Source organism: Variovorax sp. DXTD-1, assembly GCF_003984625.1.
Taxonomy (GTDB): Bacteria; Pseudomonadota; Gammaproteobacteria; order Burkholderiales; family Burkholderiaceae_C; genus Variovorax.
Genome location: NZ_RWKH01000006.1, coordinates 166,332 through 223,415, shown reverse-complemented (window position 1 = coordinate 223,415; position 57,084 = coordinate 166,332). Strand labels below are relative to the sequence as shown.

Sequence of the window (57,084 nt, the reverse complement as noted above, 5' to 3'; positions counted from 1 at the left end):
CCATCGTCAAGGAATACCGCGCCGCCGTCGACAACTCCGACCAGACGCCTTCGTACGAAGGCCTGGAGGGGTTCATTGCCGCCAAGGTGGTGGGCGAAGCGGTGCGGCGCGCGGGACGCAGCTTCACCACTGCCAGCCTGCAGCGCGTGATGACGGCCATGACCGACTACGACGTGGGCGGCTTCCGCATCAACTTGCGGCCCGGCCTGCGCGATCCCTCGCGAAACATCGACCTGATCAGCATCTCGGCGGACGGCCGCGTCTTGCGCTGAATACGCCTGAACACGCGCTGAATGCGCCGGGCTACCCGCTACGCACCAGCGCCTGCAGCGCATCGACCGACAGAAGCTCGATGCGCCCATAGCTCAGCGAAATTACCTCGTCGCGCGCCAGCGCGTTGAGCTCCTTCGAGAGCGTCTGACGCGTAACGCCGAGCATCATGGCCAGCGCTTCCTGCGGCAGCATCAGCGTGCGGCGCAACTGCACCGATTGCGTGGCGTCGCCGCGCGCCAGCACCAGCAGGCGGTGCGCCACGCGCGCGCGCAGGCTGCGCAGCGTGGCATCTTCGGTCAGCCCGTAGAGCATGCGCACCCTTGCGGCCAGCATCATGGCAATGGCGTGGGCAAAGACAACGTCGCGCATCTGCTGCGCAAAAGCCTCGGGCGGCACCACCAGCAGATCGAGCGGCTCCAGCGCGGTGGCGTCGTGCGTGCGCGGCGAGCCGTCGAGCAGCGTGATCTCGCCGAACCAGTTGCCGGGCTCGAGCACTGCAAGGATGGCCTCGCGCCCGTCCTGCCGCAGCGAAGAAATCTTGATGGTGCCGGCCACAAGGCCATAAAAGCCCCCGCCCGCCGCATGCACCGGGTCGCCCTGGCGAAACACCATGGCACCGCGCCGCAGGTGGATGAGTTCGGCCGCGCCAAGCAGGGCCTCGCGCTGTGCCCGCGGAATGCTCGTGAACCACGGGTTGCGCTCCATCGCAGCCAGGTGCGAAGCGGAAAGGCGCGGCTTGGAAGCGGGCATCGGGGGTTTTCCAGACCCCTGCATTGTCAAATTCTTGACAGTTCCACGTCAAGCACGGGTCTACAGTGGCCGGCACCCCACAAGAACGGAGACCACACGATGAGCGAACGGGCGAGTTTCAGGAGCATGCAGGAGAGCACGCGCGAAGACTGGCAACTGATCGGCGGCGAGTTCATGCAGTTCGCGGGCGGCCTGCCCGAGCGCGTGATCAAGCACCTGCAGATCCTCGAAGGCGACTACGGCGGCTTTCCCGTCGACCGCTACACCCATTCGCTGCAGACCGCGACCCGCGCGCTGCGCGACGGCCGCAACGAGGAATACGTGGTGTGCGCGCTGCTGCACGATATCGGCGACACGCTCGGCAGCTTCAACCATCCCGACATTGCCGCCGCGATCCTGAAGCCCTTCGTGAGCGAAGCCAACCACTGGATGGTGCAGCACCACGGCATCTTCCAGGGCCACTACTTCTTTCACCACATCGGCCTGGACCGCGACATGCGCGACAACTTCAAGAGCCATCCGCATTACGAGCGCACAGCCGAGTTCTGCGCGCTGTACGACAACCCGGCCTTCGACCCCAAGGCCGAGACCTTGCCGATCAGCGAGTTCGAGCCCATGCTGCGCCGGTTGATGGCGCAGCCCAAGCAGAGCATCTACAAGACGGTGCTGAAAGAACCGGCCACCGCCTGACCCCAGAAAGGAACACTCACCATGAACGCAAACTCCCAATCCGAAATCCAGAAACTCGTCTCCGCCGAAGAGTGGCAACTGCGCGTCGACCTTGCCGCCTGCTACCGCCTGGTGGCGCTCTACGGCTGGAGCGACCTGGTGTTCACGCACATCAGCGCGCGCATTCCCGGGCCCGAGCACCACTTCCTCATCAACCCCTACGGCCTGATGTTCGACGAGATCACCGCGTCCAGCTTGGTCAAGGTCGACCAGCAGTGCAACAAGATCATCGACTCGCCCTACCCGGTGAATCCGGCCGGCTTCGTGATTCACAGCGCCGTGCATGCCGCGCGCGAAGACATCCAGTGCGTGTTGCACACCCACACCAAGGCTGGCATCGCCGTGAGTGCGCAGAAGAACGGCGTGTTGCCCATCAGCCAGCAATCGACCTTCGTGCTGGCCTCGCTGGCCTACCACGACTACGAAGGCGTGGCCTTCCGCGACGACGAGAAGCCGCGCCTGCAGGCCGACATGGGCAACGCCAATTTCCTGATGCTGCGCAACCACGGCCTGTTGACGTGCGGCAAGACCATTGCAGACGCCTTCCTTTCGATGTACACCTTCGAGAACACCTGCCAGATCCAGATCGCGGCGCAGTCGGGCGGCGGCGAACTCACGCAGGTGAACCCGAAAATCGTCGAAGGCGTGGGCCAGGCGATGAAGGTCCAAACGGGCGGCCTGGGCGGCCAGTTCGTCTGGCCCTCGCTGATCCGCAAGCTCGACCGCATCGACGACAGCTACAAGCAGTAAGACGCGCCGATTCCGGTTTCCACGGCTGCCAGCGCCTGCGCGACAGGTGCCGGCAGCCATTTTTTTAGAAGAAGCAAGAAGAGGAGACAACAAGCATGGACGCTACGCTCATCGTGACCCGCTTTCTGTTCGGCGCGCTTGCGCTGGTGATGTTCGGGCTCGGTCTTTCGCTTTCACTGGACGACTTCCGGCGGCTTTTCAAGCACCCCAAGGCAGTGACCATCGCGCTCGTGCTGCAGGTCATCGGCCTGCCGCTGGCCTGCTACGCCATCATTGTCGGCTTCGGACTGTCGCCGGTGTTCGCCATCGGGCTCATGCTGCTCGCGGCCTCGCCGGGCGGCATTTCGGCCAACCTGTTCTCGCACCTGTTCGGCGGCAACGTGGCCATGAACATCTCGCTCACGGCCGTGAACACGCTGCTGTCCATCGTCACACTGCCGCTCATCGCCAACTGGGCCATCAATCATTTCGCGCAGAGCGGCCAAGTGGTGCCGTTGCAAACGCGCAAGCTGGTGGAGGTCATCGCCATCGTGCTGGTGCCGGTGGCCATCGGCATGTTCGTGGCCGCGCGCAAGCCCGGCTTTGCGGCGCGCATGGAAAAGCCGACCAAGATCTTCAGCGCCGTGGTGCTCGCGGTGGTGACGGTGCTCGCCATCGCGAACGAGTGGAAGACCATCACCGCGACCTTCGCCGAGATCGGGCTGCCCGTGCTGCTGTTCAATCTGCTGAGCCTGCTCGCGGGCTACTACCTGAGCCGCGCCGCGGGCCTGGACAAGCCGCTGGCCACCGCCATCAGCTACGAGATCGGCATCCACAACTCCACGCTGGCCATCTTCATCGCGGTGAGCGTGCTGGGCAGCTTTCCGCTCGCGCTGCCGGCCGCGATCTATTCGGTGGTGATGTACATCACGGCCCCGCTGTTCGGATGGCTGTTGCTGCGGCGCCGGCAACCCGTGGTGGCGCCTGCGCGATGATGCGCGCATGGAACTGAGGCAACTGCGCCTCAAGTGCGACCGCTCTTAAACCGGGTGTAACAGCTCCAAAGACCGGCCGTGCCGTGCGGTCAGGCTTTGGCGTGAGAATGGCGGGCCATGCACGTTCGAATCCCCGCCATGGCGGCCCTGCTGGGCCTGGCCTGTTTTCTCCCCCCCGCCTCCCACGCAGCCCCGGCCACCGCCGAGGGCCCCGAGGTCGCGGACGCTCGTATCGATTCGCTCGTCGCCCGCATGACGGTCGAGGAGAAAGTGGGCCAGCTCAGCCTCTACGGCCCCGCCGACACCAACATTCCCGGCAACCCCCAGGTCGGCCAGCGCAATGCGCAGCAAGAGATCGACGACGTGCGCGCCGGCCGGCTCACCGGCCTTTTCAACAACCAGGGGCTGGAACGCAAGCGCGTGCTGCAGGAAGTGGCCGTGCGCGAATCGCGCCTGGGCATTCCGCTGCTCTACGGCGCAGACGTGATCCATGGCTTTCGCACCATCTTTCCGATGCCGCTGGCAGAGGCCGCGAGCTGGGAGCCGGATCTCGCCGAGCGCACCGCGCGCGTGGCGGCGATTGAAGCCAGCGCCGACGGCTTTCGCTGGACCTTTGCGCCCATGGTGGACATTGCGCGCGATGCGCGCTGGGGCCGCGGTATCGAGGGAGCGGGCGAAGATGTGTACCTGGCCAACCTGTTCGCGGCGGCGCGCGTGCGCGGCTTCCAGGGCAGCGATCTCTCGCGCGCCGATGCGCTGCTGGCCACGCCCAAGCACTTCGCGGCCTATGGCGCCGCCGAGGGCGGGCTCGACTACGCCGCCACCGACATCTCCGAGCGCACGCTGCGCCAGGTGTACCTGCCGCCATTCCGCGCCGCGCTGGACGCGGGCGCGCTCTCGGTGATGAGCGCGTTCAACGAAATCTCCGGCATTCCCTCGATTGCAAACCCCGCGCTGCTGACGGGCGTGCTGCGCGACGAGTGGAAGTTCAAGGGCTTTGTCGTTTCCGACTACACCGCCGACGAGGAGCTGATTGCCCATGGCTACGCCGCCAACGGACGGGAAGCAGCCAGGCAGTCGTTCCTTGCCGGGACCGACGTCAGCATGCAGAGCGGCCTCTACATGCGCTACCTGCCCGAGCTCGTGGCCTCGGGCGAAGTGCCGATGGGCCGGCTGGACGATGCGGTGCGCCGCGTGCTGTGGGTCAAGCAGAAGCTCGGCCTGTTCGACCAGCCCTTTCGCGGGCTCGACGGCCCTCCGGCGCAGGCCCGCGCCGAAAACCCCGCGCACGTTGCGCTGGCGCGCGAGGATGCACGCCGTTCCATCGTGATGCTGAAGAACGAACGCGCAGTGCTGCCGCTGCCCAAGTCCGGCAAGAAGATCGCGCTGATCGGGCCCTTTGCCTCGGGCACGCAGGACCTGCTTGGCGCCTGGAGCCTCTTCCCGGGCCAATCGCCCCCGGTCGGCATCGAAGACGGCCTGCGTGCGGCGCTGCGCGACCCTTCGGCATTGACCGTGGTGCGCGGCTCGGGCATCGAGTCGCCGCTGGCCGGCGGCATCGAGGCCGCAGTGTCCGCCGCGCGCGACGCCGACGTGGTGGTGCTCGCCATCGGTGAAGGCCAGCTCATGTCGGGCGAGGCCCGTTCGCGCACCGACATCGGCCTTCCCCAGGCGCAGCAAGACTTGGCCGAAGCGGTGGCCGCGACCGGCAAGCCCGTGGTCGTGCTGCTGAGCAACGGACGCGCAATGGCGCTCAGGGGCGCGGTGCGCAATGCCGACGCGATTCTTGTCACCTGGTTTCTGGGCGTGCAGACCGGCACCGCCATTGCCGACGTGGTGTTCGGCGACTTCAATCCCTCGGGCCGGCTGCCGGTGAGCTTTCCGCAAACCTCCGGCCAGGTGCCCTTCTACTATGGCCAGAAGCGCACCGGCCGGCCGCTGCCCGACAACGATCAGGCCATGGCTTTCAAGACCCGCTACGTGGACACCACGAATCAAGCGCTCTATCCCTTTGGATACGGCATCGGCTATGCACCGGTGCGCTACGACGGCGTCGAGCTCAGCCGCGACAGGCTGCCGCTTGGCAGCGCCCTACGCGTGCGCGCCACAGTCACCAACACCGGCCAGCGCGAGGCAGAGGAAGTGGTGCAGCTGTACACCGCCGAACGCGCCGCAAGCGTGACGCGGCCTGTGCGCGAACTCAAGAACTTCCAAAAGGTGCGCATCGAGCCCGGCGCATCGAAGGTCGTCGAGTTCACGCTCGGCGCGGAAGACCTGAAATTCATCGGCCGCGACATGAAGCCAACCGTCGAACCCGGCGAGTTCGATTTGTGGGTAGCGCCTTCGGCTACCGGCGGCATACGAAAGAGCTTTGCGCTGACGCGGGAGTGATGGACGCCGCGCAGCGCATCTAGCCTCCCAGGCTTCTACAGCAACGGAAAACGGGCCCCATCGAGGGCCCGTTCTTCATCGCAGTGGTCAGCGAGAGATCGGCTTACAGGCCAGCTTGGCGCGTGAACGACACGCTGGGCTTCTTGTAGGCTTGCGGCACTTCGTCGCGGTAGAAAGCGCGGCGGTCGAGGCTTGCCAGCGGGTCATGCGCCTTGGCAACGGCTTCGGCCTGGATCACCGAGCGGTCGGCGGTCGAGGTGAAGGCTTGTGCGCCGGCGCTGGCGCCTTCGCTGTATTCGTTGCCGGCGCGAGCGGCGGCAACAGCTTGCGGTGCCACTTCGGAACGCGACACGCCCGAGTTAACGGTCAGCACGCCTTCATAGGTTTCTGCGTGCGCACCGGCGGCAGCCAGGAGCGAGAGAGCAGCGGCAGCGAGGATCTTCGAGGCATTCATTTCAATCTCCTAATGGGTTGGTTGGTGAGATGAAGTTTGATCCCGAACACCCATGAAAAAACGCCGCAAAACGAATCACGGCGTTCACGAGATTGAAACAATCGGGCGGCTCCGAGGGGCCGCGCGTCCCGCACTGTTAGCGCAGTATTAGTGCGAAATCATCCAGGGCCGCTTCGACGGCGCGGACTTCGCGCCGCTGGGCGCGGTCACCGTCGCACTGCGCCGCGATGAGCCCGAACAGCAGCCGCAGCCCGCTGGATGCTTGAAGCGCGCGTAGTCGCGCGAGCTGCCCGGCTCGTGCCTTGCGCGCTCGTTGGTCTCCATTGCACGGCGTGTGCCCGAGGCCATCAGTGCGAGCCGCGGCGCGGCCGAAAGTACACGCGGCGATGCGCACCCGCAGTCGGGGCAAGCGGCCGGCTCGTCGCGCTGGCCCGAAGGCCGCAGCGCCTCGAAGCCGCCGCATTGGCCGCAGGCGTAGTCGTAGGTAGGCATGGGCGCGTCAGACCAGGTCGTGCGAGAGCGGCATGTCGATGCTGCCGTCGATCATCTTCACAGGCCCCGATGCATTCGGGTTGATGTCGAAGTCGAAGATCTGCGTGGGCAGCCACAGTGTGGCGCAAGAGTTGGGCACGTCGACCACACCGCTGATGTGGCCCTGCACAGGTGCTGTGCCCAGGATCGAATAGGCCTGTGCGCCCGAGTAGCCGAACTTCTTCAGGTACTCGATGGCGTTGAGGCACGCTTGCCGGTAAGCCACGTTCACGTCGAGGTAGTACTGCTTGCCGGCCTCGTCGACCGAAATGCCCTCGAAGATGAGATAGTCGTTGTACTGCGGCGTGATCACGCTCGGCTTGAAGATCGGGTTCTTGATGCCGTACTTGGCCATGCCGCCCTTGATGAGCGAGACCTTCATGTGCACCCAGCCGGCCATTTCGATGGCCCCGCAAAAAGTGATCTCGCCGTCGCCCTGGCTGAAGTGCAGGTCGCCCACCGAAAGGCCCGCACCGTCGACGTATACCGGGAAGAACACCTTCGAGCCGCGCGACAAATCCTTGATGTCGCAGTTGCCGCCATGCTCGCGCGGCGGCACGGTGCGTGCGCCTTCGGCTGCAGCCTTGGTGCGGGCCTCGCCGGTCATCTTGCCCATGTGGGCGGTGCCGGCGAACGGCGGATTGGCGAGGCCGGGCACACGGGTCGGATCGGTGTCGATGAGCTTCTGCTCACGCTCGTTCCACATGTCGAGCATGGGCTTGTCGGGCAAGCAGCCGATGAGGCCGGGGTGGATCAGGCCCGCGAAGTTCACGCCGGGGATGTGGCGCGAACTGGTGAACATGCCCTTGAAGTCCCAGATGGATTTCTGCGCCTCGGGAAAATGGTCGGTCAGGAAGCCGCCGCCGTTCTTCTTCGAGAAGAAGCCGTTGAAGCCCCAGAGGCTGTCCTGCTTGGCGCCGATGTCGAGCAGGTCGACCACCAGCAGGTCGCCGGGTTCGGCCCCCTTCACACCCACAGGGCCCGAAAGGTAGTGCACGGTGCTCAGGTCGATGTCTCGAACGTCGTCGGCACTGTCGTTGTTCTTGATGAACCCGCCGGTCCAGTCGAAGGTCTCGAGAATGAAGTCGTCGCCCGGGTTCACCCAGCAGGCCATCGGAATGTCCGGGTGCCAACGGTTGTGGATCATTTCGTTCTCGGTGGGCGGCTTGGTCAGGTCGACCTTGATCAGCGTGTCCGTCATTTGCAGTGGCTCCTGGTTGGGTTGTGGTTAAACGAAGAAGGTCACACGGAGAGGTAGGCCTTGATGTGATCGACGTCGGTCTTGTCGCGCGCGGTCTCGTGCACGAGCCGGCCGCCCTCGATCACGAACAACCGGTCGGCCACGTCCATCGCAAAGCTCAGCACCTGCTCGGACACGACGATGGTGATGCCGCGCAGCTTGCGAATCTCGTTAAGGGCCTTGGCAATGTCCTTGATGATCGAAGGCTGGATACCCTCGGTAGGCTCGTCGAGCAGCAGCACCTTGGGGTCGGTAACGAGGGCGCGAGCAATGGCAAGCTGCTGTTGCTGGCCGCCGGAGAGGTTTCCGCCCTTGCGGCGCTTCATGTCCCAGAGCACCGGAAACAGGGCGTAGATTTCTTCGGGAATGCGTTTCGTCTTTGAGTTCTCGAGGCCGGTCTGGATGTTTTCTTCGACGGTCAACGTCGGAAAGATCATGCGGCCCTGCGGCACGTAGGCAATGCCTTTGGCCACGCGCTTGAAGCTTTCGTCGCGCGACACGTCCTGCCCCGCCACTTCGATGCGCCCACTCTTCAGAGGCAGCACGCCCATGAGGCTCTTGAACAGCGTGGTCTTGCCCATGCCGTTGCGGCCCATGATGGCGATGGTTTCGTTGACATGGCCTTCGAACGAAATGCCGTGCAGGGCTTCGCTCTGGCCGTAGGCTGTGTGCAGGTCATCGACCTTCAGCATGATGTTGCTCATTCAGTGACTCCTGGCGTGTTTTGTTCAGGGCTGTGCACGGGCTGTTGTTCAGGGCGTGTGCACAGGCCACCGGGTACTCCCCTCCGCGAATGTCCCCCGGGGCTGCGCCCCTCCTCCTTTATTTCGCTGCGCGGAGCACCCGATGCCCTGTGCACCAGGGCACGCTGCTATTGATCCTGCGATCAACGACCACTCTGAATCACGCACACGTCGATGGGGTGCCTTGCGCAGCGAAATAAAGGAGGAGGGGCGCAGCCCCGGGGGACATTCGCGGAGAAAGGTACCCCGTCGGCGGGAGCGCCGCCCTGAACAGCGCAAGCTGCGAATAGAACAAGACGCCATCTAGTGCCCCAGATAAACGTCGATGACCTTCGGATCCGCCTGCACCTTCTCCATAGGCCCCTCGGCCAGGATCTTTCCCTGGTGCATCACGGTGACCTTGTGCGCGATCTGCTTCACGAAGGCCATGTCGTGCTCGATGACGATCACTGCGCGGTTCTGGCAGATGCGCTTGAGCAGCTCGGCCGTGAGCTCGCGCTCGCGCGCGCTCATGCCTGCAATGGGCTCGTCGAGCATCAGCAATTCGGGCTCCTGCATCAGCAGCATGCCGATCTCCAGCCACTGCTTCTGACCGTGGCTCAGCAGGCCCGCCTCGGTGCGCAGCTTGTCAGCCAGGCCGATGTCTTCGGCCACCGCCTGTACCTTGGCCTTGACCTCGTCGTCGCACTTGAACGCCAGTGCGCCGAGCACCGAGCGCCCCTTGGGGAACGACACCTCGAGGTTCTGGAACACGCTGAGGTTCTCGTAGATCGACGGCGTCTGGAACTTGCGGCCGATGCCCAGCCGCACGCGCTTGTGCTCGGCCATTTTTGTGAGTTCGGTGTTCTTGAACTTGATGCTGCCGCTGCTCGCCCGCGTCTTGCCGCAGATCAGGTCGAGCAGCGTGGTCTTGCCGGCACCGTTGGGGCCGATGATCACGCGCAGTTCGTTCTTGTCGATGTAGAGCGTGAGATCGTCGATGGCCTTGAAGCCGTCGAAGGAGACGGTGAGGTCTTCCACCGCAAGCGCGAAGTCGGTATTGCTCATGAAGTGTTCCGATTGGTTCTCAGGCGCGCTGGCTGCCGACACCTTCGGGTAGCTGTGGTTCGGGTGAAGGCGATGAGGAAAGAGAAGCCGGTGCGGCTGCTGTCGCGGTGGATACCGGCGGTTTCACCGCGGCTTCGCGCAGAGCCTGGCGGCGACCCTTCCACCAGGGCCTGATCTTTTCGTCCCACAGCCCCGCAAGTCCCATCGGGAAGGCCATGGTCACGCCGATGAAGAGGCCGGCCATCAGGAACAGCCACAGGTCCGGAAAGCTTTCGGAGAACAGCGTCTTTCCCGCATTCACCAGCAGCGCGCCGTACGCCGCCCCCACCAGGCTCATGCGGCCGCCCACGGCGCAGAAGATCACCATCTCGATGGACGGCACGATGCCAACGAAGCTCGGCGACATGAAGCCCACCTGCAGCGCGAACATTGCGCCACCGATGCCCGAAAGCCCGGCCGCCAGACAGAAGATGAAGACCTTGAAGTTCGACACGTCGTAGCCCGAGAAACGCACGCGGTCTTCCTTGTCGCGCATGGCAAGCAGCAGCGTGCCGAGCTTGCTGGTCTGGATCCAGCGGCACAGCACGATGCTGCAGATCAGCAGGCCCACGCAAACGTAGTAGAGAACGTACTTGGCGCCGTCGGTGCGTGTGTCCCAGCCCAGCATCGTCTTGAGGTCGGTCATGCCGTTCACGCCACCCGTGTAGCCCTGCTGGCCGATGATGAGCACGGTGCAGATCAGCGCCACCGCCTGCGTGATGATGGCAAAGTACACACCGCCCACGCGCCGCTTGAACATCGCAAAGCTCACCAACCAGGCCAGTGCCATCGGCGCCAGCACCACCAGCGCCAAACTCAGGGGCAGGCTTTTGAATGGCAGCCACAGAACGGGCAGCTCGGTGATCTGGTTCCAGTCCATGAAGTCTGGAATGCCGGGTGTCGACTGGATCTTGGTCGTGATCGGGTCCGAGGCTTCGAGCTTGAGAAACATCGCCATCGCATAGCCGCCGATACCGAAGAACACGCCCTGCCCCAGGCTGAGCACGCCGCCGTAGCCCCACACCATCACAAGGCCAACGGCGACGAAGGCATAGGTGAGGTACTTGCCCACGAGGTTCAGGCGAAAGATGTCGAGCGACAGCGGCAGCACGACCGCCAGCAGCAGCACCAGCAGCAAGAGGCTGCCCAGCTGGTAGCGCAGGATCGAGGCCTTGATGAAATTCATCATCGGAACGTTCTCCAGGAAGGATTCGGGTTCATCAGCGGCGGACTTTCACGGCGAACAGCCCTTGCGGACGCATCATCAGGATCAGCACGATGAGCGAGAGCGTCAGCACCTTGGCCATCGAGCCGGTCATGAAGAACTCCGAGATCGACTGGGTCTGCGCAATGCCGAAGGCCGACACCACAGTGCCCAGCAAGCTCGCGGCGCCGCCGAAAGTGACGACCAGGAACGCGTCGACGATGTAGAGCGAGCCCGAGGTTGGCCCCGTTGAGCCGATGGTGGTAAAGGCCGCGCCGGCCATGCCGGCAATGCCGCAGCCGATGGCGAAGGTCAGGCGGTCGGTCTTCATCGTGTCGATGCCGGTCGCGTTGGCCATGGTGCGGTTGGCCACGGTGGCGCGCACGCGCAGGCCCCAGCGGCTCTTGTGCAGCGCGACGAGCACACCGCCCGTGACCAGCGCGGTGAGCGCGAGCACGAACAGGCCGTTGATCGGGATGTCGAGGCCTTCATGCGGCGTCCACGAACCCATGAGCCACTCGGGCAGCGTGGGGCTCACTTCCTTCGGGCCGATGAAGGTGCGAAAGAGCTGCTGCAGGCCCAGGCTCACGCCCCAGGTGGCGAGCAGCGTGTCGAGCGGGCGCTTGTAGAGGTGCCGAATCAGCACCCACTCCACGATCCAGCCGACGATGAAGGCGAACACGAAAGCCAGCCCGATGGCAATTGGAAAGTAGTACGGCATGAACGCCGGCGCCAGGCTTTCAGTGACGCGCGCGGCCAGGTAGATCGAGTAGGCGCCAATGGTCATGAACTCGCCATGCGCCATGTTGATGACGCCCATCTGGCCGAAGATGATCGCGAGCCCCAGGCCCATGAGCAGCAGCACCGCGAAGAGGCTCAGCCCCGCGAAGCCCTGCATGAGGCCGATGTTCATCATGTCCGACAGAGTCATGGAGATTCCTGTATTGACTCCCTCTCCCGCGCGCGGGAGAGGGTTGGGGTGAGGGTCGGCGGCCTGCTTACTGATAGCCCTTCGGGAACGGATCCGGCTTGATCAATTCAGCCGACTCCGCCACCACCTTGAACGTCCCGTCCAGTTGCCCCTGCCCGATGCGCGCCTTGCTCCACAGGTGGTGGTTCGCATCCAGCTTCACGTAGCCTTCGGGCGCGGTCTTCAGCTCGATGCCCGGCGAGCCGGCCACCACCTTGTCGACGTCGAAGCTGCCGGCCTTCTCGACCGCGGCCTTCCACAGCCACGGGCCCAAGTAGCCCGCCTGCGTGACGTCGCCGATCACCGCGTCCTTGCCGTACTTGGCCTTGAAGGCGGCCACGAACTTCTTGTTGTTCTCGTTGTCAAGCGACTGGAAGTACTTCATCGACGAATAGAAGCCCGCGAAGTTCTCACCGCCCACGCCGGTCATTTCGTCTTCGGTGACGGCCAGCGTCAGCAGGAACTGCTTGTCGCCCGTGATGCCCGCGGCCTTGAGCTGCTTGTAGAAGGCCACGTTCGAGCCGCCTACCACCGCCGCGAAGATGCAGTCGGGCTTGGCGACCTTGATCTTGTTGATCAGCGAGTTGAAGTTGGTGTGGCCCAGCGGGTAGTACTCCTCGCCCTTGACCGAGCCCTTCTGGAAGTTCTCGATGTGCTTGCGCGCGATCTTCATCGAGGTGCGCGGCCAGATGTAGTCGGAGCCGACGAGGAAGAAGGTCTTGGCCTTCTTCTCCTTCGCGCCCCAATCCAGGCCCCAGATGATCTGCTGCGTGGCCTCCTGGCCGGTGTAGATCACGTTCTTGCTTTGCTCCAGGCCTTCGTAGAAGGTCGGGTAGTACAACAGGCCGTTCTCCTTCTCGAACACAGGCAGCACGGCCTTGCGCGAGGCGCTGGTCCAGCAGCCGAACACCGCGGCGCAGTGGTCGTTGACCAACAGCTTCTTCGACTTCTCGGCAAAGGTCGGCCAGTCGGAAGCACCATCTTCCTTGATCACCTTGATCTTGCGGCCGAGGATGCCGCCCATCGCGTTGATCTGGTCGATGGCGAGCTGCTCGGCCTGGATGGAGCCGGTTTCCGAAATGGCCATGGTGCCGGACGACGAATGCAGCTGGCCCACCGTCACTTCAGTGTCGGTCACCGCGAGCTTGGTGGTGTTGACCTTGGCCGTGGGGAACTGCGACTGGCCGAAGCTCAGGCCGCTCAGGCCCATCACGGGCAGCGCGGCGGCGCCCTGCAGCAGTCGGCGGCGGCGCAATGCCAGGGTATCGAGGGAGGGATCGAAATCACGCGACATCAGGAAACTCCAGGCAGGTTGTTGGAAAGGAGAGCCGCGCACCATCGCAGTGCATCGGACGGTGCCCCGAGCACCATGGCTGGTACTTTAGAAATCACTTGAGCCGCCGCGAATACGTCATTCAACGTAGCGGCGGCAGGCGCGACTGCACCCAGACTCGCAGGCCGTGCACGGGTAGCGGAAGGCAGGGAAATGCAGGGAGCGCTTCTTGCTGTATCTGCAGCCATGCCACCGCCGCCCTCGCCACCAGAGCCCACCATGCAACCCGTCACCGGCCAGAAGATCTTTCGCATCCGCCGCGACTACAACGCGTGGGTGGCGAACGAAACGCTGGAGGACTACGCACTGCGCTACACGCCGCGCAGCTTTCGCAAGTGGTCGGAGTTCCGCGTCGCGAACGCGGCCTTCGGCGCCACCTCGTTCCTGGCGCTGGAGGCCATCGGCGGGGCCATCGCGCTGAACTACGGCTTCTCGAACGCGCTGTGGGCCATCCTGGTGGTGGGGCTCATCACCTTCCTCACCGGCCTGCCGATTTCCTACTACGCGGCCAAGCACGGCGTGGACATGGACCTGCTCACGCGCGGCGCGGGCTTCGGCTACCTGGGCTCCACCCTCACCTCGCTGATCTACGCGAGCTTTACCTTCATCTTCTTTGCGCTGGAGGCGGCCATCCTCGCGCTGGCGCTGCAGCTGTACCTCGACTGGCCGTTGCCGCTGCTCTACCTGCTCTCGTCGATCGTGATCGTGCCGCTGGTGATGCGCGGCATCACGCTCATCTCGGGCCTGCAGCTGTGGACGCAGCCGATCTGGATCGTGCTGTTCGTCTGCCCCTTCATCGCGGTGCTGGTGAAGAAGCCAGAGCTCTATGCCGACTTCACCGGCCTGGTGGGCCGCACCTCGGACAGCAGCGGCTTCGACCCGCTGATGTTCGGCGCCGCCGCCACGGTGGCCTTTTCGCTCGTGGTGCAGATCGGCGAGCAGGTCGACTACCTGCGCTTCCTTCCCGAGAAGACGGCCGCCAACCGGGGCCGCTGGTGGGCCGCGGTGCTGGTGGCGGGGCCGGGCTGGACCGTGCCGGGCATGCTCAAGATGATGGGCGGCGCCTTCCTGGCCTTTCTTGCGCTGCAGCACGAGATTCCGGGCAAGCACGCCATCGAGCCCACGCTGATGTACCTCACGGGCTTTTCGTACGTGTTGCGCGACCCGGCCTGGGTGCTGGCAATCACCACCCTCTTCGTGGTGGTGTCGCAGATGAAGATCAACCTCACCAACGCCTATGCGGGCTCGCTGGCGTGGTCCAACTTCTTTGCGCGGCTCACGCACAGCCACCCGGGGCGCGTGGTGTGGCTGGTGTTCAACGTGGTCATCGCCATTCTGCTGATGACGCTCGGCGTGTTCGCGGCGCTCGAGCACGTGCTGGGCTTCTACAGCAACATCGCCATTGCATGGGTTGGCGCGCTGGTGGCCGACCTGGTCATCAACAAGCCGCTCGGCTGGAGCCCGCGCACCATCGAGTTCAAGCGCGCGCACCTGTACGACATCAATCCGGTCGGCCTGGGAGCGATGCTGGTGGCGGCGGCGCTCGCCATGCTGGCCTACTCCGGTGTGCTGGGCCAATGGGCGCGGGCGTTCTCGCCCTTCATCGCGCTCATGACGGCGCTGGTCGTTTCGCCGCTGCTGGCCTGGCGCACACGCGGGCGCTACTACCTGGCGCGCACCGACATCCAGCGCTGGACGCCGGGGCAAATGGTCAAGTGCTCGGTGTGCGACAACAGCTTCGAGTCGGAAGACATGGCGCACTGCCCGGCCTACAGCGCCCCCATCTGCTCGCTGTGCTGCACGCTCGAATCGCGCTGCCACGACCGTTGCAAGACCGACTCGCGCGCCGCCGAGCAGATGAGCAGCTGGCTCAAGGCGCTGCTGCCGCCCGCGTTGTCGGGCCGGCTCAACTTTCGCGTGGCGCATTACCTGATGGTGGCCACCTCGCTCGTGGCCTTGCTGGCCACCGTGATGGGCGTGGTGTATGCGCAAGAGGCCATCGTGGGCTCGGATGCCGTGGACCCTGCTTTGCGAAGCGCCTTCCTCAAGGTGTTTGCGCTGCTGTCGTTGGTGGCAGCCGTTGCCGCATGGTGGATCGTTCTGGGCAGCGAGAGCCGACAGATGGCGCAGGAAGAATCGAACCGTCACAACCACCTGCTCACCGTCGAGATCGAGGCGCACCAGCGCACCGATGCGGCGCTGCAGACCGCGAAGGAAGCCGCCGAGGCCGCCAACCAGGCCAAGACCCGCTACGTGGCCGGCATGACGCACGAGTTGCGCACGCCGCTGAACAGCATCCTCGGCTACTCGCAGATCCTTCTCAAGGCCGAGGCCGTGGCACCGCCGCGCGAGGCGGTGCAGACCATCCAGCGCAGCGGCGAGCACATGCTCGGGCTGATCGACGGGCTGCTCGACCTGGCCCGCATCGAGGCCGGCCGCCTGCAGCTGGAGCCCGCCCCGCTCGCGCTGCCCGCCTTTCTCGACGAACTCGTGCACATGGTGCGGCCGCAGGCGGAGAACAAGGGCCTGGCGTTCGTGTACACCCACAGCGGGCGGCTGCCGCCCTGGGTGCATGCCGATGCCAAGCGGCTGCGCCAGATTCTCATCAACCTGCTGGCCAATGCGGTGCGCTTCACCGACAGCGGTACGGTCACCCTGCATGTCGATGCACGGCGCGAGGTGCTGCGCTTCGACGTGGTCGACACCGGCATCGGCGTGGCGCCGCAAGACCACCAGCGCATCTTTCTTCCCTTCGAGCGCGGGGCCGCCGGACGCAGGCGCGGCGAGCCCGGCACCGGGCTCGGGCTCACCATCACGGGCCTTCTCACATCGCTGATGGGCGGCGAACTGCGCCTGGCCGAGACCTCGCCCGCGGGCAGCACGTTCAGCGTGCGGGTATACCTGCGCGAAGTGGCCGACCCGGGGCCAGAGGCGCAGTCCGGCGCACTGCGGCGGCCGGTGTCGGGCTATATCGGCGCGCGCCGCACGCTGCTGGTGGTCGACGACCAGCCGGTGCAGCGCCAGATGCTGGCCGGCATGCTCGCGCCGCTGGGCTTCGAGGTGCGAGAGGCCGCGAGCGGCACCGAATGCCTCGACAGCCTGCGCGAAGACCTGCCTTCCGCGATTCTTCTGGACCTCACCATGGACGACATGGACGGCTGGCAGACCGCGGCGCTGGTGCGCGCCTCGGGCTTCGACCGCATCCCGATCATCATCGTCTCGGCCAACATGTTCGAAAACCAGGGCGAACTGCTGCGCGCCGCGGGCTGCCAGGCCTTCGTGGGCAAGCCGGTCATCGAGTCGCAGCTGATCGCCACGCTGGAACGGCACCTCGGGCTCGAATGGCTGGCGCTGAACGACGCGATGCCGCCCACCGTCGACACCGCGCCCCGGCCGCAGCAGCTGGCGCTTTCGGAAGACGACCGTGCCGAGCTGATGCGGCTGGTGCAGATGGGCCACGTGCGCGGCCTGCACCAGGTGCTCGACCGGCTCGCCGCCGCTTCTCCACCCGCCGCCATGACCTGCACATGGCTGCGCGGCATGGTCACGCGTTTCGATCTCGACAATCTCCGCAAGGCACTCGCAGAAGATGCAGACACTCTCGCCCCTTGAAACCGAACGCCCCGTGGTGCTGGTGGTGGACGACGCCCCCAGCAGCCTGGGCATGCTGTGCGACACGCTCGAGTCGAGCGGCTACACCGTGCTGGTTGCCGCCGACGGCGAGGCCGCGCTGCAGCGCCTCGAGCTGGTGGTGCCCGACGCCATCCTGCTCGACGGACTGATGCCCGGCCTTTCGGGCTTCGAGACCTGCCGGCGCATCAAGGCCAATGCGGCGCTTGCGCACATTCCCGTGCTGTTCATGACAGGCCTTTCGGAAACGGCACACGTGGTCGAAGGCTTCGAGTGCGGCGGCGTCGACTACGTGGTGAAGCCCATCCGCGCGCAGGAAGTGCTCGCGCGGCTGCACACGCACACGCGCAATGCGCGGATCACGCGCATGGCACGCGATGCTGTCGACGTGGCCGGCATGGGCGTGGTCTTTGTCGATGCGCACGGTCGCGTCGCGTGGCGTTCACCCCAGGCCGCGCTGTGGCTGCACGCGATGGATGCGCCGCCGGCACCGGGCCTCTTGCCCGCTTCGCTGGAGCCCGTGCTCGTGCAGGGTGCCGCAATAGCACTCATGACCGCGGCGGGAACACGGCTTTCGGTGCGCAACCTGGGCGCCGCGGCGCTCGGCGAAACCATGCTTCTCTTTGCCGTGCAGCGCGAAGGTGCCGGCGGCGCGCCTTCTGCACGCCTTGCCGAAGCGGCCCTGACGCCGCGCGAGACCGAGGTGCTGTCGTGGCTTGCCAAGGGCAAGACCAACCGCGACATCGGCGAAATCCTCGGCACCAGCCCGCGCACGGTCAACAAGCACCTCGAGCACATCTTCGAGAAGCTCGGCGTTGAAACACGTGCCGCTGCGGCGGCCTTGGCGAGCGGGCAACTGGGCTGATCGACGCGGGGTTATGGCGAGACCCGCGCGCCATGCGTCCGGGCAGGATCGATCGTCTATGTTCTGCTGCGGGGCAGATGAACGGTGAATGCCGTGCCTTCCGCTGCCGATGACGTCACCGTGATCGTGCCGCCGTGCCCCGTCACGATCTCGCGGGCAATATAGAGGCCGAGACCCAGGCTCGTGGCGGGCCGCTCGTGCGGCGCCGACTCCCGGGTCGGCACCTGAACCAGCGGGTTGAAGATGACCTGCATCGAGTCAGGGGGAATCGGCCGCCCCTGGTTCTTGACGATAAGGGTCGTGTGCGCGCCGTCATCGCGAATCACCAGGGCCACGGGATAAGCGGGGTCTCCGTGCTGCACGGCATTGCTCAGCAGGTTGGTGAGAACCTGGCGCATTCTGGGTGCGTCGAACATCAAGACCACGCCGGCCGGAAGCTCGGCAACCAGTGCCCGCTTGGGGTAAGCCGCACAAACCTCGTCGAAGGCCTCCTGGCACAGAGCGCTCAGGTCACCCTCTTGCGGAACCACCTCGATGCCGCGGCCGAGCCGGGTGCGCGTGTACTCGAGCAGGTCGGTGACCATATCGTTGATCGAGGCAATGCTGCGCCTGGCGATCTGGAGGGTGCGCTCCTTGGGTTTTGCCTCGCCGGCCAGTTCGAGAAGATGAATGCAGGAGCCGAGCGCGCTCAAGGGGTTTCGAAGGTCATGCCCCAGAACCGCCAGGAAGGTGTCCCTGGAATTGGCGACGTGCTCGGAATAGGTGGCCATGGCCTCGGCAAGGCCCTGGTCTATGCCTTCGTTGAAGCGCACCACTTCCTCAAGAACCGCGGCGTCGACCACGCTGACGTTTCCCATCCACAGACGCAGAACCGTGGCCCGCAGCGCGCGATACTCCGCGCCCAATTGGGAAAGGTCGAAGCCCACCCGCTGACGCAAGCCGCCGTGTTCGGCGGCGAAAGTCCCTTTCAGGAACGGCAGCGCGAGTCCCTTGGACTTTGCCTCGCGCTCCTTTTCAGACTGCGCCGATTCCATCTCGCCGGCAATGGCCAGCAGGATTTCATGCGCATGGTCCCGCAGCTCGACAACGGACATGGTCTCCGCTGGAGGAATCATCGTGCGTGCGAAGGCTTCCCACTCGATGAGAATGGGTTCGATGTTGTCTTTGATGAATTGGCTTAAACGCATGCTGGACGGAGTATGCACTCGTGTAGGACAACAGGAGGCGGAAAAACAGCGGCGGTCCAGGCGTCTGGGGAAAAGGGGTACTCGATGAAGCGTATCCTGAAGCTCCTCGAACCGAATACACCCCATGTCTGAACAGCCTCTTTCCGGGACGGCCCCCGTTGATCCTCCCTTCTTCCACGAGGCCTCTGGCACGGTCCGCTTCTGGGTCCTGATCGATGACCAACCCGTGGGCGCGAGTATCAGCAGGGAAATCATGCATTACCGCTATCGGTCCGGCGCCCAAGTCGGCGACCCGATGGAAACCTACGCGCAGTACGCGGACCAACTGGAGGCAGCCGTGCGCAGACGGGTTGCGCAAGGCTCGATCGAACCCGTGATGCTGCGCGAATTCGATCTACCCCGCGGTTGATCTGGACCGAGGCTCCAACGGGTGCGCATGTCTGCCGCGCCCGCGGGTCGGTGGTTTCCCCAGCAGCGCAGAAGGCTGATTGACAGCTTCGCTGGCTACGATGGATGCGAAACTATCAGGAGACATCATGAAGACCCAGCCTTTCTCGTTCAATCGCCTGACCCGCCGCACCGCTCTGCTGGCGGCTACGGCCGTTCTTGCCGGATGCGGCAGCCTGGGTGGCCAGGCCCCCGCCGGCGGCGACATCCACGTGATGACCTCGGGCGGCTTCACGGCCGCGTACAACGACCTGCGCCCGGGCTTCGAGCGCAGCAGCGGCCGCACGGTCAAGACCGCATATGGGGCCTCCATGGGCAACGCGGAAGATTCGATTCCGAGCCGGCTCTCGCGCAACGAGGCGGCCGACGTGGTGATCCTTGCGCGGCCCGCGCTCGACGCGCTGGTGGCGCAAGGCAAGGTGGTGCCGGGGAGCCAGGTCGACCTGGTGCGCTCGTCCATCGGCTTCGCGGTGCGCAAGGGCGCGCCCAAGCCCGACATCTCGACCGTGGACGCGCTCAAGCGCACGCTGCTGGCGGCGCCTTCCATCGCCTACTCGGCCAGTGCCAGCGGCACCTACTACGAGACGGAGCTGCTCAAGAAGCTCGGCATCGAAGACCAGGTCAAGCCCAAGAGCAAGCGCATCCTGAGCGAGCGCGTGGGCACCGTGGTGGCACGCGGCGACGCGGCACTGGGGCTGCAGCAGGTGAGCGAGCTGCTTCCCATCGAGGGCATCGACTACATCGGCCCGCTGCCCGCGGAGGTTCAGCGCGTCACGGTGTTCTCGGCCGGCGTGGCCACGGCCTCGAAGCAGCCCGATGCGGCACGCCAGCTCATTCGCTACCTCAACGCGCCCGCTGCAGCGCCAACCATCGCGAAGACCGGGCTCGAGCCGATAACGGCACGCTGACGCATCGGTGCGGGTCAGTAAACTGGTGCCCATCATCTTCCTCGAACGATGGACGCCATGACCCAGCCGCAACACGCCATTGCACCCGCTCTTGTTTCCGCCTTTGCGCCCGGCGGCACGCTGCGCGCGTCAATCAACCTGGGCAACCCGATTCTTGCGAACAAGGACGCGGCCACGGGCGAACCGGTAGGCGTCTCGATCGATCTCGCACGCGAGTTCGCGCGGCGGCTTGGCGTGGGCGTGGAGCTCGTGGTGTTCGAAAAGGCGGCGGCGTCGGTCGATGCGGTGAAGAACGAGAAGGCCGACATCGGCTTCTTTGCCGTCGACCCGGCGCGCAGCGAGGGGCTGCTCTTCACCGCGCCCTATGTGCTGATCGAAGGCAGCTACCTCGTGCGCGACTCGTCGACGCTCACGGACAACGCGCAGGTCGATGCCCAGGGCCATCGCATCTCGGTTGGCGCGGGCAGCGCCTACGACCTGTTCCTCACGCGCGAGATCAAGCACGCGGAGATCATGCGGCTGCAGGGGGCGGCAGCGGCGCTCGCCGCGCTGCGTTCCGGACAGGTCGACGTAGCCGCCGGCATTCGCCAACTGCTCGAAGCCGAAGCGCAGCGCGAGCGGGGCGTGCGCGTGCTACCCGGCCGTTTCATGGTCATACAGCAAGCGATGGGCACGCCGGCGAGCCGCGGCGCAGAGGCGCAGGCGCTGCTGGCCGCTTTCGTCGAAGAGATGAAGGCGAGCGGCTTTGTCGCCGGTGCGCTCGGGCGCCATCGCATCGAAGGCGCTGCCGTCGCGCCAGCGGCTTAGGCGGTGGGGTGCATTGCGCGACGCCTAGAGGCCGAGTGCGTCCTGCAATTGCCGAGCGGACCAGCGCCTGGGCTGCTGCGGCCATTCTTCGAGCATCGCGGACATCCGGGCGTTGCGCGGCGCATCCAGCTCGTGCTCTTGCGCGAGCCGCACGACCTCCCCGCTGAGCGCATCGATCTCGGTGCGCCGCCCAAGCGCCAAGTCATCCGCCATGCTGGAGCGGGCCTTGGCATCGATGCGCAGCATGCGCGCCGCAACGATGCGAAACAGCCAGTCGGGCAGCCGCAGCACTGCAGAGAGTCTCCGTGCCGGCACCGCGGCCACCTGCGCGGGCACAATGCCGGCGCTGCCGAGCACACCCAGCGCCTCGTCGATCAGCGCGGCAAAGCAGCACCGGTAGCCGTGCTGCAGCAGCTCGTCGCGCAGCGGCAGACCCGAGAGCGCGTTGACGGGGTTGTTGAGATTGAGCAGCAGCTTGCCCCATTGCACCGGCAGCAGGTCGGCGTACAGGTCGAGGGGAATGCCGGCACGCTCGAACACCGGCAGCCAGGGCCGCAGCGCCGCGTCGTCCTTCGCAGCCAGCCGTCCTGCCGTGCCCCGGTGGAAGGCGCCCGGCCCTGTTTCCGTCACGTTGTAGGGCACCATGCCGGGCAGCACGCCCAGCGTGGGGCCGGCCTTCGACGCCGCAGCGCAATTGGAAATACCGTTCTGCAGTGAGACGACCGTGGTGCCCGCGGGCAGCGCAAAGGCAAGCTCCGCGGCCGCCTCGGCCGTGGCCCCGCTCTTTACGCACAGCAGAACCAGCGCCGGCGTGGCGCCGGCAGGCACCTGGTCACTCAGGCGCAGGCTGCCGGCGGGCAAGCGATGCGAACCGCCGTCCAGATCGCTGAGCGCAAGGCCGTGCGCTGCAAGGCTTTGCAGCACGCGCGGGCGGCCGACAAAAGTGACCGGAACACCCGCCGCGGCAAGGCTGCCGCCGATGAAGCACCCGATGGTGCCCGCCCCCATCACCAGCACTTCGCCGGGAGGGGAGCCGAGCACCTCGGTGGCGGCCATCAGGTGCGTTCCGCCACCCAGGCTTGCACCGATTGGAGCGCTGCGGGCAGGCCCGCGGCATCGGTGCCGCCGGCCATGGCCATGTCGGCCTTGCCGCCGCCCTTGCCGCCCACTTGCTGCGCAACAAAGTTGACCAGCTCGCCGGCCTTGACCTTGCCCACCGTGTCGTTGGTCACGCCTGCGGCCACCTGCACCTTGGCGCCGTCGGCCGCGGCCAGCACGATCACCGCGGTCTTGAGCTTGTCCTTGAGCTTGTCCATGGTGTCGCGCAGCGTCTTGGCGTCGGCGCCATCGAGCTTGGCGGCCAGCACCTTGATGCCGTTCACGTCGATGGCCTGCGACACGAGTTCGTCGCCCTTCGACGAAGCGAGCTTGCCCTTGAGCGCGCCCACTTCGCGCTCCAGCGCTCTCACCTGCTCCAGCACCTGCGTGAGCCGGCCTTGCAGCTCGGCGGTGGGCGACTTGAGCGTGGCGGCTACGCTCTGCACGGTCGATTCGAGGTCTTGCAGGTAGCTGAGCGCATTGGCGCCCGTGACCGCTTCGATACGGCGCACGCCGGCCGCCACGCCGCCTTCGCTCACGATCTTGAACAGGCCGATGTCGCCCGTGCGGCCCACATGGGTGCCGCCGCAAAGCTCGCGGCTGGTGCCGATGTCGAGCACGCGCACGCTCTCGCCGTACTTTTCGCCGAACAGCATCATGGCGCCGGTCTTCTGGGCCGACTCCATGTCCATCACGCGCGCATGGGTCTCGGTGTTGGCAAGGATCTCGGCGTTCACGCGCTTCTCGATCTCGAGGATCTGCTCGTGCGTGACGGCCGCGTTGTGCGCAAAGTCGAAGCGCGTCTTGTCGGCATCGACCAGCGAGCCCTTCTGCTGCACGTGGTCGCCGAGCACTTCGCGCAAGGCCTTGTGCATCAGGTGGGTGACCGAGTGGTTGCGCATGGTGGCGGCGCGGCGCGCAGTGTCGACCGCGGCCTTGACCGTGTCGCCCACCTTCAGCGTGCCCTGCGTTTGCGTGCCGTGGTGGCCGAACACGTCGGCCTTGATCTTCTGCGTGTCTTCGACACCGAACTGCACGCCTTCGGCCACGAGCACGCCCTGGTCGCCCACCTGGCCGCCGCTCTCCGAATAGAACGGCGTGGTGTCGAGCACCACGATGCCCGGCTGGCCTTCTTTCAGTTCTTGCACGGCCGCGCCTTCGAAGTACAGCGCCACCACCTTGGTGGTTTCTTCGAGATGTTCGTAGCCGGTAAACACGTTGCCCGCGCCGCCGTATTCGACGTTGCGGTCCATCTTGAACTTGCCGGCCGCGCGGCCTGCGGCCTTCTGCTTTTCCATGGCGGCGTTGAAGCCGGCTTCGTCCACGCTCACGCCGCGCTCGCGGCATACGTCTTGCGTCAAGTCGAGTGGGAATCCGAAGGTATCGTGCAGTTTGAACGCCAGATCGCCAGAAAGCACTGTGCTTCCCTCGATCAACTCGGCCTCAAGCATGGACATGCCCTTGCCGAGGGTCTCGTAGAAGCGCTCCTCTTCAGCTTTTAGTACACCGGAAATCCGTTCCTGATCCGCTCGAAGCTTGGGATATGCATCACCCATCAGGCTGACCAAATCTGGCACCATTCTGTGCAGAAAAGGTGACATCCACCCAAGCTTGTAGCCATGGCGAATCGCACGGCGAATGATGCGGCGTTGCACATAGCCGCGGCCTTCGTTCGACGGGATCACTCCGTCGGCCACCAGGAACGAGGTGGCGCGGATGTGGTCGGCGATCACGCGCAGCGAGTTGTTGCCCAGGTCTTTTTCGCCGGTTTCGCGCGCAGCGGCCTTAATGAGCGCGTCGAAGATGTCGATTTCGTAGTTGCTGTGCACGTGCTGCAGGATGGCCGCCAAGCGCTCCAGGCCCATGCCGGTATCCACGCAGGGCGCGGGCAGCTTCTTGACCGAGCCATCGGGCTGCATGTCGAACTGCATGAACACGTTGTTCCAGATCTCGATGTAGCGGTCGCCGTCTTCATCGGGGCTGCCGGGCGGGCCGCCGGGGATCTCGGGGCCGTGGTCGTAGAAGATTTCGGAGCACGGACCGCAGGGGCCCGTGTCGGCCATCATCCAGAAGTTGTCGGACATGTAGCGCCCGCCCTTGTTGTCGCCGATGCGCACCACGCGCTCGGGCGGCAGGCCGATTTCCTTGGTCCAGATGTCGTAGGCCTCGTCGTCCTCGATGTAGACCGTGGCCCAGAGCTTTTCGGCCGGCAGCTTGTACACCTCGGTCAACAGCTCGAAGGCCCACTTGAGCGATTCGCGCTTGAAGTAGTCGCCAAAGCTCCAGTTGCCCAGCATCTCGAAGAAGGTGTGGTGGCGCGCGGTATAGCCCACGTTCTCCAGGTCGTTGTGCTTGCCGCCGGCGCGCAGGCACGCCTGTACCGAGGCGGCGCGCACGTAGGGGCGCTTGTCTTCGCCCAGGAACACGTCCTTGAACTGAACCATGCCCGAGTTGGTGAACATGAGCGTCGGGTCGTTGCCGGGCACCAGCGAACTCGAGGCCACCACCGTGTGGCCCTTGGAGGCGAAGAAATCGAGAAAGGTCTTGCGGATGTCCGCGACCGTGAATGTGGGCTGGCTCATCTTTGGATTTCGTCTTCTGTCGAGGGCGGCCTGGCGATGGCGACCCTCTCGTCGAGCCCACTGCGTCGAACCGACCTAACTGCTTGATTTGCTTGAACAAACGATTATAGGTTTGGCTACCGCCCCGCGCCTTGCCGGGGCCGCAGTCAGCTGGCCGTGGGGAGCGCCGCTACCATGGGCCGCACCGGGAGAACCAAATGCGTTCGGCTTCGTCCTAATGGCTGTTTTCATCCCGACGTGAATCAAGGAGCATGCATGGCAGGTCATGAGGCGCCACACTGGAAAATCGAGGATCTGGAGTTTTCGCGCATTGCGCGCGACGAAGTCTGGCAGGACGAGAATCTTTTCTACCTCGTTGCTTCCGCCTCCTTCATTGAAAGCGGCTCTGACCTGTACACCCAGAACCTGGTCGACTTCTTTCGCGGCGACGACGAGGTGACCGACTGGCTCACCCACCACTGGGAGGCCGAGGAACTGCAGCACGGCAAGGCCCTGCGCGCCTATGTGGCGCATGTGTGGCCAGAATTCGACTGGGAAACCGCCTACCGCGGCTTTCTAGAGGAATACGCCACCTACTGCAAGGTCGAGCTGCTTGCCCCCACGCGCGGGCTCGAGATGACGGCGCGCTGCGTGGTCGAAACCGGCACCGCCACCTACTACCGCGCCATGGCGCGCAGCACGGACGAACCGGTGCTGCGCGACCTGGCCAGCCGCATTGCGGCCGACGAGGTGAGCCACTACAAGCATTTCTACCGCTTCTTTCGCCGCTACCGCGAGGAGGAGCGGCTCAGCCGCCTTCGCGTGCTGGGCACCATCGGCCGGCGCACGCTGGAGCTGAAGAGCGAAGACGCCGATTGCGCCATTCGCCACGTGGTGCGCACCCGGTCGCCCGAGCGCGCCGGCGACACCGCCTTTGTCCAGCAGCTGAGCGCTCGCCTCAACAGCACCGTGCGCACCAACCTGAGCGCCGGCGCGACCCTCAAGATGCTGATGCGCCCGCTGGAACTGCCGGCCGGGGTGCAAACCATGATCCAGTACCCCATCAGGCAGTTCATGGAGCATGTTTTCCTGCGTTGATGGGCTTGGTGCCAGCTGCAAGGGGTGAATTCGCCCACAAGTTCCAAGAACGCAGATGTATACTTTAGAGGTACTTTGCTGGATTTAGCGAAATGCCTGAATTTGCCCCAAGAAATGCCTGCCTCGAATGGGCGTCGCTGTTCGCCGCCGAATGGACGCGGCTGGCCGGTGGGCGGGCCGATCATGAATTTTTGATCGACCAGGGCCTGAGCCTGGTGCGGGTGGTGGGTGATCGGCAACCCGCCGACGTGGCGCGCCAGCATTTCGAAAACACGCCCGAGCCCGAGCAGCTGGTGCGCGACCCCGAGACCAACTTCACCGCGCTGGCGGCCGAGGTCGGCATCATCAAGCCGGGTGAACGGCTCGACCAGATGCACATCGAATTCGCCCACGGCATTGCGGAACTGTGCGCTGCGGTGGGCGACGGCTACGGCGATTCGGCCTCCGCCAATGCGGGCCGGCACATCAGGGCGCTGTACGGCCCGGTCTGAAAACGGCCCGCGGCTTTCTTTCTTGCCCTTCAGCCGAGCTTCGGCAGCCCGAAGCCGAACCCGAACACCGGCCCACTCTTCTTCGCGGGTTTCGCCAGGCCGGGCTCTTCTTGCTCCCGCGGCCCCACGTCGAGGTCGTCGATCATCTTCTGCAGCTCGACCAAGCCCGCCGCCATCGCCGCCTTGTAGGTCTTCATCGACCTCGGCTGCTGGCGCAGCAGGCTCCAGCCCTGCCCCAGTTCCTCGTCGCCAAGCTCGACCAGGCGCCAACGGTAGGCGCCCTCTTCCACTTCGATGACGGTGACGGCAATGCTCCGAAGCGCTGACATCGCCGGATCGTCGGCGATGAGCAAGCCGCGCCGTGTCGGACGAGCGCGGTTTCTCGCTGCTTCGGCCTTCTTCCGGCCTCCCGGTCAGTCAGATCGGCGCGCTGGATTTCGGTTCAGGTGCCGGGGAGCAGCTGCAAACCGGAGTGTTCGGCTGGCCGCATCGGATGCACAGCTTTCGGCGGCGCCTGGCCGCCCGCCATGTCGTTGCGGGCCGCATCCGTTCGGTGCGCAACTTCATGATCTCGGCGATGCCGTCTTCAGTGATTGCCGTGACGATGGCGGTCCGGGCCATATTGAACTTGCCGGATGGGTCGATGGCCGGTGCAATTTCCGCTTCTACCAGGCCCGTCGCCTTGAGAACCGAAACATGCTTGATTTCTTCGGGCCTCACGATCTCGGCAGGTAACTCGACATGCTGGAGTCGCAGCAAGAAGAGCAGGTGCATTTTTTTGATCCCCTCAGCGAATGCTTTTTGTTGAACCTGAGGGTGCCGGATTGTTTTGGGGCAATGTGACGGTGTCTAGATTAGTTGGGCAAAAAGGTCGGGTTTGCGCGGGTGGCGCACCATGTCGAGCGATGAACCCACCATCTTCCGCGACAGCAGTCTGTTCACGAGAGGCCTCATGAGCAAAGAAGCGTTCGAACGATCCGCCGCGCCGGGCGGCACGCATCACCGGCTGGCTGCGATGGCCGGCAACTGGGAAGGCCGCTTCCGGCTCTGGTTCGAGCCCGGCAAGCTGGCCGACGAATCGGTGCAGCGCGGCACCATCCGGCTGGTCGGCCGCGGCCGGTTCCTGCTGCACGAGTACGAGGGCCGCTGCGGCGGCGAGCCGTTCGAGGGCGTCGCTCTCTGGGGCTACCACCTCGATGAAGACGCCTTCGAATGCGCCTGGGGCGAGAGCTTCGGCACCGGCACGTCGATCATGTTCAGCACCGGCCGAGTGGAGGACGGGCGCTTCGGCGCGCTGGGCAGCTACGGCACCGGCGCGGGCGGCGAGCGTTGGGGCTGGCGCACCGAGGTGTCGCAGCCTGACGCCGGGCACTTGGACATCCGCATGTTCAACATCACGCCGGGCGGGGAGGAAGGACTCGCCCTCGAGGTGAACTACAGCCGGGTGCCTGCGTCATCGCTGGCGCGGGATTGAACGGGAGCTAGATCATCTGCATTCCAAGGCGCCGGCGCAGTTCATTGCATCGGACAAGAACGGTAGATTCCGCGCCTGCCGCGGGTGTAGTTCAATGGTAGACGTGCACCTCAAGTGAAAACACCGCTGTTTCACTGAAACCTACGCCAAAACCTACGCCAAGGTGATTGGCCTCAGCCAATCAACCGCCGCCTCGTCAGGCGGCATCGCTTGCAGTCTTTCGTCGCGCCACAAATCACGCGCGACATCCTCGAGATCGAGCGGATCGACGGTATGCCACTGCTGCTGCAGCCGGTGCGCGCAGGCGGCAATCCAGAGGGTTGCGGGCACGTTTTCCATGGGTCCATTATCACCAGAATGCTGTATATTTGTACAGTACAAAGGTACTAAGACCGCGATGCCCGAGCCCTCGATTGAAGAAGAACTCGCCGAGGTGGCGCGGAGGGTTGGCGAACTCCGGTCCGATGAGCCGATGCGGCCTTCCCTTCGAGAATTTGCCGACCAGGTAGCCGGCCGCTGTGCGCGCATCGGCGACCTGTATGGAGACTGGGACCGCAACGCTGGCGACCACATCCGGGCTGTCATGCATGAGATGCCAGAGCTGCTACCGGACGCTGTAAAGGACCCGTGGCGCGAGTGAGGATGCGGCGGCGCTATCGCGAAGGCGCGCAACTGACGAAGCACGAGTTCGTGGATCAGCCATGGGCCTGCGGGATGCTCACATTGGATCAGCGCGAGGGACGAGACCGGCTCGGGCTCTGGATTTCGGGGCCTGACGCGAACGTCAAGCCGTTGGGTCTCCTCTGGCGACCAGAGATCGCCGCTTGCGCCTACGACACCATCAGCTTCGCGGGCGCCGAGAAGATCGGAGATCGCTGGTTCTATCAGGTGTGGTACTGCGAGATTGGTGGTCCTCCGCGGGAGTGAGCCATGCCGCTTCACATGACTGCTCGACCTTTTTTTCGAAGCTAGGCTGAGCGGCCTTTCCCCTTGAGCATCTCGATCAACCCCGCGATGTCAATTGGCCTGCTCACCAGGTAGTCGAAGATGCCCGACTGCCGCAGTTCACCGAGTCTCAACGTGTTCCCAGATACCGCGATCAGAAGGGGCCGGGAGTCCGGATAGGCCGAGCGCAACGCGTGCGCCACGCCCTCCCCGTCCAAGCCGGCCATTTCCAGGTCGAGGATCGCAGCGTCGGGCCGCTGCGCCGTGCCGGCGGCCACGGCGGCGTTCCCGGTGTAGGCCGTTCGGATCGAAGCGCCAGGAAGGCGCAAGGAGAGCACGGCGGACAGCAGATCGGCGGCTTCGCGCTCGTCGTCTAGGACAAGAATTTCCATGAATTGGGTCATTTCTTATTGCTTTCTTCTTGGCGAGCCGGTATCAAGGAAGCCCTGCCCGGAGGCAGATGCACCAAGGGCACCATGCAACTTGCAACTTTCATAGAGCTCTCCAAAGAGCAAATCCTGGCAGAGGCGGTCGCGTACGCCCGGACGATCGTGTCGTTGAAGGACGAAGAAGAAGTCGTCTTGCGCAACCACCTGCCCAAGGTACTGGCCGCCATTGCAGCGGACCTGCGCACGCCTCAAAGTAGGACGGAGTCGATTGAAAAGTCTCACGGCATCCCGCTCGCCATGATCGGACACGAGGAAACCGCGGCGGAAACGCACGGCCTTATGCGCGCCCGCAGCGGGCTGCACATCGAGCAGGTGGTCGCCGAATACCGCGCGCTGCGCTCATGTGTGCTGCGGCTCTGGTCGGAGGCGGAGACTTCTTCTCCAGGCCCCGATACCGTGCGCGACGTGGGCCGTTTCAACGAGGCCATCGACCAAGCGCTCGCCGAGTCGGTGCGGGTGTATGCAGCGGAAGTGGAGCGATGGCGGCAGATCTTCCTCGGCGTCATTGGCCACGACCTGCGCACGCCGCTGAATGCCGTTTCCCTGACAGCCGAGTTCCTCACTCGGGTGGCGCCGAAGGAACTTGCCCTGCCGACCGAGCGATTGAAGCGCAGCGTCAGCCGAATGGCGTCGTTGCTGGACTCGCTGCTGGAGTACAACCGGGCTGGCTTGGGCGGCGGGATGACGATCGAACGGCTGCCGGTCGACCTGGCCGTGGTCTGCGGCGAGGAAGTGGAGCTGCAACGCGACGCGTTTCCGGGCACCAGGATCGAATTGATGGTGCGCGGGGACACCGGAGGCGAGTTCGACGGGTCCCGAGTCCGTGAAGCGCTCGGCAATCTGGTCACAAACGCTGTGAAGCACGGGCTGCCTGCCGAGCCCGTGGCTGTCCGGCTAGAGGGCGACGAAAGTTCGGTTCGCCTTGCCGTCGAGAATGCTGCAGCCGGAAGCATCTCTTCCAGCGAAATGGAACTGCTGTTCGAACCCTTGCGGCGCGGCGCGGTACAGCGGCTGGGATCGGACCGCTCGCATCTGGGCCTGGGTCTTTTCATCGTCAGGCAGATTGCAAGGGCGCACGGCGGAGAGGTCAGTGGCCATTGCGAGTCGCGGAAGGTGCGATTTACGGTGACGCTGCCGAAGGGTGCGCCAACTGCGCGCGGATCGAACGAGCTCTGAACCCATGGCGTCGAAGAAATCGGGCTCGATGCTGATGCACGTTGGTGACGAACCACGAGCCAAGTTGACCCGCCCATTGCTCCCCGCCCGTCGGAATGCCCCGCAGCGCTCAGGCCGATGAGGTGCTGCTCTGCGCTATCGGCGGTGTCGTCGTCGCTCGCCGAGGTGCGCGAAGCAAGATGTTGATTTCCGCCATGCCCGCTTCAGTGATGCGCGTGACGGTGGCCGTGCGAGCTACCTGGTACTTGCCTACGGGGTCCAATGCGATCGCTATGTCCGCTTCGACAAGCCCCGTCGCCTTCAACACGCTTACATACCGAACGTCTTCAAGTCTCGTCACCACCTTAGGCAATGGGGTGGTCATCAGGTGTAGCAAGTAGAGCAAGGGCATCGCTTTTATCTCGTTCGATGCGTTCTCTTATAGGGGTTGCCGCTTCCCGCATCGCCCCTTACGGGGGAACTCGAAGATATGCCCGCACACAGGAAGTCGTGTCGGACGGCGATTCATGACGCAGTAGGAAAATGGGACAAATTCACATTTTCGCGCCGCACCGGGCTTCAGTGTGGCCACTTATCTCGGCTGGCCGTCTGCTTCATCAGGCCCGTTGCCGGTGACTTGTAGCGGTAGGTCCACGTCTGTTTCGACGCAGAGGCGACCAGGCGCAGGCCCTCGCACCCTTCCACCGCCAGGTGCTCTCCAGGCTTGAGAAGCTTGGCGGCTCTAACGTCAAAGAACATGGACCTATACTCCGGCTGACGGCTCCCGCAGGCATGCGGAAGACGAATGGTTTCGGGTGTAGTTTCTCTCAAAAAAACCTACGCCAAAACCTACGCCAAGGTGCCAAGTTGATAGGGGTGAAGCCGGGTGACGTTGGGAACACGGTCGAAGTTGAAACTCCAACTTCCCTCTGTAAAATCAGGCACTTAGGTCGATAACTCGTTAGAAATCAACGGGTTGCAAAATGCGGGTGTAGTTCAATGGTAGAACGGCAGCTTCCCAAGCTTCATACGAGGGTTCGATTCCCTTCACCCGCTCCAAGCGCTGCGTCGTAGATAGCTGAAACTCGGCGTGAGTAAGAAGCCCTTCGTCAGCCGCGTCTACAGCGCGCTCATGCCGTACGCCCCCGTCATGCAGGAGACAGCCGCCCAGCCAGCGGCCCGGCACCATCGAGGCACCCCCAAAGCCCCTCGAAAGACGTCTCTCATGGAATTCGCCTACACGCCCAAGGTCCAGGATTTGCGCACGCGGCTGCTTGCCTTCATGGATGCGCACATCTACCCGAACGAGAAGCGCCAGGCCGAAGAGGCGCATCAGTCTTACCTCAACGCGCAGAAGAATGGCGGCTTCTACACCGGCCTGCCGCTGCTCGAAGAACTGAAAGAAAAAGCCCGCGCTGCGGGCCTGTGGAACCTGTTCCTGCCCGAGACGGCACACGGTGCGGGTTTGACGAACCTGGAGTACGCGCCGCTGTGCGAGATCATGGGCCGTCGCTACTGGAGCGCCGAGGCGTTCAACTGCAGCGCGCCGGACACGGGCAATACCGAGGTGATCGAGCGCTACGGTTCGGCCGCGCAGAAGGCGCGCTGGCTGCAGCCGCTGCTCGACGGGAAGATCCGCTCCGCCTTTGCAATGACCGAACCGGCAGTGGCCTCTTCGGACGCGACCAACATCGCGTGCAGCATCCGGCGCGAGGGCAACGAGTACGTGATCAATGGGCGCAAGTGGTACATCACCGGTGCGATGAACGAGCGCTGCAAGCTGTTCATCCTGATGGGCAAGACGGACCCCGACAACGCCGATCGCCACAAGCAGCAGTCGATGGTCATCGTGCCCGCGGACACACCGGGCATCACGGTGCTGCGCGACATGGCGCTGGTCAATCACTTCGATGCGCCGTTCGGCCACCCGGAGGTGCTGTTCGAGAACGTGCGCGTGCCGGTCGACAACATCCTGCTGGGCGAGGGCCGAGGCTTCGAAATTGCGCAGGGCCGCCTCGGCCCGGGACGCATTCACCACTGCATGCGCATGATCGGCATGGCCGAATCGGCGCTGGAGATGATGTGCGAACGCGTGGTGTCGCGCGTGGCTTTCGGCAAGCCGCTTTCCGAACAGGGCGTGTGGCGCGAGCGCATTGCCAAGAGCCGCATGCTGATCGACCAGACGCGCTGGATGGTGCTGCACGCGGCCTGGCGCATGGACACGGTGGGCAACAAGGTGGCGGCGCAGGAGATCGCGATGATCAAGGTGATTGCGCCCAACAACTGCATCCAGGTGATCGACGACGCAATGCAGGCCTTCGGCGCCATGGGCTTGAGCCAGGACACGCTGCTGGTGAACTTCTGGGCCTACGCCCGCCATCTGCGCATGGCCGATGGTCCGGATGAAGTGCACCGCAACGCGATTGCCAAGCACGAGCTCGCGCGCTACGCACGTTGACAACGGCGAGAGGGCTCGCGAGTAGCCCTCTCACGCCGCTTACCCGGCAAGGTCGAAGCAGCACCCCGCGTAATAGGGCTTGTCCCCACCCTCGACAAAGGGCACTTCGATGGGCTTGCCTACGTTGCGCCAGGCATCGCGGCGCTTGTATCCGGCGTTTCTCAGCTCTGCCCACAACTCCTCGTCGTGCTGGATGCGGTAGGGGCACACCGCAAAGCCGATGCTGTTGAGCGTGTAGATGGTGCGCTCCGGGTGAACGGCGGTCGTGTTCAGCACGATGCGCTTGGGCTTCACTGCAAGCGATGCAATGATCTTGGAGATCTGTACGGGCAAGTACTGCAGGCTGCCCGATGCATACAGCACGTCGCAGCCGCTGGCATCTTCGTAGTTGGTGGTAAAGCTCAATTGCGCGGTCGCCTCGCGCCGCACGGCCAGTTCGCGCCCGGTTTGCACCACGCCCGGAACATCGCAAACAGTCCAGCGCAGGTTGTCGGGGTAAGGCATCACGCGGCGGAAGGCGTAGTACTTGATGCCCACGTGCCCGCCCAGGTCGAACACGCGCGACATGCCCGCGTCGATGGACCTGGAGAGCCAGAAAAGACCCGGGTAGTCGTAGAAATAAATCTGGTGGCTGTAGATTTCCCAGGCCGCTTCGGCGTTGTCGTAGCCCACCGCCTTCGAAGGAGGTGCGCCCGCTTCGGCGGCGGCAAAACTCTCGAACGAGCCCATGAAGAGGTTCTCGTCCTGGTTGGCCAAAAATTTGCGCTCGTAGTCGCTCGGTGTCAGGGGCATCAGGGTTGAAAGCATGGGTCGGTCTCCTCTTTGTTGTTGTGAAAACGGCTTTATTCCGCCGCCATGTTTGGCGCATCGCCGCGGCGCTTGGCTACGCACATCAATGACAACGCGCTGGTAGGTGCGGACGGGCGCCGGCCGGACAGCACATTGCCCAGGCGGTACTTCCATTGCGCGGGCCCCACAACACCGCTCAGCGCTTCGGCGCCGATCTGGTGGTTGTGCGGATAAACGCGCACATCAAAGCCGAGCGGCTCCAGTGTCGACTTGAAGAACTCCTTCGTGACGCCGTCACCGGGCTGGTGATGGACTTCGGTCCTGAGGCCCCACGACTGCTGGCTGCCGGTCTTGTGAAAGCCATGCCGGATGGCCCGGTAAACCCACAGCCGCGCATCCCACATGAGCTTGGCGATGCCCTTGTAGTCCCACGCGGTGAGCTGCGGATCGTGGTCGGTTACCAGGAGGCCGTGCGGCTTGACGAGCCGGGCGCCTTCGCGCAGCACCGCAGCCATGTCGTCGCAATGGTGCAGGGACGCATTGATGGCGACGATGTCCGCCACATGCGAGCGAAAAGGCGTGTAGGCCGCATCGGCCAGCACCGCCGTATAGCCCAGCTTTGCCGCCAACTCCAGCGAGCCGGGAGCGACATCGACGCCCACCAGAAGCCGCGGCTTTCCGCCCACGGTGGCAAAGATATTCCCGGGTCCGCAGCCCAGGTCGATGACGATCTTGTCCGTCCAGTCGCCCGCCGCCGCGAGCCATCGGCTCCTGAAATGTGCGTCCCGGTGGCAGAAATCGAGGTACTCCTGGGCCCACTGCGGATTGCCAAAATAAGTGGCGTTGGCGGTAATGGCTTCGGTTTTCCGCTCCAATCCAGACTCGTAGTAGACCCCGGATTGCTTCAATTTTGCATTTGGCAATAAGATATCCCGGAACATTTGGAATCCTTCAAAAGTTGCGACAATCTTGAGACAAGTTATTGCTCAAGAATTACATGAACTCGGATTCCGCGACGGAAATTTTTAACTTCGTTACAAGCTCGAATGATTAATAACAGGGGCCGTTTACCCTGTTTATCCATACATCCTTAGTTCTCGATATTTTCGCGTCGCGTTCGCGCCACCTGTAAGCATCGACTCGGGGCAGCGCCACTGCGATCAAGGCCGAACTGTAATCGTCAGGTCCCCGGTGCAACGCCGGGATCCCCTCTCCCTTTTGACCGCAGCCCGCCGTGCCATACAGGCGCTTTGTCATGGATCCATCCGAGGGAAACGGGGCGATTGTCTCCCCTGAAAGGGGGCACACCGCTCATGCGCCAGTGCCTCGGAATTTTTACATTGGTTCCCTCGTGAACAGCTCACGGGCACTGATTTCACGTAGACCGGGAACCCGAGCGCACGCTCGCGAGCGAGCTACCTACTCGAATTCAGTGATTAGCTACCCTGTTTGGGCGATATCAGGCAGTACGTTCATGTAACAACTGATTCCACAATGTAACTTGGCCAACATTTGCCCCCACCGTCTTCACCAAACACCCTAGGATTGCCTCCGAAATATGACCAAACGTACTACCTCATTTTATTTCTACTTAATGCAGTTTTTCAGTATTCAACCTATTAGCAGATATTACCCATTCGAGCCTTTTCATGAAACTTCATTCCGTTTTTTCGGTGCAATTCGAAGTCCCCCCGCCTTCCCTGGGCGACCTGTTCGTTTCGCTGCCTAGCTCTGCAACGACAGAACGAATTGTCAGTTCAATCGCACTCGCACCGGAAAATATGCGGCATTGGAGCCAATGGGCTGCAGCCGCCGGTCAATTGCCGGACACCCCATTTGCAGCAGCCTGGCTCCTGTTGCAGGCGCGCTGGCTCGGCGCCCAGCAAGCGGTTCTGCACGAAGCGTCGGCACGCCCCTCGCAAGCAGCCGCAAGGCACGCCGCGCTTGCCATGGCGTTCGATCCCGCACAGCCGGCAAGCGCATGGCTGGCCACGCTCGACCAGAAGCGGCGCCAGGCCGCTGAAGCATTCGGCACAGACACGCCCGAGTCCTCGCCCAGCTTTCTCTGGCTCCGCGCCGAGACCGTCGCCCCCGCACTCCAGGCACCCCTTCACCTCTGGCTGAACGCCGCATCCGACGCGCCGCGCCTTCACGCCGACGCCGCAGCAGGTCTTCTGGACGCCGCATCCATCGAGCAATTGCTGGCCGCAATCGCCGACACGGCCGCCGACCTGCTCTGCCGCCCCGACGCACCGCTGGGCGACATCCGCACCCTGCCCGCGGCTGATCGCGAGCAACAGCTCGTTGCGTGGAACACGCCGCCCGCCCCGCTGAACCGCCAACTCAATGTGGCGCAAATGTTCAGCCGCCAGGCCGCCGCCACGCCCGATGCGCCGGCCCTTGCGGAAGGCGATGCGCAAATGAGCTACAGCGAGCTCGAACGCCGCTCCGAACGGCTTGCCCGGCACCTCCAGCACCTGGGCGTGCACGCAGGCGATGCCGTCGGGCTGCTGCTCGACCGCTCGATGGCGGCCGTGGTGACCCAGTTGGGCGTTCTCAAGGCAGGTGCGGCCTATGTGCCGGTGCCGACGGACTTTCCGGCCGAGCGGATTGCCTACATGCTGGCCGAAGCAAACGCGCGGCTGACCATCGCCGCGCCCGTGCATCGCCATCTCGCGCCCGAATCGATGGCCGTGCTGGTGCTCGACGAGCCGGCAGAAGTGCCTGACGGCGCTGAAGGCAGTGCGCCTGCTTCGTGGAAAGCCCCCGCCATCGACGGCGAATCGGTGGCGTACGTGATGTACACCTCGGGCTCGACCGGCACGCCCAAGGGCATCGAGATCTGCCACCGCGCAATCCTTCGCCTCGTGGTCGATGCGGGCTATGTCGAACTGGCTCCCGGCCGCGCGATGCTGCATGCCGCGCCGCTCGGCTTCGATGCGTCCACGCTCGAAGTCTGGGGCCCGCTGCTCAACGGCGGCTGCTGCGTCATTCACGACGAGCGCGTGCCCACGGGCGCCGGCCTCGCCCGCACCATTGCACGCCACAACGTGCACACCGCCTGGCTCACGGCGGCGCTGTTCAACGCGGTGATCGACGACGACCCGGCCCATCTCTCGGGCCTGCGGCACCTGCTCACCGGCGGCGAAGCCCTTTCGGTACCGCATGTGCGGCGCGCATTGGCCGCGCTTCCGCAGCTCGCGCTGAGCAACGGCTACGGGCCGACCGAGTGCACGACTTTCGCGGCCACCTACCGCATTCCCGCGGCGCTGCCCGCCGACCTGCGCTCGGTGCCGCTCGGGCGGCCCATCAACGACACGGTGCTGCGCGTGCTGAGCCCCACGATGGCCCTGCTTCCCACGGGCTTGGTGGGCGAGCTCTGCATCGGCGGACACGGACTGGCGCGCGGCTACCTGGGGCAACCCGCGCTGACGGAAGAACGCTTCGTGCCCGACCCCTTCGGCGCACCGGGCGAGCGCCTCTACCGCACGGGCGACCTCGCGCGCTGGCTGCCCGACGGCACCATCGAGTTCATCGGCCGGCGCGACGGACAAGTCAAGATTCACGGCCACCGCATCGAGACCGGCGAGGTGGAAGCGGCCATCCTCGCCCATCCGGCGGTGAAGAGCTGCGCCGTGGTCGCGCGGCCCGATGCCGACGGGCAGCTGAGCCTTGTCGCCTACCTCGTCGCGCGTTCGCAAGAAAAGCTCTCGTGGGAGGCGCTGCGCGCGCACCTTGCGGCCCGCCTGCCCGCGGCCTTGGTGCCCTCCGCGCAGGTCTGGCTCGATCAGTTGCCGGTCACCTCCAACGGCAAGCTCGACCGCAAGGCGCTGCCCGAACCGGCCGGCGAGCGGCCCGACCTCGCGCAGCCGTTCGAAGAACCGCGCAGCGCCACCGAGCAGCGCGTGTGCGAAGCCTTTGCGCGCGCGCTGCGCATCGCCAAGGTCGGCCGCAACGACAACTTCTTCGACCTCGGCGGCGATTCGATGCGCGTGCTCCAGGTGCTGGCCGATCTGCAGCGGGACAGCGCAAAGCCGCTTTCGACCAATCTCTTCTTCCGCTATCCGACGCCGGCCGCAATGGCGGCCCAGCTGGCTCCCGCCGGTGATGCGGCGCCTGCGATTGATCGGTCACGCGCACCCCAGGCGTCGGCCAACACGTCCGACTTGCAAGACGCCGTGGCGCTGATCGCCACCGCGGGCCGCTTTCCGGGCGCTGCGGATGTCGAGCAGTTCTGGGAAAACCTGGTTGCCGGCCGCGACACTATCAGCTTCTTCGACGACGAGACGCTCGACGCCGGCGTTTCCGAAGCCTTGCGCACGGACCCGGCCTATGTGCGCGCCCGCGGCGTGATCGAAGGCATCGAGAACTTCGACGCCGCCTTCTTCGGCATCGGCCCGAAGGAAGCGGCACTGATGGACCCGCAGCAGCGCGTGTTCCTCGAGATCTGCTGGGAGTGCCTGGAGCGCGCCGGCTATGTGCCCGACGCCGCCCCCGGCCCCGTCGGCGTGTATGCCGGCATGTACAACGCCAGCTACTTCCAGCGCCACGTCAGCACGCGGCCCGACCTCATCGAGGCGGTGGGCGAGTTCCAGGTGATGCTGGCCAACGAGAAGGACTACATCACGACGCGGGTAGCCAACCGGCTCAACCTCACAGGCCCCGCGGTGAGCGTGCACACCGCCTGCTCGACATCGCTGGTGGCAGTGGCCCATGCCTTTCATGCGCTGCGCACGGGCCAGTGCTACATGGCGCTGGCGGGCGGCGCGTCCGTTACCTGCCCCACGCGCAGCGGCTACCTCTACCAGGAGGGCTCGATGCTCTCTCCCGACGGCCGCACGCGCAGCTTCGATGCGCAGGCCCAGGGCACCGTGTTCAGCGACGGCGCCGCGGTGGTTTTGCTGAAGCGCCTGGCGGACGCGCAGGCCGACGGCGACACCATCTACGCGGTGCTGCGCAGCGCCGCTGTCAACAACGACGGCGGTGCCAAGGCAAGCTTTACCGCGCCCAGCGTGGACGGCCAGGCCGCCGTGATCCGCGCCGCGCTGGCGGCGGCCCATGTGGAGGCGCGCAGCATCTCCTACGTGGAGGCGCACGGCACGGCCACGCCGATGGGCGACCCGATCGAAGTCGAGGCACTGACCTGTGCTTATGGCGAACACACCGATGCGCTGGGCTTCTGCGCGCTCGGCTCCCTCAAGAGCAACGTGGGCCACATGGTCACAGCAGCAGGCGCCGCCGGGCTCATCAAGGCAGCGCTTTCGCTGCACCACGAAGTGATTCCGCCGACGGCGCACTTCACCGCGCCGAACCCGTCCATCGACTTTTCGCGCACGCCCTTCTACGTCTCGCCCAGCCTTCAGCCGTGGCCGCGCGCCGCCGAGCCGCGCCGCGCAGGGGTCAGCTCCTTCGGCGTGGGCGGCACCAACGCGCATGTCATCGTCGAAGAGGCGCCCCCGCGCCCCGTTTCGCCAATCGCAGTCGGTCCGCAGGTGCTGCCGCTTTCAGCCCGCTCGGAGGCCGCACTCGCAGTGGCCGCGGAGCAGCTGGCGGCGCACCTCCATGCAACGCCCGGGCTGCCGCTGGCCGATGTCGCCTACACGCTGGGCGTCGGCCGCAAGGCTCACGCCTTCCGCCGCGCCGTGGTGGCCAGCGACGCGGCCGAAGCTATTGCCGCGCTGCGCGGCAGCGACAGCACATGGCGCGTCAGCGGCCACATCGATTCGCGCGCGCCCCAACTGGTGCTGATGTTCCCCGGCCAGGGCGCGCAGTACGCCGGCATGGGCAAGAACCTGCATGCGAACGACCCCGTCTTCGCCGCCGCCTTCGATGCTTGCGTGAAGGCCTTCGGCAGCGCGCTGGATTTCGACCTGCGCGAGCGCATGTTCGAAGGCGAAGCCGATGCGCTCGCGCCCACCGCCGTGACGCAACCCGCCATGTTTGCGCTGGAGTACGCGCTGGCACGCAGGCTGCTCTCTCTGGGTGCGCGGCCGCATGCGCTGATCGGCCACAGCGTGGGTGAGTTCGTGGCCGCGGTGCTCGCGGGCGTGATGCGGCTCGAAGATGCCGCACGGCTCGTCGCGCGCCGCGGCGCGCTCATGCAGGCCCAGCCCGCGGGGGCAATGCTGTCGGTGCGCCTGGGTGCCGAACAGCTCACGGCCAGGCTCGGCGATTCGCTATCTCTTGCCGCGGACAACGGCCCGACCGCTTGCGTGGCTGCCGGCCCCTTCGAAGCCATTGCGGCGCTGCAGGCTTCGCTGCAGGAAGAAGACATTCCGAGCCGCCCGCTGCAGACATCGCACGCATTCCACAGCGCAATGATGGACGGCGCAGTGGCGCCCTTCGAAGCGCTGGTCAGTGAAGTGGCGCTGCATCCGCCGACGATTCCGATCTATTCGACGCTCACCGGCCGTCTGCTCGAAGACGCCGAGGCCACCAGCGCCGCCTATTGGGCTCGCCACCTGCGCGGCACGGTGCACTTCTCGCCGGCCGTGCGCAGCGCCATGGCGCAGACGGCGCGGCCGCTCTTCGTCGAGGTCGGCCCCCGCAATGCACTTGCCACGCTGGTGCGCCAGCACGGCGCCGGCGAAGTGATGCCGCTGCTGCAGGGCGAGCCGGCCGACGAGGCCCGCACCCTGCGCCTGGCGCTGGCGCGCCTTTGGACATGCGGCGCCGATGTCGAGTTGTCGCGGCTCGCGGTGCGCACCGGCGCGCAGCGGGTTCGCCTGCCCACCTATCCGTTCGAGCGCAAGCGTTTCTGGGTCGACATCGCGGCCCCCGCGGCAAAGCCGGCAATTTCGCCGGAAGCCGCGCCGCCCATGCCCGCCCTTTTCGTACCACCCCCCGTTTTGGAGACGACCGTGACAGTTGCTGCAGCGCCCCCGCTACCTGTTTCTTCCACATCCGCTTCGTCGGACGCCTCGCTCGATGCGCGGTTGCGGTCCTTGTTCGAGGACATCTCCGGCATCGACATGGCCCAGGCGGAAGGCAACGCCGCCTTCAGCGAACTCGGGCTGGACTCGCTCACGCTGACGCAGGTCGCCACGCAGATCAAGAAACGCTTCAAGGTAAACCTGAGCTTTCGCCAGCTCATGGAGAACTACCGCAGCCTCGATGCGCTCGGCGCATTCCTGCGGGAAAGCCTGCCGCCCGAACCCGCAGCTGCAGTGGCTGCTGCTCCGGCAATCGCTCCGGTAGCCGCTGCGGTGTCCACAGCCGTTTTCGCGCCTGCGGCAACGGCGATCACCGTGCCGGCCACGGTGCATCCGTCGCCCGTTTTCACGCCGCTGCCAGCCAGCGGAATCGGCGCCACACCGCTTGTACAACTGGTTACGCAGCAAATGGAATTGATGCGTCAGCAGCTCGCGCTGCTGTCGGGCGCCGGGGCGAACCTGTCCCAGGAAGCAGCTACCCAGACGGTGCAACAGGCGGCCCAGCCCGCCATGCAGGCAACAGCGGCACAGGCAATGCCGGCCTCGCCCGCGCTGCCCAATGCCGACGAGCCCGCCGCAGCCAAGGAGCCGGTGCGCTACGACGTGACAAAGGCTTTCGGCGCCATTGCACGCATCCACACGCAGCGCACCGCCGAGCCGAGCGGCCGGCAGAAAGCGCGGCTCGCGGCCTTCATGCGCCGCTACGTGGCACGCACGCAAAAGAGCAAGCAGTTCACCGAAGCCAACCGCCCCCACATGGCCGACCCGCGCGTGGTCAACGGCTTCCGCCCGATCACCAAGGAGATCACCTACCAGATCGTCATCGAGCGCTCCAAGGGGTCGAAGCTCTGGGACCTGGACGGCAACGAATACGTCGATGCGCTCAACGGCTTCGGCATGAACATGTTCGGCTGGCAGCCCGACTTCGTGCAGGAAGCCGTGCGCCGGCAGCTCGACGAGGGCTACGAGATCGGCCCGCAGCATCCGCTGGCCGCCGAAGTCACGGCGCTCATCTGCGAGCTCACGGGCAGCGACCGCGCGGCGCTTTGCAACACCGGCTCCGAAGCGGTCATGGCGGCGCTGCGCATCGCACGCACGGTCACCGGGCGCAGCACCGTGGTGGTGTTCACGGGCTCCTACCACGGCACCTTCGACGAAGTGCTGGTTCGCGCCGGCAAGGGCGGCAAGGGCCTGTCGGCCGCGCCCGGCGTGATGAGCGGCATGTTCGGCGACATCCGCGTGCTGGACTACGGCACGCCCGAGGCGCTGGCCTTCATCCGCGAGAATGCCGACGACCTTGCCGCCGTGCTGGCGGAGCCGGTGCAAAGCCGCCGCCCCGACTTCCAGCCTCGCGAGTTCCTTGAAGAGGTGCGTGCCATTACCGCGCAGAGCGGCAGTTGCCTGATCTTCGACGAGGTCATCACGGGCTTTCGCGTCGGCCTGGGCGGCGCGCAGGAACTGTTCGGCATACGCGCCGACCTTGCCACCTACGGCAAGGTGATCGGCGGCGGCTTCCCGGTCGGCGTGATTGCCGGCAAGCGCGAGTTCATGGATGCGCTCGACGGCGGCGCCTGGCAATACGGCGACGACTCGATTCCCGGCGTGGGCGTGACCTACTTTGCCGGCACCTTCGTGCGGCACCCGCTCGCGCTGGCCGCGGCCAAGGCATCGCTCACCTATCTGAAGGAAGCCGGCCCCGCGCTGCAGATCGGGCTCAGCACCAGCACCGGCACCATGGCCGAGGAGCTCACCGCCTGGTGCGCCGAGGTGGGCGCGCCCATCGCCATCAGGCACTTCGCTTCGCTCTGGCGCGTGAGCTGGCTCGAAGACCATCCGCTGCAAGACCTGCTGTTCGCAATGATGCGCAGCCGCGGCGTGCACATCCTGGACAACTTCCCGTGCTTTCTCACGAGCGCGCACAGCGCCGAGGACATCGCGACGATCCAGCGCGCATTCAAGGAGTCCGTTGCCGAGATGCAGGAATCCGGATTCCTGCCGCGCCGCGCAACGGTCATCACCGGCTTCGACTACCGCAAGGCCGAGGAAGACGACGGCTCGGTTCTCGCCCGCGACATCGACGGCCAGCCCTTCTGGTACGTGCCGGACACCACCTCTTCCCCCACCCATCTGATCAATGGAAAGGCCACAGCATGAACGCCGTTCTTCGCCCCCCCGCCGCCGCGGGCCTTATCGAATGCGTCATCCCCACGACTGAATCGCAGCGCGAAGTCTGGCTCGGCGCAACGATGAGCACCGAAGCCTCGCTCTCGTACAACGAATCAGTGCTGCTGCGCTTTCGCGGGCCGCTCGACCGCGATGCCATGGCGCGTGCCGTGGCACGCCTCGTCGCGCGCCACCAGTCGCTGCGGGCCACGGTTTCGCCTGACGGCACCTGCATGCTGGTCGGCCAGCCGCCCGAAGACCCGATGGAGCAAAAGGACCTGAGCGGCCTCTCGCCCGAAGCCCGGGCACAGGCGCTGAAGACGGCCCACGACACCGCGGTGTGCACGCCTTTCTCGCTGGAGCAAGGTCCGCTGTTCCGCGCCGTGCTGTACCGGCTTGGCGATGCCGAGCATGAACTCGTCATGTCGGCGCACCACGTGGTCTGCGACGGCTGGTCGTGGGTGGTCATTACCGAGCAGCTCGGTCATCTGTATGCCGAGCAAACCGGCGACGGCCTGCGGCTCAAGCCCGCGCCAACCTATGCAAGCTTTGCGGCGGAAGAAGCCGCTGAAGCCGCGCATCCCGACATGCAGGTGCATGTGGACTACTGGCTGGAGCGCTTTCCCGGCGGAACCCTGCCCGTGATCGAGCTGCCGCTTGACCACCTGCGCCCCGCCACGCGCACCTTCAGCTCGCGCCGCACCGAGCGGTTGCTCGACCGCCGCCTGGTGACCGCGCTGCGTTCGATGAGCGCGAAGACCGGCGCCAGCCTGTTCGCGGGCCTGCTCACCGGCTTCGTCGCCACGCTGCACCGCCTCACCGGGCAGGACGACATCGTGGTCGGAATTCCGGCGTCGGGCCAGATCGCGCGCGACATGCCCGACCTGGTGGGCCACTGCGTCAACCTGCTGCCGCTGCGCCTTGCCGCGCACGGCCAGATGCGCTTCGACGCGTTGCTGGGCGAATGCAGCACGGCCGTGCTCGACGCTTTCGACCACCAGGCGCTCACCTACGGCGCGCTGCTGGGCAAGCTTGCGCTGCAGCGCGACCCGAGCCGCCTGCCGCTGGTGAGCGTGGTCTTCAACGTCGACCCCGACGTGGCCAGCAGCACGCAGGCCTTCACCGGCCTTGATGTCACGCAGGACACCATCCCGCGCCAGTACGAGAACTTCGAGCTCTTCCTGAACCTGCGCCCGCTCGACGGCGGCCTGCAGATCGAGGCGCAATACAACGCCGACCTGTTCGACGAAGCCAGCGTCCAGCGCTGGCTCGACATGTTCGAGTGCGTGCTCCGCTCGGCCGCGCGCAACCCGGGCGAAACCGTCGGCCGGCTCGAGGTGCTCTCGCCGGAAGGTGCCCAAGAGCTGATTGCCCTGCAGCCGCCGCCCACCGCGTTGGAAGGCGCGCCGCATGCGCTCGCACGCTTCCTGGCGCGCGTGCCGCTGCAGCCTGATCGCCCCGCAGTGCGCGACGGCGCGCGAGTCTTCACCTATGCCGAACTCGATGCGCAGTCCAACCGGCTTGCGCGTGCATTGCGCGAGCGCGGCGTGCGCCGCGGCCAGCATGTGGGCCTGTGCCTGGAGCGCAGCCTCGAGATGGTGCTTGCAATGGTCGCTGTGCTGAAGGCGGGCGCCGCCTATGTGCCGCTCGACCCCGCGTTTCCGCAGGCGCGGCTCGACCACTACGCCAAGGATGCCGGCCTCAGCCTGCTGCTGACCTCTTCTGACATTGCCGCGGCGCCGCGCAGCTGGCGCGACGGCGCGGCCGAACACGTGTTCGAGATCGACCGCGACAGCGCCTGGCAGCAGGCCTCCGGCGATCCCCTGCCCGCGAGCGAAGACGACGCCGGCCCGGACGATCCCGCCTATGTGATCTACACCTCCGGCTCCACGGGCCTGCCCAAGGGCGTGTCCGCGCGGCATGCGTCCGTGGCCAACCTGCTGCAGTGGATGCTGAGGAAGTCCGGCATGAACGCAAGCGACCGCATTGCCGCGGTGACCACGCTGTCGTTCGACATGGCGGTGCCCGACCTGCTGCTGCCGCTGGCCGTGGGCGCCGAGATCGTGATGGTGCAGCGCGAGCTGGCCATGGACGGCGTGCGCCTGAGCAAGCTGCTGCAAGAAGAGCAGATCAACTTCCTGCAGGCCACGCCCGGCATGTGGCAGCTGCTGCTCGACGCCCAATGGCCGGGCGCACCGGGCTTTCGTGGCTGGATCGGCGGCGAGCCGCTGCGCCCGAGCTTTGCGCTGGCGCTGTGCGAGCGCCTTTCGGAGCTCTGGAACGGCTATGGCCCGACCGAGACCACCGTGTATTCGACCGCATGGCTGGTCGACCCCAAGGCCGTTGCGTCGCGCGGCGTGTCCATCGGCCACCCGGTGGACAACACCGAGATATGGATTCTCGACGCCGACCTGCAGCCCTGCCCCATCGGCGTGCCCGGAGAAATCTGCATTGCCGGCGACGGCCTCTCGCAAGGCTACATCGACCGGCCCGAGCTCACGGCGGAGCGCTTCGTCACCGCCCGCGTCTTCGGTACGGCCAAGCGGCTGTACCGCACCGGCGACCGCGGCCGCTGGCGCAACGACGGGCTGATCCAGCACCTGGGCCGGCTCGACTTCCAGCTCAAGGTGCGCGGCTACCGCATCGAGCCGGGCGAGATCGAGGCGCGCTGCCGCGAGGTGGCCGGCGTTTCGCGCTGCGTGGTCGTGGCACGCGAAGACAGCCCCGGCGACGTGCGCCTGGTGGCCTACCTTGCGCTCACGCCCGGTGTCGATTTCGACCAGGACGTGCTGATGGCCCACCTGCGCGAGCACCTGCCCGCCTTCATGCTGCCGCAGCACGTGGTGGCGCTGAAGACGCTGCCCACGCTGCCCAACGGCAAGGTCGACCGGGTTTCGCTGCCCCCGCCGCAGGCCGTCTCGCGCGACGAGGCGCGGCGCGGCGCGGCCCCCCGCTCCGATTGCGAACGCAAGGTGCTCGAGACCATGGAAAAGGTGCTGAGCCTGCCCGGCCTCGACATGCGGGACGACTTCTTCGCCATGGGCGGCCATTCGCTGCTGGCCTCGCGCCTGACAACGCTGCTGAGCCGCGAATTCAAGATCACGCTGCCGCTGCGCTCGCTGTTCGAAGCGCCCACGGCCGAAAAGCTGGCCGCGGTTGTCGAGGGCCTGCAAAGCGCGGGCTCCCGTGCCCAGGCGCCGCTGCCCTGCCGCATCAATCGCAAGACGGCGCCCCTGACGCCGTCGCAGGAACGCATCCGGTTCATGGAGGACCTGCACCCCGGCCGCTCGGTCTACAACGCACCCGCCGCCCAGCGCCTGACCGGCAACTTCGATATGCAGCGCTTCGAGGCCGCGTTCAGGGAAATCATTCGCCGCCAGCCCGCCCTGCGCACCCGCATGGCGACCGACCCGCACACCGGGCAGCCGGTGCAGGCGATGTCGGAAGCGGTGGACTTCGAGCTGCCTTTCATCGACCTGCGCAACCTGCCGGCCGACCAGCGCGAAGCCGAGCTGGCCGATCGCATGCAGGAGCTTGCCGACCGGCCGATCGACATTCACCGTGCGCCCATGATGCATGCGGCGGTGTTCCAGCTCGATGCGCATGAGCATGTGTTCGTGTTCGTGCCCCACCACCTGATCTGGGACGGCTGGTCCTTCGACCTGCTCCAGCGCGAACTCTCCGCCATCTACGACGCGGCGGAACGCGGTCGCCCGCACGGCCTGCCCGCGCTTGCCACCACGCACGGCGACTATGCCGAATGGCAGGCCAACTGGATGAACGAGCCCGGCTTCCAGGAGCAGCTGGACTTCTGGCTGAAGCGCTTCGCCGACGCGCCGATGCCGCGCCTGCCCAACACCGACATGCCGCGGCGCTCGGGCAAGAGCGGCCAGGGCGGCGCGCAGTGGATCCGTGTCGACCTTTCGACCACGCAGCAGCTGCGCAAGGTTGCCCGCGACATGGACGTGACGCTGAGCATGCTGACCTTCGGCATCTATGCGCTCACCATGAGCCGGGTCATCGGCTCGGAGTCGATCGTCATCGCCAACCCGGTGCGCGGGCGCCAGCAGCCCGAAACCGAAGACGTGATGGGCTTCTTCAACAACGTGCTGCCGGTGTCGCTCCAGGTCGGCCTGGACCAGACGCTCGCCGAGTTCATGCGCTACGTGAAGCGCGAGCTGCTGTCGATCATGAACTACCAGCAGGTGCCGTTCGAGCGGCTCATGGCGGAGCCCGCCCTGGGCGCCCGCATCCGCGCGGTCGGCCCTTACCAGACGATGTTCTCGTTCCAGGATGCGCGCGACCGCGCACGGCGCCTGGGCAGCCTGCAAACCCGCCAGCTGCACCTGATGCAGCACGGCGCCACCGACGACATCGGCATGTGGCTGATGGACAAGCCGCACGGGCTGGAGGGCGCGCTGAACTACAACGCCGACATCTACCTGCGCGAAACCGGGGCGCACCTGCGCGACCGCTACCTGGAGTTGCTGCAACGGGCCGCCGAGCATCCCGAAGCCACGCTGGCCGAACTCTCCACCGAAGAAGGTTCGCCCAGCGCCGTCTACCTGCGCAGGCTCGCCGCGGTAGATCCGCTCAAGGCCACGGCCACGGCACCGGTCAACGGCACGGCTGCGGCCCCGAAGGCGGACGAAACGCTCCTGAACCCGGAGCACGCCCGCCTCGCGCAGATCTGGGCCTCGGTGATCGGCATCGACGTCAACGACATCCGCCCGACCGACAACTTCTTCGACCTCGGCGGGGATTCGCTGCTCGTGCTGCGGGCGCTGCAGCAGACCGAGCAGACGCTGGGCTACCGCGTGCAGTCGCGCCGCTACCTGTTCGAGAACCTCGGCCAGATCGCCGCCTCCGCCCGCGAAGCGCATGACAGCGCCGACCTGTCAGAACTCGCGCCGCTTGCCATGGGCAACCTCAAGGCCGGTGCGCGCGGAGAAGGCCTGCTGAGCCGCACCTTCGGCGGCTGGCTGCGCAAGGAGTAACGATCATGGGACACGCGGCCTTCGCCCTTTCTTCTGTCGACGCACCGCTTTGCCGGTATTTCGACCTGGATGACTGCGCCGGTCCCGGCGCCGCGCTGATCCTCTCCAAGGAGGAACGCACACGCGCCGGACAGTTCCGCTTTCCCCAGGAGCGGCAACGCTACGTCGCGGCGCACGCCGCGCTGCGCTACGCACTGGCCGAGCAGACCGGCGCGCGCGCCGATGCGCTGCGCTTCACGCACAGCGCCTTCGGCAAGCCTTCGCTGCTGGGCTGGCCGCGTGTTCATTTCTCGCTGAGCCACAGCCAGGGGCTGGGCCTGATCGCCATCGGCGAACGCGGCCCGCTGGGCGTGGACGTGGAGCAGCTTCGCGCGGTGCCCGATGCATTGGCGCTTGCCGCAACGCATTTCACGCGGCTGGAGAACGAAGCGCTGCGCGCACTGCCGGCCAACGAGCGCGACCAGGCCTTTCTCACCTGCTGGACGCGCAAGGAAGCCTGCCTCAAGGCCATCGGGCTGGGACTCATCGTGCCTCCGGAGCGGTTTGAAGTGGGTGTGGACGCGGACTGCCGCAGCGTCGAGGTGCCGGTTGCCGGCCGAATCCTGTGGCTTGTGCTGCAGCCCGCGCCTTCGCGCATGGACAGCGTGGGATCGATTGCCGAGTGGCGGCAGACCCACACCCGCGCCAGCATGCCGCGCGGGGCAACGGAGAGCTTTGCATGACCCCCTATCCATTCCTGTTCGGCCCCGCGTCGCGGCAGATCTTCGGCCTGTTCCACGCTGCCGAGGAAGCACTGCCCGGAAACACCGCGGTGCTCATCTGCCCGCCTTTCGGGCAGGAGGGCATGCGCACGCACCGCTTCTTCAAGGTGCTGGCCGAGCGCCTCGCGCGCTCGGGCATCGCAACCTTGCGCTTCGACTTCTACGGCACCGGCGATTCACCGGGCGACGAGGAAGACGGCGAGCTCGACGGCTGGCGGCGCGACCTGTGCTCGGCGCATGAAGAGCTGCGCCGGCGCGCACCGGGAAGCCGCATCGTCTGGGTGGGCGCGCGGCTCGGCGCCACCCTGGCCGTGCTGGCGGCGCGCAACGGGCGCTGCGATCCGGCGCGGCTGGTGCTGTGGGAGCCGGTGATCGACGGGCGGCGCTATGCCCGCCTGCTGCGCGAAGAGCATGTGGCAGCCATCGACACGACCTTCTGCATTCCCGACCTGGCGTGGCGCCGCAGCCTTTCGCGCGAGCCCGGCGCCATGCCCGAGGAGGCACTGGGCACCTCGCTTTCGCCCACGCTGCGCACGCAGCTGGCCGCGCTCACGCCGGAATCGCTCCCGCTCACGGCCCTGCACGACACGCTGGTGCTCACAGGCCCCGACGACGAAGAAACCGCGCAGTGGGCGGCCGAGCAGCAGTCGCGCTACATGCCGGTGCGCCTTGCGTACTTCCAGCACCGGCTCGACTGGACGTCCGACCCCTACCCCAACAGCGCCATGGTTCCGGCCGATGCGCTCAACCGCCTGCAGGGGGCCCTTCATGAATGACATGACGCAAACGCCGGTGCGGTTCGGCGCCGGCAACTCGCTGGTCGGCACCGTCACGATGCCCGCGCGGCAAGTGCCGGCCACCGCCGCATGCCTGATGTTCAACATGGGCGCCAACCATCGCATCGGCCCGCGCCGCATCAACGTGAAGCTGGCGCACGTGCTGGCCGCGCGCGGCGTGAGCAGCCTGCGCTTCGACCTGGGCGGCGTGGGGGACAGCGAGGCGTCCGACTTCTCGCACGACCTGCAGACCCGCGCCATGCACGACCTGCAGGCCGGCATGGACCTGCTCGAGAACACGATGGGCATCCGGCAGTTCGTGATCGTGGCCATGTGCTCGGGCGTGGAGCACGCCATGGCCGTGGCCGAAGCCGACACGCGCGTGGTGGCGATTTCGCTGTTCGACGGCTTCGCGTTCCCGGAATGGCGCTCGCGCTGGGAGCGCAACGTGCGGCGCGCCATTGCAGCCCCCGCGCACCCGGCCTTCGCGGGCAAGGCCAAGCGCTGGCTCCAGCGGCACTTTTTGCGCAGCCATTCGACAAAGGCGCTGCCCGGTTTCTTCACGGAAAGGAAGCCGCCGCAGGCCAACGCCGTGTGGTTCGGCGCGGCCATGAAGCGCCTGGTCGAACGGAAGGTGGCGGTGCAGCTGCTGTATTCGGGCTCGCTGCATGTGTCGGACCGCGGCCGCGACCAGCTCGGCCCCTTCCGGCGCGAGCCCTTCGCGCAGGCCCTCCAGTACGAGTTCATGCGCGAGCTCGACCACACCTTCTGCACGGCAAAGGGGCAGCAGCTCTTTCTCCAGTCGGTCGGCGACTGGGTGACCGCATGCGCCTCGGGCGCCGGCGCCGAGCGCCGCACCGTGAGCCCCACGCCGGCCGTTGCCGAGCCCCCATTGCATGGCGCCTACGCGCCGCAGTGAACCCATTCCAGGACTTCAGGATCCCCCACGAGCAAAGGACCATCCCATGGCACACCTTGACCCAGCCAGTTCCTCGCGCGGCGCACCCGTTGCACCCGCGTCAGCCCAAGCTTCCGCCCGCGAGCGCGTCCGACGCCGGATCGGGTCGGTGGTCGCGCTGGTGCTGCCGCTGTGCCTGGCCGGCTGCGGGATTCCCGGTTTCAAGACACCGGACACCAGCGGCTGGAGCAGCTCCCACGCGGAAGGCGAGCCGAAGATCGTCCCCATCACGCCCGAACTGATCCGCACCCGCGCCGCGCAGGAACCGCAGGGCGTGCCGGCGGAGGTGCGGCAGCTCTTCGGCAAGGCCCCCGCGTACACGATCGCCCCGGGCGACGTGATCGGCATCGTGGTGTACCGGCATCCGGAACTCATGCCCAACGCGGGCGCCGTGATCTCGCAGCAGTCGGACCCGACGGGCGTGAGCGTGGCTCCAGGCTTCATCGTCGACGGATCGGGCGAGATCAGCTTTCCCTACATCGGGCGCACCAAGGTCGAGGGCATGACGGAAAGCGCCGCGTCCGACCTGATCACGCGGCGCATTTCGCCCTTCGTGAAAGACCCGCTGGTGAGCGTTCGGATCCAGTCGTTCCGCAGCCGGCGCGTGTACGTGGAAGGCGAGGTTCGCACCCCGGGGCTGCAGATCTTCACCGACGTGCCGATGACGCTGGCCGAGGCGATCAACCGCGCCGGCAGCGTGACCACCGCCGCCGACCGCTCGCGCGTGACCCTCACGCGCGGCGAGCGCACGGTGACCATCGACCTGCCGCTGCTGCAGCGCTACGGTTTCGATGCGAGCCGCATTCCGCTGCAGAACGGCGACATCGTGAACGTGGGCACCCGCGAGGACAGCCGCGTGTATGTGATGGGCGAGATCCGCAACCCGTCGGCCCTGCTGATGCGCAACGGCCGGCTGAGCCTGAACGAGGCGCTGGGCGATGCAGGCGGGCCCGACCTGCTGACCTCCTCGCCCGGCCAGATCTACGTGGTGCGCAACTCGCGCGGCGAGGTGCCCGAGATCTACCACCTCGACGCGAAGAACCCGGTGGCGCTGGCGCTGGCCGACCGCTTTCCGCTGCAGGCGCGTGACGTCGTCTACATCGACCCCGTGCCGCTGGTGCGATGGAACCGCGTCATCAGCCTGATCCTTCCCGCCGCGCAGGTCGTGAACCTCGGTGGCACGGCAAGCCGCCGCTGAACCCTCTCCCCCCGTCCAGGCAACACAAAAAGGTGATCTCATGAATGCGCACTGGCAACCCATGGTTACCGCCCCAACAGATGCGGCGCCGGCTTCCGAACAGCCTCCTTCAAGACTGCGGGAGCATATCGACCTGCTGATCGACAACCGATGGAAGATCGCGAAGATCACCGCGGTGGCGCTGCTGATCGGCGCGGCCTACGCGATGTTCGGGCCGCGCGTGTACGAAGCCAACGTGCTCATCCAGGTCGAAGACCCCGAGCGCTCGGGCGGCACGCTGGTCGGCGACTCCGCAAGCAGCGCGCTGAACGCCAAGACGCCGACGGCGGGCGAGGCCGAGATCCTCAAGTCGCGCCTGGTGCTCGGGCAGGCCATCGAGAACACCAAGCTGTACATCGAAGCCGAGCCGCTTTACGTGCCGATCGTCGGCCCCTGGCTGGCACGCCGCGCGAAGACGCTCTCCGAGCCCGGCTTTGCGGGCCTCTCCGGCTACGTGAGCGGCAACGAGCGCATCGTGGTCGCCCAGATGGACGTGCCGGCGGATCTGGAGGGCACGCGCTTCCTGCTGACCGCGGGCGAAAACGGCGCCTACACGCTGACGCACCCCAAGCTGGATGCGCCGCTCGAAGGCAAGGTCGGCACGCCGCTGGACGCTGAAACACCGCTCGGCCCGGTTCACCTGCTGGTGGGCTCCGTCTCGGGGCTGCCGGGCGCTGCGTTCTCGCTGGTGCGCCAGTCGAAGCAGCTCACCCTGCTCGAGCTGCAGAAGGACCTGCGCGTGATCGAAAAAGGCAAGCAGTCCTCGGTCATGGACGTGAGCTGGCAGACCGGCAACCGCACGCAGCTGGCCAACCTGCTCAATGAAGTCGCGCGCCTGTATGTTCGCGTGAACATCGACCAGAAGACGGCGCAGGCGCAGCGCGCGCTCAACTTCCTGGGCGGCGAGCTGCCCAAGTTCAAGCAGCAGCTGGAGGACTCCGAAGAGGTCTACAACCAGTACCGCAACCGCAACGGAACGATCAGCCTCGACGACGAAGCGCGCAACGCACTGTCGCAGAACATCGACCTGCAGGCGAAGCTCTTCGATGCAACGCAGAAGCGGCTGGAGCTGACCGAGCGCTTCACGGCGCGCGACCCGAGCGTCATGACCATCGACGCGCAGATCGCCTCGCTGAAGAAGGCGCTCGGCGGCGTGGAGCAGCGCATTCGCCGCATGCCCATGATGCAGCAGGACTCGCTGCGCATGCAGCGGGACATCAAGGTCAACACCGACCTCTATGTGTCGCTCCTGAACAGCTCGCTGCAGATGCGGCTCGCCAAGGAGGGGCGCATCGGCAACGTGCGCGTGCTCGACCAGGCGCTGACTCCCGAGAAGCAGATCCGGCCCAAGGCCTCGATCACCATGGCGCTTGCGCTGCTGGCGGGCCTGTTCATCGGTGCGGCCTCGACCTTCATGCGCAGGTCGTGGCGCAACACCATCGCCAGCCCGGCCGAGATCGAATCCCACACCGGCCTGGACGTGTACAGCACGGTCACGCTCAGCGACCAGCAGCGCCATCTCGACCGCGCCGTACTGCACGGCAAGCCCGGCGTGCACCTGCTGGCAGTGGCGCATCCGGACGACCCGGCACTGGAGGGCCTGCGGCGGCTGCGCACCGCGCTGAAGTTCGCAATGCCGCGCGCGCTGAACAACCGGATCATGATTTCCAGCGCTACGCCCGGTGCCGGCAAGACCTTCGTGTCGGCCAACCTCGCGGCGGTGCTTGCATCGAGCGGCCGGTGCGTGCTGCTGATCGATGCCGACCTGCGGCGCAGCAGCGTGGCGCCCCGCTTCGGCCTGAAGCGCACTGGCGGCCTCTCGGAGCTGATCCAGGGTTCCATCGAACTCGACGGCGCCATCCACAAGGGAGTCCTGCCGCATCTCGACGTGATGACGACAGGCGCGTTGCCGTCCGACCCGACGGGCCTTCTCACGAGCGATGCCTTTGCCCGCGTGCTCGAAAAAGTCTCGACGCGCTACGACGTGGTGATTGTCGACACGCCGCCCACGCTGCTCGCATCGGAAACGGCCGAGATGGCGACCTGCATGGGCACGCTGCTCATGGTGGCGCGCGCCGGCGACAACGAGCTGGGCGACCTGACCGAAAGCGTCAAGCAGCTGCGTCACGCCGGTGCGCATTTCCAGGGCGTGGTGCTCAATGCGCTGGATACGCGCCGCCGCTACTACGGCAGCCTTGCCTACCGCTACGGTGCCTACCGGCTGCGGGCCCACGACTACCCGACAGCGCCCGAACTGCCCCGGCTCGCAACGCCGGTCGCAGCCGCGGCCGCCGCGGAGGGAGCGACAGCGTGAACACCCTGCGATCCAATGCTCCCGTCCAGTGGGCGGGCAATTCGCGGTTGTTGATGGCCACCAAGCGCGGTATGGACATCGTGATGGCGAGTTGCTTCTTCCTCTTCCTGGGCTGGGTCTACGCGCTGGTGTGGCTCGGCGTGCGGCTGACCTCCGGCGGCCCGGCGATCTACAAGCAGCCGCGCTACGGCCGGGACGGGCGCGTCTTCAGCTTCTACAAGTTCCGCTCGATGGTGGCCGACTCCGACGCGGTGCTGGCGCGCCACCTGCGCGAGAACGAAGAGGCGCGCCGGCAATGGGACATGTACCAGAAGCTCGAGCATGACCCGCGCATCACGCCGTTCGGCGCGTTCCTGCGCAAGTACAGCCTCGACGAGCTGCCGCAGTTCTGGAACGTGCTCAAGGGCGACATGAGCATGGTCGGCCCGCGCCCCTGCATGTTCTCGCAGAAGGACCTGTACGGCCCGTACTGGGGCCACTACTGCTCGGTGCGGCCCGGCATCACCGGCCTGTGGCAGGTGAGCGGGCGCAGCGAGGTCAGCTACCGGCGCAGGGCCGCCATGGACGCCGACTACGTCGCCACGCTGTCCCTGCGCCAGGACGTCGTGATCCTGCTGAAGACCTTCCTTGTGGTCGCGGGCGCAAAGGGTTCCGGCTAGGCGCCAAGGCCGTGCACGCCTTGTTCCGACATCTCAATTCTCAACCTTCAACCGAAAGAACATATGCGTATATACGTTGCTGGTCATCGCGGCATGGTGGGTCAGTCGCTCATGAAGCGCCTGCGGGGCCTCGGGCACGAGGTCGTCACGCGCGGGCGTGAGGAGCTCGACCTTCTCGACCAGGAGGCAGTGCGCCGGTTCTTCGCCACCGAGCAGATCGACCAGGTCTATCTCGCGGCGGCAAGGGTCGGCGGCATCCACGCCAACATGACTTACCCGGCGGAGTTCATCTACCAGAACCTCCTGATCGCCGCCAATGTCACGCACCAGGCGTTCCTCGCGAACGTCAGGCGTCTCCTGTTCCTCGGCTCGAGCTGCATCTACCCGCGGCTTGCCGAGCAGCCCATCCACGAAGATGCGCTGCTCAGCGGCAAGCTCGAGCCGACGAACGAACCCTATGCAATCGCCAAGATTGCAGGCATCAAGCTGTGCGAGAGCTACAACCGGCAGTACGGCGCCTCACACGGCATCGACTACCGCAGCGTGATGCCCACCAACCTGTACGGGCCCGGCGACAACTACCACGCGCAGAACAGCCACGTGGTGCCGGCCCTCATCAGGCGCTTTCACCTGGCCAAGACCGAAAACGCGGCCGAGGTGGTGATCTGGGGCACCGGCCGCGCGCGGCGCGAGTTCCTCTATGTCGACGACATGGCCGACGGCTGCATCGCGGTGATGGACATGACGCGCGACAGCTACGAGCAGCACACCACGCCCATGTGCGCGCACATCAATCTCGGCACGGGCGAAGACCTGTCGATCGGCGAGCTGGCAGCGTTGATCGGCGACGTCGTCGGCTACAGCGGCCGGATCCGCTTCGACACCTCGCAGCCGGACGGCGCGCCCAGGAAGCTGCTCGACGTGTCGTGCGCAGCCGCCATCGGGTGGCAGGCCACGGTGCCGCTCGAAGAAGGCCTGCGCCGCACCTATGCGGCCTATCAGGAGGCGATCCGCCCGGTCCAAGAGATCGCCCACGCCTGAGCCGAACGCTCCACACCCCCGACCTCCACAAGGCCTGTCATGAGAACACTCTGCTTCTGGTTCGGCATTGCGGCTGCGTTCGCATGCGCCCAGGTAGACCCGATCTGGGGCTACGCGGCGGTGTGCGTGCTCTCGCTGGTGCAGCTTGCAATGCTCGGCGCCCCGGGAACGAGCACGTTCCTGCTGATTCACTACGCCGCGGTCCTCACCTACTTCTCGGTGGCGCCGGCCATGCAGATCGCGGCCGACGTTTCGTTCTGGGACACGGGCGTGATCGGCGCGGTCGCCCACACGCAAGCGATCACGCTGCTGCTGCTGTACATGGCGGGCGTGGAGGCCGCCAGGTTCGGCATGCACGAGGCGGCAGCCCCAACCTTGGCGCGCGGGGCCGGAGTGCCCGAGACGCAGATCGCCGGCGTTGCGCACCCCGTGCTGCTGCTGTTGAGCGGCACGGTCGCCGCGTTCGCGTCGCTGTTCATTCGCCCCGACCTGAACTTCATCGCGCGCGGCCTGCCGGACGAGGGCCAGAACCTACCGGTCGATTTCATCGTCTATTCGACGCTGCCGAAGCTCATCGTGCTGATGTGCTTCGTGGCACTGGCCATCCACGCATACCGCCGCCGGACGGTCTGGTCATGGTGCGCCGCCGGCTTTGCGCTGGTGCTGGCCGGCATTGCGGCCTACCCGGTCAATACGCCGCGGCAGATCCTGCTGATCGGCCTGCTGCCGCTTTTCATCTACGTGCTCGGCGTCAAGCGCCGCTGGCTGCTGGCCATGCTGATCTTCGGTGCCATCGCCGGCCTTGGCCCGGTGCTGAACCTGATTTCGCGCGGAAGCTTCTGGGGCGAGACGCTCACCACGTTTCCCTACAGCCAGGACTTCGACGCGATGTATATCGTGGCCGGGCTGCTGGAGCGCGCGCCTGAACCCGAACTGGGTTTCGGCCGCTACCTGTTGTCAGCCTTCTCTTTCATGCTGCCGCGCAGCCTGAAGATGTACCCGGAGTTCGACCCCCTCGGATGGCCGGCCGTGCTGGGCAACTTCTCGCAGAGCAACCTCTCGCTGCCGCCATTCACCACGGCGTACTTCGACTTCGGCCTGGCGGGGCCGGTGATGCTCGGCCTGGCGGTCTCGGCCCTGTTCCGCATGCTCGACAAGGTGGCCCAGCCGCATGCCGCGCTGTCTGCCTCCTACCTTTGCGCGCTGGTGCTGCTGGCTGCATACGTGCCCTTCATGCGGGGACCGATTCTCGGGTGGGGCCCGTTCGCGGCCTCGGGGCTGATCGCGGCGGTTTTTGCCGGGCTGCTGAGTTCGCGTTTTCGCCAGCCGCGCCGCGGGGCGGCGATGTACGCGCACGGCACGACCTGAGGTTTCACCATGTACAAATACCTCTTCTACGACTCGATCAGCCTCAACAAAGGCGCGGGCGGCGTGCTGAACGTGTCCGATCTTCTGC

The 57,084-nt window shown here is 65.9% G+C and carries 47 protein-coding genes and 1 tRNA gene (2 of these 48 running past the window's edge); 29 read left to right on the top strand and 19 right to left on the bottom strand.

Features of this window, described 5'->3' with window-relative positions:
• Positions 1 to 272, top strand: the final stretch of a protein-coding gene (locus EJI00_RS08025) for an ABC transporter substrate-binding protein (protein ID WP_126746936.1). 886 nt of this gene lie to the left of the window's left edge; 272 of the gene's 1,158 nt are visible here — the last part of the coding sequence; its start codon lies beyond the left edge, outside the window; the stop codon is at positions 270 to 272.
• A 31-nt stretch (positions 273 to 303) separates the two neighbouring features.
• On the opposite strand, the gene EJI00_RS08020 is transcribed toward EJI00_RS08025, so the two are convergent.
• Positions 304 to 1,023, bottom strand: a complete 720-nt coding sequence (locus tag EJI00_RS08020) for a Crp/Fnr family transcriptional regulator (protein WP_126746935.1) — start codon at positions 1,021 to 1,023, stop codon at positions 304 to 306.
• A 99-nt stretch (positions 1,024 to 1,122) separates the two neighbouring features.
• Here EJI00_RS08020 and EJI00_RS08015 point away from each other — a divergent pair, with 99 nt between their 5' ends.
• From EJI00_RS08015 to bglX, 4 genes are all read left to right on the top strand, one after another.
• Positions 1,123 to 1,713, top strand: coding sequence for an HD domain-containing protein (locus tag EJI00_RS08015; protein WP_126746934.1), 591 nt, complete (start codon positions 1,123 to 1,125; stop codon positions 1,711 to 1,713).
• A gap of 21 nt (positions 1,714 to 1,734) precedes the next feature.
• Positions 1,735 to 2,502, top strand: coding sequence for a class II aldolase/adducin family protein (locus EJI00_RS08010; protein WP_126746933.1), 768 nt, complete (start codon positions 1,735 to 1,737; stop codon positions 2,500 to 2,502).
• A gap of 95 nt (positions 2,503 to 2,597) precedes the next feature.
• Positions 2,598 to 3,476, top strand: coding sequence for a bile acid:sodium symporter family protein (locus tag EJI00_RS08005; protein ID WP_126746932.1), 879 nt, complete (start codon positions 2,598 to 2,600; stop codon positions 3,474 to 3,476).
• Between the two features lie 117 nt (positions 3,477 to 3,593).
• Positions 3,594 to 5,867 (top strand): beta-glucosidase BglX, encoded by a 2,274-nt coding sequence (gene bglX, locus EJI00_RS08000; RefSeq protein WP_126746931.1) that lies wholly within the window; start codon positions 3,594 to 3,596, stop codon positions 5,865 to 5,867.
• Positions 5,868 to 5,970: 103 nt separating this feature from the next.
• Here the strand turns inward: bglX and EJI00_RS07995 are convergent, their stop codons facing one another.
• From EJI00_RS07995 to urtA, 8 genes are all read right to left on the bottom strand, one after another.
• On the bottom strand, positions 5,971 to 6,321 hold the full coding sequence (locus EJI00_RS07995) for an alpha/beta hydrolase (RefSeq protein ID WP_126746930.1): 351 nt from the start codon (positions 6,319 to 6,321) through the stop codon (positions 5,971 to 5,973).
• A 147-nt stretch (positions 6,322 to 6,468) separates the two neighbouring features.
• Entirely contained in the window at positions 6,469 to 6,813 is a 345-nt protein-coding gene (locus EJI00_RS07990; protein WP_126746929.1) for an FmdB family zinc ribbon protein, read from the bottom strand.
• Positions 6,814 to 6,820: 7 nt separating this feature from the next.
• Complete coding sequence (gene fmdA / locus EJI00_RS07985) at positions 6,821 to 8,053, bottom strand: formamidase (protein WP_126746928.1); 1,233 nt, start codon at positions 8,051 to 8,053, stop codon at positions 6,821 to 6,823.
• Between the two features lie 41 nt (positions 8,054 to 8,094).
• On the bottom strand, positions 8,095 to 8,784 hold the full coding sequence (gene urtE, locus EJI00_RS07980) for an urea ABC transporter ATP-binding subunit UrtE (protein WP_126746952.1): 690 nt from the start codon (positions 8,782 to 8,784) through the stop codon (positions 8,095 to 8,097).
• Between the two features lie 354 nt (positions 8,785 to 9,138).
• Positions 9,139 to 9,882, bottom strand: a complete 744-nt coding sequence (gene urtD / locus EJI00_RS07975; protein ID WP_126746927.1) for an urea ABC transporter ATP-binding protein UrtD — start codon at positions 9,880 to 9,882, stop codon at positions 9,139 to 9,141.
• Between the two features lie 19 nt (positions 9,883 to 9,901).
• Positions 9,902 to 11,107 carry an urea ABC transporter permease subunit UrtC gene (gene urtC / locus EJI00_RS07970; RefSeq protein WP_126746951.1) on the bottom strand — a complete coding sequence of 402 codons (1,206 nt, stop codon included), beginning with the start codon at positions 11,105 to 11,107 and terminating at the stop codon, positions 9,902 to 9,904.
• Between the two features lie 34 nt (positions 11,108 to 11,141).
• Entirely contained in the window at positions 11,142 to 12,056 is a 915-nt protein-coding gene (gene urtB, locus EJI00_RS07965) for an urea ABC transporter permease subunit UrtB (protein WP_126746926.1), read from the bottom strand.
• A 67-nt stretch (positions 12,057 to 12,123) separates the two neighbouring features.
• Entirely contained in the window at positions 12,124 to 13,389 is a 1,266-nt protein-coding gene (gene urtA, locus EJI00_RS07960) for an urea ABC transporter substrate-binding protein (protein ID WP_126746925.1), read from the bottom strand.
• Positions 13,390 to 13,647: 258 nt separating this feature from the next.
• Here urtA and EJI00_RS07955 point away from each other — a divergent pair, with 258 nt between their 5' ends.
• Together EJI00_RS07955 and EJI00_RS07950 are read left to right on the top strand one after the other, a co-directional pair.
• Positions 13,648 to 17,040 carry an ATP-binding protein gene (locus tag EJI00_RS07955; protein WP_260590513.1) on the top strand — a complete coding sequence of 1,131 codons (3,393 nt, stop codon included), beginning with the start codon at positions 13,648 to 13,650 and terminating at the stop codon, positions 17,038 to 17,040.
• Positions 17,018 to 17,923, top strand: a complete 906-nt coding sequence (locus EJI00_RS07950; RefSeq protein WP_126746923.1) for a response regulator transcription factor — start codon at positions 17,018 to 17,020, stop codon at positions 17,921 to 17,923. The genes EJI00_RS07955 and EJI00_RS07950 overlap by 23 nt, the downstream gene beginning before the upstream one ends.
• A gap of 56 nt (positions 17,924 to 17,979) precedes the next feature.
• Here EJI00_RS07950 and EJI00_RS07945 read toward each other — a convergent pair whose 3' ends face one another.
• Positions 17,980 to 19,110, bottom strand: a complete 1,131-nt coding sequence (locus EJI00_RS07945; RefSeq protein WP_126746922.1) for a sensor histidine kinase — start codon at positions 19,108 to 19,110, stop codon at positions 17,980 to 17,982.
• Positions 19,111 to 19,234: 124 nt separating this feature from the next.
• On the opposite strand from EJI00_RS07945, the gene EJI00_RS07940 reads away from it, so the two are divergent.
• From EJI00_RS07940 to EJI00_RS07930, 3 genes are all read left to right on the top strand, one after another.
• Positions 19,235 to 19,519 carry a DUF1488 family protein gene (locus EJI00_RS07940; RefSeq protein ID WP_126746921.1) on the top strand — a complete coding sequence of 95 codons (285 nt, stop codon included), beginning with the start codon at positions 19,235 to 19,237 and terminating at the stop codon, positions 19,517 to 19,519.
• A 127-nt stretch (positions 19,520 to 19,646) separates the two neighbouring features.
• Positions 19,647 to 20,465: a substrate-binding domain-containing protein gene (locus tag EJI00_RS07935; RefSeq protein ID WP_126746920.1), complete on the top strand. Its 819-nt coding sequence runs from the start codon at positions 19,647 to 19,649 to the stop codon at positions 20,463 to 20,465.
• A gap of 57 nt (positions 20,466 to 20,522) precedes the next feature.
• Positions 20,523 to 21,272, top strand: a complete 750-nt coding sequence (locus EJI00_RS07930; RefSeq protein ID WP_126746919.1) for a transporter substrate-binding domain-containing protein — start codon at positions 20,523 to 20,525, stop codon at positions 21,270 to 21,272.
• A 24-nt stretch (positions 21,273 to 21,296) separates the two neighbouring features.
• On the opposite strand, the gene EJI00_RS07925 is transcribed toward EJI00_RS07930, so the two are convergent.
• The gene (locus EJI00_RS07925) at positions 21,297 to 22,328 is read right to left on the bottom strand and encodes a 2-dehydropantoate 2-reductase (RefSeq protein WP_126746918.1); all 1,032 of its coding nucleotides are present in this window, start codon (positions 22,326 to 22,328) and stop codon (positions 21,297 to 21,299) included.
• Positions 22,328 to 24,952 (bottom strand): alanine--tRNA ligase, encoded by a 2,625-nt coding sequence (gene alaS, locus EJI00_RS07920; protein WP_126746917.1) that lies wholly within the window; start codon positions 24,950 to 24,952, stop codon positions 22,328 to 22,330. Before alaS ends, EJI00_RS07925 begins: the two co-directional genes overlap by 1 nt.
• 255 nt (positions 24,953 to 25,207) lie before the next feature.
• On the opposite strand from alaS, the gene EJI00_RS07915 reads away from it, so the two are divergent.
• Complete coding sequence (locus tag EJI00_RS07915; RefSeq protein ID WP_126746916.1) at positions 25,208 to 26,029, top strand: ferritin-like domain-containing protein; 822 nt, start codon at positions 25,208 to 25,210, stop codon at positions 26,027 to 26,029.
• A gap of 92 nt (positions 26,030 to 26,121) precedes the next feature.
• Positions 26,122 to 26,520 (top strand): hypothetical protein, encoded by a 399-nt coding sequence (locus tag EJI00_RS07910; protein ID WP_126746915.1) that lies wholly within the window; start codon positions 26,122 to 26,124, stop codon positions 26,518 to 26,520.
• A 29-nt stretch (positions 26,521 to 26,549) separates the two neighbouring features.
• Here EJI00_RS07910 and EJI00_RS07905 read toward each other — a convergent pair whose 3' ends face one another.
• Complete coding sequence (locus tag EJI00_RS07905) at positions 26,550 to 26,849, bottom strand: hypothetical protein (protein WP_126746914.1); 300 nt, start codon at positions 26,847 to 26,849, stop codon at positions 26,550 to 26,552.
• A gap of 88 nt (positions 26,850 to 26,937) precedes the next feature.
• Positions 26,938 to 27,294, bottom strand: coding sequence for a hypothetical protein (locus EJI00_RS25060; RefSeq protein ID WP_185868085.1), 357 nt, complete (start codon positions 27,292 to 27,294; stop codon positions 26,938 to 26,940).
• Positions 27,295 to 27,472: 178 nt separating this feature from the next.
• On the opposite strand from EJI00_RS25060, the gene EJI00_RS07895 reads away from it, so the two are divergent.
• A complete protein-coding gene (locus tag EJI00_RS07895; RefSeq protein WP_126746913.1) occupies positions 27,473 to 27,994 on the top strand; it encodes a DUF1579 family protein in 522 nt (173 codons plus the stop codon).
• A gap of 153 nt (positions 27,995 to 28,147) precedes the next feature.
• On the opposite strand, the gene EJI00_RS07890 is transcribed toward EJI00_RS07895, so the two are convergent.
• Positions 28,148 to 28,333 (bottom strand): hypothetical protein, encoded by a 186-nt coding sequence (locus tag EJI00_RS07890; protein ID WP_126746912.1) that lies wholly within the window; start codon positions 28,331 to 28,333, stop codon positions 28,148 to 28,150.
• A gap of 58 nt (positions 28,334 to 28,391) precedes the next feature.
• On the opposite strand from EJI00_RS07890, the gene EJI00_RS07885 reads away from it, so the two are divergent.
• Positions 28,392 to 28,634, top strand: coding sequence for a hypothetical protein (locus EJI00_RS07885; protein ID WP_126746911.1), 243 nt, complete (start codon positions 28,392 to 28,394; stop codon positions 28,632 to 28,634).
• Between the two features lie 2 nt (positions 28,635 to 28,636).
• Complete coding sequence (locus tag EJI00_RS07880; protein ID WP_126746910.1) at positions 28,637 to 28,921, top strand: hypothetical protein; 285 nt, start codon at positions 28,637 to 28,639, stop codon at positions 28,919 to 28,921.
• Positions 28,922 to 28,962: 41 nt separating this feature from the next.
• Here EJI00_RS07880 and EJI00_RS07875 read toward each other — a convergent pair whose 3' ends face one another.
• Positions 28,963 to 29,343, bottom strand: a complete 381-nt coding sequence (locus tag EJI00_RS07875; protein ID WP_126746909.1) for a response regulator — start codon at positions 29,341 to 29,343, stop codon at positions 28,963 to 28,965.
• Positions 29,344 to 29,415: 72 nt separating this feature from the next.
• On the opposite strand from EJI00_RS07875, the gene EJI00_RS07870 reads away from it, so the two are divergent.
• Entirely contained in the window at positions 29,416 to 30,564 is a 1,149-nt protein-coding gene (locus tag EJI00_RS07870; RefSeq protein WP_126746908.1) for a sensor histidine kinase, read from the top strand.
• A gap of 109 nt (positions 30,565 to 30,673) precedes the next feature.
• Here the strand turns inward: EJI00_RS07870 and EJI00_RS07865 are convergent, their stop codons facing one another.
• Positions 30,674 to 30,955, bottom strand: coding sequence for a hypothetical protein (locus EJI00_RS07865; protein WP_126746907.1), 282 nt, complete (start codon positions 30,953 to 30,955; stop codon positions 30,674 to 30,676).
• A gap of 573 nt (positions 30,956 to 31,528) precedes the next feature.
• Between EJI00_RS07865 and EJI00_RS07855 the strand changes: the two genes are divergently transcribed.
• Positions 31,529 to 31,602 (top strand) — tRNA-Gly (locus tag EJI00_RS07855).
• Between the two features lie 166 nt (positions 31,603 to 31,768).
• Positions 31,769 to 33,001, top strand: a complete 1,233-nt coding sequence (locus tag EJI00_RS07850) for an acyl-CoA dehydrogenase family protein (RefSeq protein WP_126746906.1) — start codon at positions 31,769 to 31,771, stop codon at positions 32,999 to 33,001.
• Between the two features lie 39 nt (positions 33,002 to 33,040).
• Here the strand turns inward: EJI00_RS07850 and EJI00_RS07845 are convergent, their stop codons facing one another.
• Both EJI00_RS07845 and EJI00_RS07840 read right to left on the bottom strand, forming a co-directional pair.
• A complete protein-coding gene (locus EJI00_RS07845) occupies positions 33,041 to 33,808 on the bottom strand; it encodes a TIGR04325 family methyltransferase (RefSeq protein WP_126746905.1) in 768 nt (255 codons plus the stop codon).
• A 35-nt stretch (positions 33,809 to 33,843) separates the two neighbouring features.
• Positions 33,844 to 34,698, bottom strand: coding sequence for a class I SAM-dependent methyltransferase (locus tag EJI00_RS07840; RefSeq protein WP_260590511.1), 855 nt, complete (start codon positions 34,696 to 34,698; stop codon positions 33,844 to 33,846).
• A 741-nt stretch (positions 34,699 to 35,439) separates the two neighbouring features.
• Between EJI00_RS07840 and EJI00_RS07835 the strand changes: the two genes are divergently transcribed.
• From EJI00_RS07835 to EJI00_RS07785, 11 genes are all read left to right on the top strand, one after another.
• On the top strand, positions 35,440 to 42,876 hold the full coding sequence (locus EJI00_RS07835) for a polyketide synthase (protein WP_126746903.1): 7,437 nt from the start codon (positions 35,440 to 35,442) through the stop codon (positions 42,874 to 42,876).
• Positions 42,873 to 47,882 carry a non-ribosomal peptide synthetase gene (locus EJI00_RS07830; protein ID WP_126746902.1) on the top strand — a complete coding sequence of 1,670 codons (5,010 nt, stop codon included), beginning with the start codon at positions 42,873 to 42,875 and terminating at the stop codon, positions 47,880 to 47,882. The genes EJI00_RS07835 and EJI00_RS07830 overlap by 4 nt, the downstream gene beginning before the upstream one ends.
• A 5-nt stretch (positions 47,883 to 47,887) precedes the next feature.
• Complete coding sequence (locus EJI00_RS07825) at positions 47,888 to 48,604, top strand: 4'-phosphopantetheinyl transferase family protein (protein ID WP_126746901.1); 717 nt, start codon at positions 47,888 to 47,890, stop codon at positions 48,602 to 48,604.
• Complete coding sequence (locus EJI00_RS07820) at positions 48,601 to 49,419, top strand: alpha/beta fold hydrolase (protein ID WP_126746900.1); 819 nt, start codon at positions 48,601 to 48,603, stop codon at positions 49,417 to 49,419. The genes EJI00_RS07825 and EJI00_RS07820 overlap by 4 nt, the downstream gene beginning before the upstream one ends.
• Positions 49,412 to 50,338, top strand: a complete 927-nt coding sequence (locus EJI00_RS07815; RefSeq protein ID WP_185868084.1) for a hypothetical protein — start codon at positions 49,412 to 49,414, stop codon at positions 50,336 to 50,338. Before EJI00_RS07820 ends, EJI00_RS07815 begins: the two co-directional genes overlap by 8 nt.
• A 46-nt stretch (positions 50,339 to 50,384) precedes the next feature.
• A complete protein-coding gene (locus EJI00_RS07810; RefSeq protein ID WP_126746899.1) occupies positions 50,385 to 51,575 on the top strand; it encodes a polysaccharide biosynthesis/export family protein in 1,191 nt (396 codons plus the stop codon).
• Between the two features lie 40 nt (positions 51,576 to 51,615).
• Positions 51,616 to 53,928, top strand: coding sequence for a polysaccharide biosynthesis tyrosine autokinase (locus EJI00_RS07805; protein ID WP_126746898.1), 2,313 nt, complete (start codon positions 51,616 to 51,618; stop codon positions 53,926 to 53,928).
• Positions 53,925 to 54,587 carry a sugar transferase gene (locus EJI00_RS07800; protein ID WP_126746897.1) on the top strand — a complete coding sequence of 221 codons (663 nt, stop codon included), beginning with the start codon at positions 53,925 to 53,927 and terminating at the stop codon, positions 54,585 to 54,587. The genes EJI00_RS07805 and EJI00_RS07800 overlap by 4 nt, the downstream gene beginning before the upstream one ends.
• Before the next feature lie 63 nt (positions 54,588 to 54,650).
• On the top strand, positions 54,651 to 55,628 hold the full coding sequence (locus tag EJI00_RS07795) for a GDP-L-fucose synthase family protein (protein ID WP_126746896.1): 978 nt from the start codon (positions 54,651 to 54,653) through the stop codon (positions 55,626 to 55,628).
• A gap of 39 nt (positions 55,629 to 55,667) precedes the next feature.
• Positions 55,668 to 56,996 carry a hypothetical protein gene (locus tag EJI00_RS07790; RefSeq protein WP_126746895.1) on the top strand — a complete coding sequence of 443 codons (1,329 nt, stop codon included), beginning with the start codon at positions 55,668 to 55,670 and terminating at the stop codon, positions 56,994 to 56,996.
• Positions 56,997 to 57,005: 9 nt separating this feature from the next.
• Positions 57,006 to 57,084, top strand: the 5' end (the start) of a protein-coding gene (locus tag EJI00_RS07785; RefSeq protein WP_126746894.1) for a glycosyltransferase. 1,019 nt of this gene lie beyond the right edge of the window; the window shows 79 of its 1,098 coding nt (coding positions 1–79); the start codon lies at positions 57,006 to 57,008; its stop codon lies beyond the right edge, outside the window.

What these genes read in the sequence shown, in the direction of transcription:
- EJI00_RS08020 (WP_126746935.1), bottom strand. Translation starts at nt 1,023, where the DNA reads ATGCCCGCTTCCAAGCCGCGCCTTTCCGCTTCGCACCTGGCTGCGATG.
- EJI00_RS08015 (WP_126746934.1), top strand. Translation starts at nt 1,123, where the DNA reads ATGAGCGAACGGGCGAGTTTCAGGAGCATGCAGGAGAGCACGCGCGAA.
- EJI00_RS08010 (WP_126746933.1), top strand. Translation starts at nt 1,735, where the DNA reads ATGAACGCAAACTCCCAATCCGAAATCCAGAAACTCGTCTCCGCCGAA.
- EJI00_RS08005 (WP_126746932.1), top strand. Translation starts at nt 2,598, where the DNA reads ATGGACGCTACGCTCATCGTGACCCGCTTTCTGTTCGGCGCGCTTGCG.
- bglX (WP_126746931.1), top strand. Translation starts at nt 3,594, where the DNA reads ATGCACGTTCGAATCCCCGCCATGGCGGCCCTGCTGGGCCTGGCCTGT.
- EJI00_RS07995 (WP_126746930.1), bottom strand. Translation starts at nt 6,321, where the DNA reads ATGAATGCCTCGAAGATCCTCGCTGCCGCTGCTCTCTCGCTCCTGGCT.
- EJI00_RS07990 (WP_126746929.1), bottom strand. Translation starts at nt 6,813, where the DNA reads ATGCCTACCTACGACTACGCCTGCGGCCAATGCGGCGGCTTCGAGGCG.
- fmdA (WP_126746928.1), bottom strand. Translation starts at nt 8,053, where the DNA reads ATGACGGACACGCTGATCAAGGTCGACCTGACCAAGCCGCCCACCGAG.
- urtE (WP_126746952.1), bottom strand. Translation starts at nt 8,784, where the DNA reads ATGCTGAAGGTCGATGACCTGCACACAGCCTACGGCCAGAGCGAAGCC.
- urtD (WP_126746927.1), bottom strand. Translation starts at nt 9,882, where the DNA reads ATGAGCAATACCGACTTCGCGCTTGCGGTGGAAGACCTCACCGTCTCC.
- urtC (WP_126746951.1), bottom strand. Translation starts at nt 11,107, where the DNA reads ATGAATTTCATCAAGGCCTCGATCCTGCGCTACCAGCTGGGCAGCCTC.
- urtB (WP_126746926.1), bottom strand. Translation starts at nt 12,056, where the DNA reads ATGACTCTGTCGGACATGATGAACATCGGCCTCATGCAGGGCTTCGCG.
- urtA (WP_126746925.1), bottom strand. Translation starts at nt 13,389, where the DNA reads ATGTCGCGTGATTTCGATCCCTCCCTCGATACCCTGGCATTGCGCCGC.
- EJI00_RS07955 (WP_260590513.1), top strand. Translation starts at nt 13,648, where the DNA reads ATGCAACCCGTCACCGGCCAGAAGATCTTTCGCATCCGCCGCGACTAC.
- EJI00_RS07950 (WP_126746923.1), top strand. Translation starts at nt 17,018, where the DNA reads ATGCAGACACTCTCGCCCCTTGAAACCGAACGCCCCGTGGTGCTGGTG.
- EJI00_RS07945 (WP_126746922.1), bottom strand. Translation starts at nt 19,110, where the DNA reads ATGCGTTTAAGCCAATTCATCAAAGACAACATCGAACCCATTCTCATC.
- EJI00_RS07940 (WP_126746921.1), top strand. Translation starts at nt 19,235, where the DNA reads ATGTCTGAACAGCCTCTTTCCGGGACGGCCCCCGTTGATCCTCCCTTC.
- EJI00_RS07935 (WP_126746920.1), top strand. Translation starts at nt 19,647, where the DNA reads ATGAAGACCCAGCCTTTCTCGTTCAATCGCCTGACCCGCCGCACCGCT.
- EJI00_RS07930 (WP_126746919.1), top strand. Translation starts at nt 20,523, where the DNA reads ATGACCCAGCCGCAACACGCCATTGCACCCGCTCTTGTTTCCGCCTTT.
- EJI00_RS07925 (WP_126746918.1), bottom strand. Translation starts at nt 22,328, where the DNA reads ATGGCCGCCACCGAGGTGCTCGGCTCCCCTCCCGGCGAAGTGCTGGTG.
- alaS (WP_126746917.1), bottom strand. Translation starts at nt 24,952, where the DNA reads ATGAGCCAGCCCACATTCACGGTCGCGGACATCCGCAAGACCTTTCTC.
- EJI00_RS07915 (WP_126746916.1), top strand. Translation starts at nt 25,208, where the DNA reads ATGGCAGGTCATGAGGCGCCACACTGGAAAATCGAGGATCTGGAGTTT.
- EJI00_RS07910 (WP_126746915.1), top strand. Translation starts at nt 26,122, where the DNA reads ATGCCTGAATTTGCCCCAAGAAATGCCTGCCTCGAATGGGCGTCGCTG.
- EJI00_RS07905 (WP_126746914.1), bottom strand. Translation starts at nt 26,849, where the DNA reads ATGTCAGCGCTTCGGAGCATTGCCGTCACCGTCATCGAAGTGGAAGAG.
- EJI00_RS25060 (WP_185868085.1), bottom strand. Translation starts at nt 27,294, where the DNA reads ATGCACCTGCTCTTCTTGCTGCGACTCCAGCATGTCGAGTTACCTGCC.
- EJI00_RS07895 (WP_126746913.1), top strand. Translation starts at nt 27,473, where the DNA reads ATGAGCAAAGAAGCGTTCGAACGATCCGCCGCGCCGGGCGGCACGCAT.
- EJI00_RS07890 (WP_126746912.1), bottom strand. Translation starts at nt 28,333, where the DNA reads ATGGAAAACGTGCCCGCAACCCTCTGGATTGCCGCCTGCGCGCACCGG.
- EJI00_RS07885 (WP_126746911.1), top strand. Translation starts at nt 28,392, where the DNA reads ATGCCCGAGCCCTCGATTGAAGAAGAACTCGCCGAGGTGGCGCGGAGG.
- EJI00_RS07880 (WP_126746910.1), top strand. Translation starts at nt 28,637, where the DNA reads ATGCGGCGGCGCTATCGCGAAGGCGCGCAACTGACGAAGCACGAGTTC.
- EJI00_RS07875 (WP_126746909.1), bottom strand. Translation starts at nt 29,343, where the DNA reads ATGACCCAATTCATGGAAATTCTTGTCCTAGACGACGAGCGCGAAGCC.
- EJI00_RS07870 (WP_126746908.1), top strand. Translation starts at nt 29,416, where the DNA reads ATGCAACTTGCAACTTTCATAGAGCTCTCCAAAGAGCAAATCCTGGCA.
- EJI00_RS07865 (WP_126746907.1), bottom strand. Translation starts at nt 30,955, where the DNA reads ATGCCCTTGCTCTACTTGCTACACCTGATGACCACCCCATTGCCTAAG.
- EJI00_RS07850 (WP_126746906.1), top strand. Translation starts at nt 31,769, where the DNA reads ATGGAATTCGCCTACACGCCCAAGGTCCAGGATTTGCGCACGCGGCTG.
- EJI00_RS07845 (WP_126746905.1), bottom strand. Translation starts at nt 33,808, where the DNA reads ATGCTTTCAACCCTGATGCCCCTGACACCGAGCGACTACGAGCGCAAA.
- EJI00_RS07835 (WP_126746903.1), top strand. Translation starts at nt 35,440, where the DNA reads ATGAAACTTCATTCCGTTTTTTCGGTGCAATTCGAAGTCCCCCCGCCT.
- EJI00_RS07830 (WP_126746902.1), top strand. Translation starts at nt 42,873, where the DNA reads ATGAACGCCGTTCTTCGCCCCCCCGCCGCCGCGGGCCTTATCGAATGC.
- EJI00_RS07825 (WP_126746901.1), top strand. Translation starts at nt 47,888, where the DNA reads ATGGGACACGCGGCCTTCGCCCTTTCTTCTGTCGACGCACCGCTTTGC.
- EJI00_RS07820 (WP_126746900.1), top strand. Translation starts at nt 48,601, where the DNA reads ATGACCCCCTATCCATTCCTGTTCGGCCCCGCGTCGCGGCAGATCTTC.
- EJI00_RS07815 (WP_185868084.1), top strand. Translation starts at nt 49,412, where the DNA reads ATGAATGACATGACGCAAACGCCGGTGCGGTTCGGCGCCGGCAACTCG.
- EJI00_RS07810 (WP_126746899.1), top strand. Translation starts at nt 50,385, where the DNA reads ATGGCACACCTTGACCCAGCCAGTTCCTCGCGCGGCGCACCCGTTGCA.
- EJI00_RS07805 (WP_126746898.1), top strand. Translation starts at nt 51,616, where the DNA reads ATGAATGCGCACTGGCAACCCATGGTTACCGCCCCAACAGATGCGGCG.
- EJI00_RS07795 (WP_126746896.1), top strand. Translation starts at nt 54,651, where the DNA reads ATGCGTATATACGTTGCTGGTCATCGCGGCATGGTGGGTCAGTCGCTC.
- EJI00_RS07790 (WP_126746895.1), top strand. Translation starts at nt 55,668, where the DNA reads ATGAGAACACTCTGCTTCTGGTTCGGCATTGCGGCTGCGTTCGCATGC.